At 65.9% G+C, this 54,156-nt stretch carries 59 protein-coding genes, 1 tRNA gene and 2 riboswitches (2 of these 62 only partly in view); of the genes, 23 read left to right on the top strand and 37 right to left on the bottom strand.

The window, feature by feature from the left end; genetic code table 11:
• The 14 genes from gcvPB to B0I00_RS17345 all read right to left on the bottom strand — a co-directional run.
• Window positions 1–1,360: the 5' portion of an aminomethyl-transferring glycine dehydrogenase subunit GcvPB gene (gene gcvPB, locus B0I00_RS01080; protein WP_100865523.1), read on the bottom strand. It extends 212 nt beyond the left edge of the window; only the first 1,360 of its 1,572 coding nucleotides appear in the window; it begins with the start codon at window positions 1,358–1,360; its stop codon lies off the left edge, out of view.
• Entirely contained in the window at window positions 1,357–2,715 is a 1,359-nt protein-coding gene (gene gcvPA / locus B0I00_RS01075; RefSeq protein ID WP_100865522.1) for an aminomethyl-transferring glycine dehydrogenase subunit GcvPA, read from the bottom strand. Before gcvPA ends, gcvPB begins: the two co-directional genes overlap by 4 nt.
• 6 nt (window positions 2,716–2,721) lie before the next feature.
• Window positions 2,722–3,093 (bottom strand): glycine cleavage system protein GcvH, encoded by a 372-nt coding sequence (gene gcvH, locus B0I00_RS01070; RefSeq protein WP_100865521.1) that lies wholly within the window; start codon window positions 3,091–3,093, stop codon window positions 2,722–2,724.
• 11 nt (window positions 3,094–3,104) lie between these two features.
• Window positions 3,105–4,241: a glycine cleavage system aminomethyltransferase GcvT gene (gene gcvT / locus B0I00_RS01065; RefSeq protein WP_100865520.1), complete on the bottom strand. Its 1,137-nt coding sequence runs from the start codon at window positions 4,239–4,241 to the stop codon at window positions 3,105–3,107.
• Between the two features lie 37 nt (window positions 4,242–4,278).
• A riboswitch (glycine riboswitch) is annotated at window positions 4,279–4,388 on the bottom strand.
• A riboswitch (glycine riboswitch) is annotated at window positions 4,389–4,496 on the bottom strand.
• Window positions 4,497–4,549: 53 nt separating this feature from the next.
• Entirely contained in the window at window positions 4,550–5,230 is a 681-nt protein-coding gene (locus B0I00_RS01060; protein ID WP_100865519.1) for an NAD(P)H-binding protein, read from the bottom strand.
• A complete protein-coding gene (locus tag B0I00_RS01055) occupies window positions 5,223–6,386 on the bottom strand; it encodes a deoxyguanosinetriphosphate triphosphohydrolase (RefSeq protein WP_100865518.1) in 1,164 nt (387 codons plus the stop codon). The genes B0I00_RS01060 and B0I00_RS01055 overlap by 8 nt, the downstream gene beginning before the upstream one ends.
• Complete coding sequence (locus B0I00_RS01050; protein WP_232730060.1) at window positions 6,383–7,048, bottom strand: aspartate/glutamate racemase family protein; 666 nt, start codon at window positions 7,046–7,048, stop codon at window positions 6,383–6,385. Before B0I00_RS01050 ends, B0I00_RS01055 begins: the two co-directional genes overlap by 4 nt.
• Window positions 7,049–7,151: 103 nt before the next feature.
• Entirely contained in the window at window positions 7,152–8,138 is a 987-nt protein-coding gene (locus tag B0I00_RS01045) for an SO2930 family diheme c-type cytochrome (RefSeq protein ID WP_100865516.1), read from the bottom strand.
• Window positions 8,135–9,343 (bottom strand): parallel beta-helix domain-containing protein, encoded by a 1,209-nt coding sequence (locus tag B0I00_RS01040; RefSeq protein WP_332870765.1) that lies wholly within the window; start codon window positions 9,341–9,343, stop codon window positions 8,135–8,137. The genes B0I00_RS01045 and B0I00_RS01040 overlap by 4 nt, the downstream gene beginning before the upstream one ends.
• A gap of 50 nt (window positions 9,344–9,393) precedes the next feature.
• On the bottom strand, window positions 9,394–9,708 hold the full coding sequence (locus B0I00_RS01035; RefSeq protein WP_100865515.1) for a hypothetical protein: 315 nt from the start codon (window positions 9,706–9,708) through the stop codon (window positions 9,394–9,396).
• A 33-nt stretch (window positions 9,709–9,741) separates the two neighbouring features.
• On the bottom strand, window positions 9,742–11,154 hold the full coding sequence (locus tag B0I00_RS01030; protein ID WP_100865514.1) for an NAD(P)(+) transhydrogenase (Re/Si-specific) subunit beta: 1,413 nt from the start codon (window positions 11,152–11,154) through the stop codon (window positions 9,742–9,744).
• A gap of 2 nt (window positions 11,155–11,156) precedes the next feature.
• The gene (locus B0I00_RS01025; RefSeq protein ID WP_100865513.1) at window positions 11,157–11,471 is read right to left on the bottom strand and encodes an NAD(P) transhydrogenase subunit alpha; all 315 of its coding nucleotides are present in this window, start codon (window positions 11,469–11,471) and stop codon (window positions 11,157–11,159) included.
• Window positions 11,471–12,592 (bottom strand): NAD(P) transhydrogenase subunit alpha, encoded by a 1,122-nt coding sequence (locus B0I00_RS01020; RefSeq protein WP_100865512.1) that lies wholly within the window; start codon window positions 12,590–12,592, stop codon window positions 11,471–11,473. Before B0I00_RS01020 ends, B0I00_RS01025 begins: the two co-directional genes overlap by 1 nt.
• Before the next feature lie 11 nt (window positions 12,593–12,603).
• Window positions 12,604–12,798 (bottom strand): aa3-type cytochrome c oxidase subunit IV, encoded by a 195-nt coding sequence (locus tag B0I00_RS17345; RefSeq protein ID WP_269800233.1) that lies wholly within the window; start codon window positions 12,796–12,798, stop codon window positions 12,604–12,606.
• Window positions 12,799–12,901: 103 nt separating this feature from the next.
• On the opposite strand from B0I00_RS17345, the gene B0I00_RS01010 reads away from it, so the two are divergent.
• Entirely contained in the window at window positions 12,902–14,323 is a 1,422-nt protein-coding gene (locus tag B0I00_RS01010) for a sigma-54-dependent transcriptional regulator (RefSeq protein ID WP_100865510.1), read from the top strand.
• Here the strand turns inward: B0I00_RS01010 and B0I00_RS01005 are convergent, their stop codons facing one another.
• The 4 genes from B0I00_RS01005 to B0I00_RS00990 all read right to left on the bottom strand — a co-directional run bounded on the left by B0I00_RS01005 (window position 14,324) and on the right by B0I00_RS00990 (window position 19,268).
• On the bottom strand, window positions 14,324–16,069 hold the full coding sequence (locus B0I00_RS01005) for a monovalent cation:proton antiporter-2 (CPA2) family protein (RefSeq protein WP_232730059.1): 1,746 nt from the start codon (window positions 16,067–16,069) through the stop codon (window positions 14,324–14,326). It abuts the gene before it with no gap.
• A 111-nt stretch (window positions 16,070–16,180) separates the two neighbouring features.
• Window positions 16,181–17,272 (bottom strand): dihydropteroate synthase, encoded by a 1,092-nt coding sequence (folP, locus tag B0I00_RS01000; protein WP_100865508.1) that lies wholly within the window; start codon window positions 17,270–17,272, stop codon window positions 16,181–16,183.
• Window positions 17,273–17,275: 3 nt separating this feature from the next.
• Window positions 17,276–18,409 (bottom strand): site-specific DNA-methyltransferase, encoded by a 1,134-nt coding sequence (locus B0I00_RS00995; RefSeq protein WP_100866417.1) that lies wholly within the window; start codon window positions 18,407–18,409, stop codon window positions 17,276–17,278.
• Window positions 18,410–18,632: 223 nt separating this feature from the next.
• Window positions 18,633–19,268 (bottom strand): ribonuclease HII, encoded by a 636-nt coding sequence (locus B0I00_RS00990; protein ID WP_100865507.1) that lies wholly within the window; start codon window positions 19,266–19,268, stop codon window positions 18,633–18,635.
• On the opposite strand from B0I00_RS00990, the gene B0I00_RS00985 reads away from it, so the two are divergent.
• The 7 genes from B0I00_RS00985 to B0I00_RS00955 all read left to right on the top strand — a co-directional run bounded on the left by B0I00_RS00985 (window position 19,267) and on the right by B0I00_RS00955 (window position 24,489).
• Entirely contained in the window at window positions 19,267–20,400 is a 1,134-nt protein-coding gene (locus B0I00_RS00985) for a PQQ-dependent sugar dehydrogenase (RefSeq protein WP_100865506.1), read from the top strand. The genes B0I00_RS00990 and B0I00_RS00985 overlap by 2 nt on opposite strands.
• A gap of 35 nt (window positions 20,401–20,435) precedes the next feature.
• Window positions 20,436–20,954, top strand: coding sequence for a GNAT family N-acetyltransferase (locus B0I00_RS00980; protein ID WP_100865505.1), 519 nt, complete (start codon window positions 20,436–20,438; stop codon window positions 20,952–20,954).
• Between the two features lie 23 nt (window positions 20,955–20,977).
• A complete protein-coding gene (locus B0I00_RS00975) occupies window positions 20,978–21,517 on the top strand; it encodes a DUF1285 domain-containing protein (protein WP_100865504.1) in 540 nt (179 codons plus the stop codon).
• Window positions 21,514–22,098 (top strand): CoA pyrophosphatase, encoded by a 585-nt coding sequence (locus tag B0I00_RS00970; protein ID WP_100865503.1) that lies wholly within the window; start codon window positions 21,514–21,516, stop codon window positions 22,096–22,098. The genes B0I00_RS00975 and B0I00_RS00970 overlap by 4 nt, the downstream gene beginning before the upstream one ends.
• Complete coding sequence (locus B0I00_RS00965; RefSeq protein WP_100865502.1) at window positions 22,092–23,258, top strand: CCA tRNA nucleotidyltransferase; 1,167 nt, start codon at window positions 22,092–22,094, stop codon at window positions 23,256–23,258. The genes B0I00_RS00970 and B0I00_RS00965 overlap by 7 nt, the downstream gene beginning before the upstream one ends.
• 33 nt (window positions 23,259–23,291) lie before the next feature.
• Window positions 23,292–23,948 carry a retropepsin-like aspartic protease family protein gene (locus tag B0I00_RS00960; protein ID WP_100865501.1) on the top strand — a complete coding sequence of 219 codons (657 nt, stop codon included), beginning with the start codon at window positions 23,292–23,294 and terminating at the stop codon, window positions 23,946–23,948.
• A gap of 145 nt (window positions 23,949–24,093) precedes the next feature.
• On the top strand, window positions 24,094–24,489 hold the full coding sequence (locus B0I00_RS00955; RefSeq protein WP_100865500.1) for a hypothetical protein: 396 nt from the start codon (window positions 24,094–24,096) through the stop codon (window positions 24,487–24,489).
• Window positions 24,490–24,956: 467 nt separating this feature from the next.
• On the opposite strand, the gene parC is transcribed toward B0I00_RS00955, so the two are convergent.
• From parC to B0I00_RS00940, 3 genes are all read right to left on the bottom strand, one after another.
• A complete protein-coding gene (parC, locus tag B0I00_RS00950) occupies window positions 24,957–27,242 on the bottom strand; it encodes a DNA topoisomerase IV subunit A (RefSeq protein ID WP_100865499.1) in 2,286 nt (761 codons plus the stop codon).
• Window positions 27,243–27,314: 72 nt separating this feature from the next.
• Complete coding sequence (locus B0I00_RS00945; protein ID WP_100865498.1) at window positions 27,315–27,647, bottom strand: 2Fe-2S iron-sulfur cluster-binding protein; 333 nt, start codon at window positions 27,645–27,647, stop codon at window positions 27,315–27,317.
• Window positions 27,647–28,750, bottom strand: a complete 1,104-nt coding sequence (locus B0I00_RS00940; RefSeq protein ID WP_100865497.1) for a cysteine desulfurase family protein — start codon at window positions 28,748–28,750, stop codon at window positions 27,647–27,649. Before B0I00_RS00940 ends, B0I00_RS00945 begins: the two co-directional genes overlap by 1 nt.
• Window positions 28,751–28,885: 135 nt before the next feature.
• On the opposite strand from B0I00_RS00940, the gene B0I00_RS00935 reads away from it, so the two are divergent.
• Window positions 28,886–29,542 (top strand): alpha/beta hydrolase, encoded by a 657-nt coding sequence (locus tag B0I00_RS00935; RefSeq protein WP_100865496.1) that lies wholly within the window; start codon window positions 28,886–28,888, stop codon window positions 29,540–29,542.
• A gap of 3 nt (window positions 29,543–29,545) precedes the next feature.
• Here the strand turns inward: B0I00_RS00935 and B0I00_RS00930 are convergent, their stop codons facing one another.
• Window positions 29,546–29,743 carry a hypothetical protein gene (locus B0I00_RS00930; protein ID WP_100865495.1) on the bottom strand — a complete coding sequence of 66 codons (198 nt, stop codon included), beginning with the start codon at window positions 29,741–29,743 and terminating at the stop codon, window positions 29,546–29,548.
• Window positions 29,740–30,375: a DUF937 domain-containing protein gene (locus B0I00_RS00925; RefSeq protein WP_157812443.1), complete on the bottom strand. Its 636-nt coding sequence runs from the start codon at window positions 30,373–30,375 to the stop codon at window positions 29,740–29,742. The genes B0I00_RS00930 and B0I00_RS00925 overlap by 4 nt, the downstream gene beginning before the upstream one ends.
• A gap of 220 nt (window positions 30,376–30,595) precedes the next feature.
• Here B0I00_RS00925 and B0I00_RS00920 point away from each other — a divergent pair, with 220 nt between their 5' ends.
• A complete protein-coding gene (locus B0I00_RS00920) occupies window positions 30,596–30,976 on the top strand; it encodes a DUF3597 domain-containing protein (RefSeq protein ID WP_100866416.1) in 381 nt (126 codons plus the stop codon).
• Between the two features lie 9 nt (window positions 30,977–30,985).
• On the opposite strand, the gene B0I00_RS00915 is transcribed toward B0I00_RS00920, so the two are convergent.
• Together B0I00_RS00915 and B0I00_RS00910 are read right to left on the bottom strand one after the other, a co-directional pair.
• Window positions 30,986–31,426 carry a hypothetical protein gene (locus B0I00_RS00915; RefSeq protein WP_100865493.1) on the bottom strand — a complete coding sequence of 147 codons (441 nt, stop codon included), beginning with the start codon at window positions 31,424–31,426 and terminating at the stop codon, window positions 30,986–30,988.
• 51 nt (window positions 31,427–31,477) lie between these two features.
• Window positions 31,478–33,070, bottom strand: a complete 1,593-nt coding sequence (locus tag B0I00_RS00910) for a phosphoenolpyruvate carboxykinase (RefSeq protein WP_100866415.1) — start codon at window positions 33,068–33,070, stop codon at window positions 31,478–31,480.
• A 211-nt stretch (window positions 33,071–33,281) separates the two neighbouring features.
• On the opposite strand from B0I00_RS00910, the gene B0I00_RS00905 reads away from it, so the two are divergent.
• Genes B0I00_RS00905 through B0I00_RS00895 form a run of 3 tightly spaced genes read left to right on the top strand, consistent with a single transcriptional unit; the run spans window position 33,282 to window position 36,017 of the window.
• Window positions 33,282–34,028 carry a response regulator transcription factor gene (locus B0I00_RS00905; protein ID WP_100865492.1) on the top strand — a complete coding sequence of 249 codons (747 nt, stop codon included), beginning with the start codon at window positions 33,282–33,284 and terminating at the stop codon, window positions 34,026–34,028.
• The gene (locus B0I00_RS00900; protein WP_232730058.1) at window positions 34,021–35,595 is read left to right on the top strand and encodes a sensor histidine kinase; all 1,575 of its coding nucleotides are present in this window, start codon (window positions 34,021–34,023) and stop codon (window positions 35,593–35,595) included. Before B0I00_RS00905 ends, B0I00_RS00900 begins: the two co-directional genes overlap by 8 nt.
• Window positions 35,592–36,017 (top strand): HPr kinase/phosphorylase, encoded by a 426-nt coding sequence (locus tag B0I00_RS00895; RefSeq protein ID WP_100865490.1) that lies wholly within the window; start codon window positions 35,592–35,594, stop codon window positions 36,015–36,017. Before B0I00_RS00900 ends, B0I00_RS00895 begins: the two co-directional genes overlap by 4 nt.
• On the opposite strand, the gene B0I00_RS00890 is transcribed toward B0I00_RS00895, so the two are convergent.
• The gene (locus tag B0I00_RS00890) at window positions 35,989–36,948 is read right to left on the bottom strand and encodes a DUF808 domain-containing protein (RefSeq protein ID WP_100865489.1); all 960 of its coding nucleotides are present in this window, start codon (window positions 36,946–36,948) and stop codon (window positions 35,989–35,991) included. The two genes, B0I00_RS00895 and B0I00_RS00890, sit on opposite strands and share 29 nt — an antisense overlap.
• Window positions 36,949–37,169: 221 nt before the next feature.
• Between B0I00_RS00890 and rpsF the strand changes: the two genes are divergently transcribed.
• The 4 genes from rpsF (at window position 37,170) to B0I00_RS00870 (ending at window position 39,940) form a co-directional block, all read left to right on the top strand.
• A complete protein-coding gene (gene rpsF, locus B0I00_RS00885; RefSeq protein ID WP_100865488.1) occupies window positions 37,170–37,532 on the top strand; it encodes a 30S ribosomal protein S6 in 363 nt (120 codons plus the stop codon).
• A gap of 3 nt (window positions 37,533–37,535) precedes the next feature.
• Complete coding sequence (gene rpsR, locus B0I00_RS00880) at window positions 37,536–37,760, top strand: 30S ribosomal protein S18 (RefSeq protein WP_088309634.1); 225 nt, start codon at window positions 37,536–37,538, stop codon at window positions 37,758–37,760.
• A 13-nt stretch (window positions 37,761–37,773) separates the two neighbouring features.
• Entirely contained in the window at window positions 37,774–38,385 is a 612-nt protein-coding gene (gene rplI, locus B0I00_RS00875; RefSeq protein ID WP_100865487.1) for a 50S ribosomal protein L9, read from the top strand.
• Window positions 38,386–38,506: 121 nt separating this feature from the next.
• A complete protein-coding gene (locus B0I00_RS00870) occupies window positions 38,507–39,940 on the top strand; it encodes an AMP nucleosidase (protein ID WP_100865486.1) in 1,434 nt (477 codons plus the stop codon).
• Window positions 39,941–39,949: 9 nt separating this feature from the next.
• On the opposite strand, the gene B0I00_RS00865 is transcribed toward B0I00_RS00870, so the two are convergent.
• The 6 genes from B0I00_RS00865 to trmD form a co-directional block, all read right to left on the bottom strand.
• Window positions 39,950–40,642, bottom strand: coding sequence for an alpha/beta fold hydrolase (locus tag B0I00_RS00865; RefSeq protein ID WP_100866414.1), 693 nt, complete (start codon window positions 40,640–40,642; stop codon window positions 39,950–39,952).
• A gap of 56 nt (window positions 40,643–40,698) precedes the next feature.
• A complete protein-coding gene (locus tag B0I00_RS00860) occupies window positions 40,699–41,145 on the bottom strand; it encodes a GFA family protein (protein WP_100865485.1) in 447 nt (148 codons plus the stop codon).
• 3 nt (window positions 41,146–41,148) lie between these two features.
• Window positions 41,149–42,174: an aspartate-semialdehyde dehydrogenase gene (locus B0I00_RS00855; protein ID WP_100865484.1), complete on the bottom strand. Its 1,026-nt coding sequence runs from the start codon at window positions 42,172–42,174 to the stop codon at window positions 41,149–41,151.
• 38 nt (window positions 42,175–42,212) lie between these two features.
• Window positions 42,213–44,459, bottom strand: a complete 2,247-nt coding sequence (locus tag B0I00_RS00850; protein ID WP_100865483.1) for a S9 family peptidase — start codon at window positions 44,457–44,459, stop codon at window positions 42,213–42,215.
• A gap of 108 nt (window positions 44,460–44,567) precedes the next feature.
• A complete protein-coding gene (rplS, locus tag B0I00_RS00845; RefSeq protein ID WP_100865482.1) occupies window positions 44,568–44,936 on the bottom strand; it encodes a 50S ribosomal protein L19 in 369 nt (122 codons plus the stop codon).
• Complete coding sequence (gene trmD / locus B0I00_RS00840; protein WP_100865481.1) at window positions 44,933–45,679, bottom strand: tRNA (guanosine(37)-N1)-methyltransferase TrmD; 747 nt, start codon at window positions 45,677–45,679, stop codon at window positions 44,933–44,935. Before trmD ends, rplS begins: the two co-directional genes overlap by 4 nt.
• Window positions 45,680–45,761: 82 nt before the next feature.
• On the opposite strand from trmD, the gene B0I00_RS00835 reads away from it, so the two are divergent.
• A complete protein-coding gene (locus B0I00_RS00835) occupies window positions 45,762–46,619 on the top strand; it encodes a peptidoglycan recognition protein family protein (RefSeq protein ID WP_100865480.1) in 858 nt (285 codons plus the stop codon).
• Here B0I00_RS00835 and rimM read toward each other — a convergent pair.
• The 5 genes from rimM to B0I00_RS00810 all read right to left on the bottom strand — a co-directional run bounded on the left by rimM (window position 46,594) and on the right by B0I00_RS00810 (window position 49,685).
• Window positions 46,594–47,085, bottom strand: a complete 492-nt coding sequence (gene rimM, locus B0I00_RS00830; protein ID WP_100865479.1) for a ribosome maturation factor RimM — start codon at window positions 47,083–47,085, stop codon at window positions 46,594–46,596. The genes B0I00_RS00835 and rimM overlap by 26 nt on opposite strands.
• 3 nt (window positions 47,086–47,088) lie before the next feature.
• The gene (gene rpsP / locus B0I00_RS00825) at window positions 47,089–47,610 is read right to left on the bottom strand and encodes a 30S ribosomal protein S16 (RefSeq protein WP_100865478.1); all 522 of its coding nucleotides are present in this window, start codon (window positions 47,608–47,610) and stop codon (window positions 47,089–47,091) included.
• Window positions 47,611–47,641: 31 nt separating this feature from the next.
• Window positions 47,642–49,093: a signal recognition particle protein gene (gene ffh, locus B0I00_RS00820; RefSeq protein WP_100865477.1), complete on the bottom strand. Its 1,452-nt coding sequence runs from the start codon at window positions 49,091–49,093 to the stop codon at window positions 47,642–47,644.
• An 88-nt stretch (window positions 49,094–49,181) separates the two neighbouring features.
• Window positions 49,182–49,257: transfer RNA gene (locus B0I00_RS00815), tRNA-Ala, on the bottom strand.
• Between the two features lie 107 nt (window positions 49,258–49,364).
• On the bottom strand, window positions 49,365–49,685 hold the full coding sequence (locus B0I00_RS00810) for a TIGR02300 family protein (protein WP_100865476.1): 321 nt from the start codon (window positions 49,683–49,685) through the stop codon (window positions 49,365–49,367).
• Window positions 49,686–49,877: 192 nt separating this feature from the next.
• On the opposite strand from B0I00_RS00810, the gene aroA reads away from it, so the two are divergent.
• The 5 genes from aroA to B0I00_RS00785 all read left to right on the top strand — a co-directional run.
• Entirely contained in the window at window positions 49,878–51,191 is a 1,314-nt protein-coding gene (aroA, locus tag B0I00_RS00805; RefSeq protein WP_100865475.1) for a 3-phosphoshikimate 1-carboxyvinyltransferase, read from the top strand.
• Window positions 51,188–51,808, top strand: a complete 621-nt coding sequence (locus B0I00_RS00800) for a (d)CMP kinase (protein WP_100865474.1) — start codon at window positions 51,188–51,190, stop codon at window positions 51,806–51,808. Before aroA ends, B0I00_RS00800 begins: the two co-directional genes overlap by 4 nt.
• A 69-nt stretch (window positions 51,809–51,877) precedes the next feature.
• Window positions 51,878–52,816 (top strand): bifunctional helix-turn-helix transcriptional regulator/GNAT family N-acetyltransferase, encoded by a 939-nt coding sequence (locus tag B0I00_RS00795; protein ID WP_100865473.1) that lies wholly within the window; start codon window positions 51,878–51,880, stop codon window positions 52,814–52,816.
• Window positions 52,817–52,939: 123 nt separating this feature from the next.
• Window positions 52,940–53,623 carry a helix-turn-helix domain-containing protein gene (locus tag B0I00_RS00790; protein WP_100865472.1) on the top strand — a complete coding sequence of 228 codons (684 nt, stop codon included), beginning with the start codon at window positions 52,940–52,942 and terminating at the stop codon, window positions 53,621–53,623.
• Window positions 53,624–53,840: 217 nt separating this feature from the next.
• Window positions 53,841–54,156, top strand: partial view of a GGDEF domain-containing protein gene (locus tag B0I00_RS00785; RefSeq protein ID WP_100865471.1) — the start only. Its footprint extends 617 nt past the window's final position; the window shows 316 of its 933 coding nt (coding positions 1–316); the start codon lies at window positions 53,841–53,843; its stop codon lies beyond the right edge, outside the window.

Below are 54,156 nucleotides of genomic sequence, written 5' to 3'. Positions count from 1 at the left end.
GAAAATAGACCGTCATCGGGTGGAAGCCCTCGTCGATCAGGCCCTTGGCGATGTCCAGAGTCGAAAAACCTTCGGGCAGGTTGTCGTCGCTGAACAGCGCTTCATGCATGCACGGGCCGCTGCTCCCGAAGGGCGCGTCGAGCACGTCGTCGAGGCTGCGCAGAACGTAATTGGCGTTGAGCACGGCATCCTCGGCGACCTGCTTGAGGCCATCGGCGCCGTGGCTGAGGATGTAGGTCAGAGCGCGGGTGAACATCCCCATCTGGCCGTGAAAGGCCGCCATGCGCCCAAACGCCTGGCTGTGCCCCATCCCGGCCGCGTCTTCTTCCTCGATCAGGCGCACGCTGCCATCGGCCATCCGCGCCGTATAGGGCAACGGCCCGAACGGGCTCAGCGCTTCGGACAGGACGACCGGCCCAGAACCTGGCCCGCCGCCGCCGTGCGGGGTCGAGAAGGTCTTGTGAAGGTTGATGTGCATGGCATCAATGCCGAGGTCTCCCGGGCGCACCTTGCCGACGATCGCGTTGAAGTTCGCCCCGTCGCAATAGACATAGCCGCCGACGGCGTGGACTTCTTCGCAAATCACCTTAAGTTCGGGCTCGAACAGGCCGCAGGTGTTCGGGTTCGTAATCATCACGCCAGCGACATCCGGACCTAGACGGGCCTTGAGCGCGGCGAGATCGACCCGGCCGGCAGCGGTCGCCGGAATGTTCTCTATGGCGAAGCCGGCGAATGCCGCGGTCGCCGGATTGGTGCCGTGGGCGCTTTCGGGCACCAGCATGACGCGGCGGTCCTCGCCCCGCGCTTCGAGCGCGGCCTTGATGCACAGAACTCCGCACAGTTCGCCGTGGGCGCCGGCCTTGGGGCTCATCGCGACGCCGTGCATCCCGGTCAGTTCGATCAGCCAGACCGCCAGTTCGTTGATCACCTCGAGCGCGCCGCGCACGGTCTGCTGCGGAGCGAGCGGGTGGACATCGGCAAAGCCCGGCATCCGCGCGACCTTTTCGTTGAGGCGCGGGTTGTGCTTCATCGTGCAGGACCCCAGCGGGAACGGCCCCAGATCGATCGCGTAGTTCTGGCGGCTGAGCCGGGTGTAATGGCGCACCGTCTCGGGTTCGGTCAGGCCGGGAAGCTGGCATTGTTGCCGGCGGCGGAACTTGGACAGCGCATCCGCAGGGGCGCGGCTGGCGGGATCGATGTCGACCCCGGTCGAACCGGGCTTGCCCAGTTCGAAGATCAGTGGTTCCTCGAGCATCAGGCCCTTGTCACCGCTGGCGGTGGGTTGGCGGGAGCTTTCGTGATCGGGATGCTGTGCGGGGCCCATCTCGGGGCGCCAACCAGCGGCGTTGAGCGCGCTCATGCCAGGACTCCTTCAAGGGCGGCAGCCAGGGCTTCGATATCCTCCGCCGTGGCGCATTCGGTAGCGGTGACGACCAACCCTCGGGCGAGGTCTTCCTCGTCCGGATAGAGCCGCCCGAGCGACACCCCGCCTAGCACTTGCCGGTCAGCCAGCGCGCGAACCGCTTCGCGGGCGTCGCTCGGCAGGATGACGGTGAACTCGTTGAAATAGGCACCGTTGAGTACGGTGATTCCCGGCACCTTCGCCAGTCGGTCGGCAAGGTCCTGCGCGCGGGCGTGGTTGACCAAGGCCAGCTGTTCCAGTCCTTCACCGCCAAGCAAGGTCATGTGAATGCTGAAAGCCAGCGCGCAAAGTCCTGCATTCGTGCAGATATTGCTTGTCGCCTTCTCGCGCCGGATGTGCTGTTCGCGGGTCGACAGGGTCAGCACGAATCCGCGCTTGCCTTCGGCGTCGACGGTTTCGCCGCAAAGCCGCCCGGGCATCTGCCGCATGAACTTCTCGCGGCAGCCGAAAAGGCCAAGATAGGGCCCGCCGAACTGCAGCCCCACGCCCAGCGCCTGTCCCTCGCCCACGACAATATCCGCGCCAAGGTGCCCCGGCGCTTCGAGCAAGCCGAGCGCGACCGGTTCGGTCACCACCGCGATCAGCAGCGCGCCATGGGCCTGCGCCGCGTCGGAAATCGCCGCAAGATCGGGCACGCGGCCGAGGATGTCGGGGTACTGCACCACGACGCAGCTGGTCTCGGCATCGATGGCCGCAATCAGGCCTGCTGTATCGCAGTCCGCTTCCAGCTTGGGCGCCTTCCAGTCGATCGTGTCGCCGGTAAACTTGGCCATGGTGCGCGCGGTCCCGACGTAGTGCGGGTGTAGGCCGCGATCGATCACCGCCTTGCGCCGCTTGGTGATGCGCCCGGCCATGGCGATCGCTTCCCAGCACGCGGTCGAGCCATCGTACATCGAGGCGTTGGCCACATCGACGCCGTAGAGCCGTGCCACCTGGGTCTGGAATTCGAACAGCACCTGCAGCGTACCCTGCGCGATTTCCGGCTGGTACGGCGTGTAGGCGGTCAGGAACTCACCGCGCTGGATCAGGTGATCGACCGAAGCGGGAATGTGATGGCGATAGGCCCCTGCCCCGAGGAAGAACGGCGCAGCGCCGGCCGAGAGGTTCTTCGCGGCAAGGCGGCCCATGTGGCGTTCGACCGCCATTTCGCTGGCGTGTGGCGGAAGGCCAGCGATCGGTCCGTCCAGCCGGGCTTCGGCGGGCACGTCGACGAACAGGTCATCGACCGTGGCGGCGCCAATCACACCGAGCATCTCGCTGCGGTCGGCCGGGGTCAGGGGCAGGTAGCGCATGGGGTCTTACAGCTCCGCGACGTAGGCCTGGTAGGCGGCCTCATCCATCAGGCCGTCGAGTTCGGATGGATCGGACAGCGCGACACGGAACAGCCAGCCGCCGGCTTCCGGATCGGTGTTGACCAGTTCGGGTTCGGCTTCCAGCGCTTCGTTGCTGGATTCGATCGTGCCGCTGACGGGAGCGTACACGTCGCTGGCGGCCTTGACGCTGTCGACCACGCAGGGGGCGTCGCCCTTCTTCACCGCGCTGCCGGCGGCGGGCAGATCGACATAGGTGATGTCGCCGAGCTGGCCCTGTGCATAGTCGGTGATACCGACGGTGCCGGTGCCGCCGTCAACGTCGATCCATTCGTGGTCCTTGGTGAAATAGCGGGGCATGGGTCAGCTCCTCAGCGGTAATAGCGGTGGGGGACGAAAGGCAGGGAAACGACACGCGCGGGCAGGCGCTTCCCGCGCACGTCGATCTCCAGTGTCGTACCAGGCACAGCATGGGCGGCATCGACATAGGCCATGGCAATCGGATGACTCAGACTGGGCGAGAATCCACCCGAGGTCAGTACACCAACCTTCTGGTTTGAATGATAAACTTCCGCGCCTTCGCGCGCTGCCTGACGACCATCGAGGGCCAGACCGACACGCTTGCGTGCCGCGCCCGATGCGATTTCGGCAAGGATGCGACCCGCGCCCGGAAAGCCGCCTTCGCTGTGGCGGCGCTTGTTTATGGCGAACAGCAGATCCGCTTCGACCGGGCTGGTTTCGGGTGAAAGGTCGTGGCCATAGAGCGGTAGGCCCGCTTCGAGCCGCAGACTGTCGCGCGCGCCGAGGCCGATCGGCTTCACCTCGGACTGCTGGCAGATTAGATCGGCGATCTGCACCGCGCTCTCGGCCGGGATCGAGATTTCGAACCCGTCTTCACCGGTATAGCCCGAGCGGCTGATCCAGGCGTCGATCCCGGCGATCCTGAAGGTGCCGCCTTTCATGAAGGTCAGCGCGGTAACCGGCACATCACCTTGCGCAATCCTTGCCAGCGCGTCGACCGCCTTGGGACCCTGCAGTGCCAGCAGCGCGCTGTCTTCCAGGTGGGTGATCGTCACCTCGTCGGGCAGGCATTCGCGCAGGTGGGCCAGATCGTCCCACTTGGTCGCCCCGTTGACGACGAGATAAAAGCCGCTTTCCCAGCGGGTTACCATCAAATCGTCAAGAATCCCGCCATCTTCGCTGAGGAGCAGCGAATAGCGCGGCGCATAGGGCTTGAGCGTCGAAAGATCGATCGGCAGCACCGCTTCGAGCGCCGCTTCCACCCCGTCACCCGCGATGTAGAGCTGGCCCATGTGGCTCACGTCGAACAGGCCGGCGCTGTCCCGCGTCCAGAGGTGTTCGGCGACAATGCCGTCGTACTGGACCGGCATCCAGTACCCGGCGAATTCGACCATGCGGCCGCCGCGTTCGCGGTGCCACGCATCGAGCGGCAGGGTCAGGGTTTCGATCGGCTCGAGGCCATCGTCGATGGAAATTACGTCGGACACGGGGAACTACCTTCCGCACAGCAGGAAACGAACCGTCTGTGCCCCCTCTGTCACGGAAACCTGAGAGCTTTCCCCCCTGCCCGCGGGCCTGGGGTTACCCCTTCGGCGGCCCCGGACATGACCGGGACACTTTCCAGAGTATCGCTGTCGATCAACGCGGTCCGTTGGCCTGAGAGATTCCGGGGCGGTTGCTCCTTCGGCGTCCGGTTTCCCGCCATTTCTGGCGAATCACCGGAACTCTCCCGCGCGATCAGCGACAGGCACGGCGATGCCTTTTCGCAGATGCGAAGTCAACGCCGCTCCGGCGCTCAGTCCCCGGCCTTGCGAGCGGCGCGCAGGATCGCGTCGTATTCGTGAACGAATCGGCCGGCGGGCTTCTCCCTGGCGAGGCCGATCAGGGCCTTTGCTACCACTGCATCCCGGATCGAGCGGTACTTGCGATAGCCGCCGTGGAGGACAAGGTCGGCCAGCGGCGCGGCAAGCATGGCGAGGCGTTCAGCCGGGCGGCGCTCGCCGCGCTGGCCGCGTAGCAGCCCCGGTCGCAGAAGGTCGAGCCGGGTCAGACCGAGCTTCGTCAGCGCTTGTTCCACCTCGCCCTTGGTGCGCAGGTAGAAGTTTCCGGTCGCAAGGCTGGCACCGACCGAGGAGACAACGATAAGCTGACGCACATTGGCGGCCTTTGCCGCCCGCGCCACGGCCAGGACCAGATCGTGATCGACGGCGCGAAAGGCCTCCCGATCACCGCCAACCCGCCGGATCGTCGTGCCAAGCGCACAAATGACGGCATCGGCGTTGGCCGCCGCGATCGCATCGGCCCAGCCGTCGGTCTCGGCCACCAGCACTTCCATCCGCGCGCCGGTCGGCAGGGGCACCTCGCGCCGTGCGATGGCAATCAGCCTGACGTCGCTGCGCCCCACCGCGGCGCGGATCAGCGCCTGGCCGATCAGGCCCGTCGCGCCGACCAGGGCAATCCGGACCGGTTTAGACATTGCTCAACCCTTCGGGCGTCTTGCCGAAGATCCGGGCGTACTCGGATATGGCGAAGCGATCGGTCATCCCGGCGATATAGTCGGCCACGTGCCGGCTCGCCTGCGGTTCTTGCGCGGGGAGGCAGCATTCCCAGCTTTCCGCCATCAGTTCGGGCTCCTGACTGTAGGCGGCGTAGAGCCCGGCCGTGACCAGCCGCGCGCGTTCGGCGGTCTGCAACTGCTGCGGGTGGTGATAGAGCCGGTCGTACATGAAGCGCTTCAGCGTGCGCTCCTCCTCGGCCAGAGCAGGCGAGAAGGCGGCGGTTGCTCGCCCCGCCCCGCGTACCTCGTCGACCTCGGCCATGCCGCTGGCGCGCGCAGCGGTTTCGCCTATCACGTCGTTGACCATCAAGCCGATCTGGCTGCGGACCAGTTCGCGCAGCTTGCGATCGCGCGGCGCGCCCGGAAACTTGCGCTCGATCGCGTGCCACTGGTCGGCGACGAAGGGCAGCGTCAGCAGTTCGTCCAGCGTGAGGAACCCGGCGCGCAGGCCATCGTCGATGTCGTGGTTGTCATAGGCAATGTCGTCGGCGATTGCGGCCACCTGCGCTTCGAGCGAGGGCCAGGAGGTCAGCGCCAGCGGAAAGGCCGCGTCGAGCTCTTCCAGCGCCCAGTTGATCATGCCGAGCGGGCCGTTGTGCTTGGCCAGTCCCTCGAGCACCTCCCACGACAGGTTGAGGCCGTCATGCTCGATATAGGGGCTGTCGAGCCGCATCAGCGTGCGCAGCGAATGGGCGTTGTGATCGAACCCGCCCCGCGCTTGCAGGGCGGCATCCAGCGCGTCTTCGCCGGCATGACCGAAGGGCGGGTGGCCGATATCGTGGGCCAGACAGAGCGCCTCGGTCAGATCCTCGTCGAGGCCGAGAGCGCGGGCGATGACCCGCCCGATCTGCGCGACTTCGAGGCTGTGGGTCAGGCGGACGCGGTAATGGTCGCCGTCGGGCGCGATGAACACCTGGGTCTTGTGGCGCAGGCGGCGGAAGCTGATCGAATGGACGATGCGGTCGCGGTCGCGCTGGAACGCGCTGCGCGGTCCGCGCGCCAGCGCCGCTTCGAGCGGAAACTCGCGCCCGCGGCTTTTTGCGGGATCGCTGGCAAAGGGCGCGAGCCCGCTCACTCCGTGACCAGGATCCAGGCAGCGGCAGCCTCGGCGTGAATGCGGGTGCAGTCGTAGATCGGCAGGACGTTGGCATCGACGTCGACGACCATTTCCAGTTCGGTCGCGCCCAGCACCACGGCCTGGGCTCCGTCCTGCTGCAGGTTGGTGAGGATCGTCTTGAGTTCGCGTTCGGCCTGGCGGGTCGCCTTGCCGCGCAGCAGCTCGTCATAGATGATCCGGTCCAGCGTATCGACGAAGGCCATTTCGGGCGGCAGCAGCTCGATATCGCGGGCGATCAGCTTCTGGCGGTAGAAGCTTTCCAGCATGACGTTGCGGGTGCCGATCAATGCGGCTTTCTGCACCTTTCCCGCCATGCGATCGGCGACGCATTCGGCGATGTGGATGACCGGCACCGACACGGCCGAGGCAACCTCGTCATAGACCTTGTGCATCGAATTGGCGCCGATCAGCATCGCCGTGGCGCCGGCTTGCTCGAGGCGCTTCGCCGCCTCGGCCAGCGTGGTCGCCGCCCGCGTCCATTCCTCGACGCTCGACAGGCGGGCCAGCGGCGCGAAGTCCAGACTTTCGATCACCAGCGGCGCGCTTGCCGGAAAGCCGGCCTTGGCCTGCACCAGCCGGTTGATGTGTTCGTAATAGGTGCGGGTCGACAGCCATGACATGCCGCCGATCAAGCCGAACTTGCGCAAAACGATACTCCCGGAAAATCCCCTGTTCCGAGCCCAGTCGCTTACGCAAGTGCGGAACGAAGGTCCAGCGGCGCAATCAGCGCATTGCCGTTATCCACGCGCGGACTATCGCCAGCCCATCGGGATCGACGCTGGCACGGCCAAGCTCGGGCATGGCGACCCCGCCTTCGAGGCTGGCGATCCGGTAGGCGAGGATCGAATGATCGGGATCGCCCGGAAAAATCGCGAAATCGAGATTGCCGGCACCGCGCCCTGCCGCCACGGGCCGCTTGCGCACGCCGAGCGCGGCCGCGTCGGTCACCTCCCAGCCGAGATAGAGACCCGAGTTCGAGGCCGCGCCGTCGGGCTTGTGGCAATGGGCGCAATTGGCGTCGAGCCAGCCGCGCGCCGCATCGGCGATGGGGACTTTTGCCCGATCCTCCCACAGCGGCACCCGCCGCGCGACGGAGGGCACCGCATCGAGCCGGCCCGCCTCGTGGAACGACCGGAGCCATTCCGCCGAAAGGTTGCGTGCCTTGGGCCCGATCGGCGTTACCTGCCCGCCGCTGGCGTGGCATTCCTTGCACTGGTTCTTGTTCGGCACGGCATAGGAAATCGCCGCACCGGCCGGTGTCACGAGATCGATCCGCTTGCCCGCCAGCGCCAGCGTCGCTTCGGTCTGCTCCGCGTTCCAAACATATGGCAGCCCGATCCAGCCATCGGCCCGGTGCAGCAGCACGCGCGTCTCGATCCGCTTGCCATTGAGGGCAAACGTCTTGACCAGCGCCGCGCCGACCGGAAGGTCCAGCATCCCCTCGCCCTGCGCCCGCGCGGTTGTTCCCGCCGGCAGATAGACGAAGCGCGACTTGTCGGTGCCGTCCGACCACAGCGGCGTCTGCACGCGGTAGGGCGTCACGCCCGCAGCGGGGCGATGGCCTGCTCCATCGGCGAAAAAGCCGTAGTCGGACAGTTTCGCAGGAAAGCCATTGGCGGTGATCGCGGCATCGTTGACGCGCGGAGCGGGGGTTGCGGCCGCCGCCAGCGACAGCGCCGCAACAGCAGCCGCGGCGGCGAGCAGCTTCACGGCCGGGCCCGGGCGTCCAGCACGGCGGGGGCGCCGACAGGAGCAGGCAGCGGCGGCAGGGTCATCGGCGCAAAGGCCAGACCTTCCGGACGCGCAGAGGTCGGCGCCGCGCCCTGGCTCGGCAGGTTGAGCGAAACCCCGGCAAGCTTGGTCCCGACAATCAGCGCGTCCTTGCCGCCAAGACCGTCCCAGACCAGCGGCGGCAGCGCGCCGCCAAACGCTGCCTTGAGCTGGTCGCCGCCGGAAAACTGCGGTTCGTTGCCGCCGCCGATCACGCGGTTTTCGCCGATCGCGATCTGGCGCGGATAGGGGTTGTAACGCTCGTCCTTGAAAGCATTGGGATAGGCGACCACCAGGATCTGCGCGGTCGGGTTGTCGGCAAGCAGGTTGTTCTCGATCCGCACGTGATCGTTGGCCATGATCATGATGCCCGTGCCGCGCGGCACGCCGGCCACGATATTGCCCTTGGGCGCGAAATTGGGGGTGTCGTTGGCCACCACCGTGTTGCCTTCGACCAGGGTGTTGCCCCCGCCCATCACCGGCAGGCTGGGCAGGTCGAACACCAGGATACCGCCGGTGTTGCGCGTGACCATGTTGGCAGAGACCAGCGCATTGCGGCTGTTCTCGATCTCGATCCCGGCGACGTTCGATTCGACCATGTTGTAGCGGACCGTGATGCCCTTCGACTGGCCGACGTAGATTCCCGCATCCGACGCGCCCGAAACCTTGCAGCCATCGATCAGCACGCCGGTGCTTTCGACCGGATAGATACCGTAGGCGCCGTTCTTTTCGTTCGGCCCGCCGGTCCAGGTCACGCGCACGCGGTAATAGACGATGTTGTCCGCACCCTTGGACTTGATCCCGTCGCCCTTCGCGTTCTCGACCGCAAAATCGCGCAGCGTCACTTCATCCGAGGTGACCAGCAGACCCTCGCCCGCGCCTTTCTGGCCGGTGAAGTCGAGGACGGTCTGGTCCATCCCCGCGCCGCGCACCGTCACGCCCTTGGCGTCGAGCGAAAGCCCGTCGCTCAGCGCAAAGCGGCCCGCGCCCAGTTGCACGACGTCGCCCGGTTGGGCGAGGATCAGCGCCTCCTGCAGCCGCGTCTGCGCGTCAGCACCAGCGGCGACCGCGATCGTCCTGGCATGGATGGGAGCAGCCACGGCCAGCGCCGAGGCCGCGGCGACGATCGCTGCTGGCATCCTCATGGGCAGCGATGATGGACTGACAGCGGTGTAAGTCAATCCCGCCCGCCGCTTCAGCGCCGTTCGGCCGCCAGTCCCGTTGCGCAGAGCGCGGCCGAACTGGCCGTGACCGCCACGGCTTCGGAATCGCCGACGCGGCGTACGGCGGCGGCGTAATCGGCCAGGGAACGCTTGTCGCCCTTCAGCTGCTTGAGCTTCTGCAATTGCCCAAGACTGAGCCGGTCGGTCAACCGGGTCGCCATGCAATCGGCGTTCGGTTCGCTAAGGCCCGCGTCGAGCATGGCGCTCTTGACCTGGCCGAAGGCGAGCTTCGACGGACTGCAGGCGGCCAGCGCGATCAAGGGCAGGACAAGGAACAGGCGGGTCATGAACACCGTCCCTGCCCGCTCACGCCTGAACCATCAATGAGCCAGGCCCTTGTTGATGTCCTCGACCATCTTCTTGGCGTCGGCGAGCAACATCAGCGTCTGGTCCATGTAGAACACGTCGTTGTCGACCCCGGCATAGCCCACGCCGCCCATGCTGCGCTTGATGAAGAACACCTGCTTGGCCTTGTCCACATCGAACACCGGCATCCCGTAGATCGGGCTGGACTTGTCGGTCTTGGCCGCCGGATTGACCACGTCGTTGGCGCCGATGATGAAGGCGACGTCGGCAGTGGCGAACTCCGAGTTGATATCCTCCAGCTCGAACACCTCGTCATAGGGGACCTGGGCTTCAGCCAAGAGCACGTTCATGTGGCCGGGCATGCGGCCCGCGACCGGGTGGATCGCGTATTTCACCTCGACGCCCTTGGCTTTCAGCAGGTCGGCCATTTCGCGCAGGGCGTGCTGGGCCTGCGATACTGCCATGCCGTAACCGGGGATGATGATGACCTTCTCCGCTTCGCCCAACATGTAGGCCGCATCTTCGGCAGAACCGCGCTTCCAGGGGCGCTGTTCGCGCGCTTCGCCGCCACCGGCCGAGGCGTCGGCGCCGAATCCGCCCGCGATCACCGAGATGAAGCTGCGGTTCATTGCCTTGCACATGATGTACGACAGGATCGCGCCCGACGAGCCGACCAGCGCGCCGGTGATGATCATCGCGGTGTTGTGCAGCGTAAAGCCCATCGCCGCCGCCGCCCAGCCCGAGTACGAGTTGAGCATCGAGACCACGACCGGCATGTCCGCCCCGCCGATCGGGATGATCAGCAGGAAGCCGATGATGAAGCTCAGCACGGTGATCGTGGCGATGACCCAGACCTGCTGGTCGAGCGTGAAATAGCCGATCAGGCCCAAGATCGCGAGGAGGGCGCCGAGGTTGATGACGTGCCGCGCAGGCAGCAGGATCGGCGCGCCGCTCATCTTGCCGGCCAGTTTGAGGAAGGCGATGACCGAGCCCGAAAACGTGATGGCCCCAATCGCGATGCCCAGCCCGGCCTCGACCCGGCTGACCGGGTTGATCAGGCCGTCCGCGCCCAAGATGCCGAAGGCTTCGGGGTTGAGATAGGCCGCCCAGCCGACCAGCACGGCGGCAAGGCCGACAAGGCTGTGAAACGCCGCGACCAACTGCGGCATGTCGGTCATCGCGATCTTGCGCGCGATCACCCAGCCGATGCCGCCGCCGATGGCGATGGCGGCGAGGATTTCAGGCAGGGCGGCGATCTGGTGCGTAACCAGCGTGGTCACGACCGCGATCAGCATGCCGATCATGCCATAGCGGTTGCCGGCGCGGCTGCTCGCGGGGCTCGACAGTCCGCGCAGCGCGAGGATGAACAGAACGCCCGAAGCGAGGTAGGCGAGCATCGCCCAGGAAGGAGTGGCGGCGTGTTCCATGCTTATTTGCTCCCCTCCCCTGAAGGGGTGGGGGCGGCGCGGTCCTTCTTCTTGTACATCGCCAGCATCCGCGCGGTGACTGCAAAGCCGCCGAAGATGTTGACGCTCGCCAGCACCACCGCCAGCAGCCCGAGCCACTTCGACGAGGCACTACCTGCAGCTGCCGCCGCGATCAGCGCGCCCACAATGATGACCGAGGAGATCGCGTTGGTCACCGCCATCAGCGGCGTGTGCAGCGCCGGGGTGACCGACCAGACCACGTAATAGCCCACGAAACAGGCCATCACGAAGATCGACAGGATCGAAATGAAATCCATCAGTTTGCCCCCAGCAGCCGTTCGCTCACGACCTTGCCCCCCTGCGTCAGCCGGACGGCATCGCCGATTTCCTCGTCCAGCACGGGCTTGCCCGCTTCCTTGTCCCAGAAGGCCGAGAGGAAGTTGTAGAGATTGCGCGCGAACAGCGCCGAAGCATCGGCGGCAAGGTGCGTCGCGGTATTGGAAAAGCCGATGATCTTGACCCCGTGCCTGACCACGACCTGATCGGCCTGGCTGCCTTCGACGTTGCCGCCCTGCGACACCGCGAGATCGAAGATCACGCTGCCGGGCTTCATCGTGGCAATCTGCGCGTCCGAAATCAGGCGCGGCGCGGCGCGGCCCGGGATCAGCGCGGTGGTGATCACGATATCCTGCTTGGCGATGTGCGAGCTGACCAGTTCGGCCTGGGCCTTCTGGTATTCCTCGCTCATTTCGGTGGCATAGCCGCCCGCGCCTTCGCCCTCGATCCCGGCGACACTTTCGACGAAGATCGGCTTGGCGCCCAGCGACTGGATCTGTTCCCTGGTCGCGCTGCGCACGTCGGTGGCGGAAACCTGCGCGCCGAGGCGTCGCGCGGTGGCGATGGCCTGCAGGCCCGCCACGCCCACACCCATGACGAAGCACTTGGCGGCGGCGACGGTGCCGGCGGCGGTCATCATCATCGGAAAGGCGCGGCCATACTGGCTCGCCGCCTCGATCACCGCCTTGTAACCGGCAAGGTTCGACTGGCTGGACAGGATGTCCATCGACTGCGCGCGGGTGATGCGCGGCATGAACTCCATCGCCAGCGCCTCGTACCCGGCGTCCGCATAGCCATCGATGCGCGCGCGCTGGCCGAACGGATCGAGCCCGGCGACGATCCACGCGCCCTGGTTGGCTCCGGCCAGCGCGGCGATTTCCGGCCCTTGCACACCGAGCACGATGTCGGCGCCGCGCACGGCTTCGGGCGACACCTCGGCCCCTGCGGCGGCATAGTCGGCATCGGCAATCGACGCCCCCTCGCCCGCGCCGGTTTCGACCGCGACGGTCGCGCCGAGCGCGATGAACTTCTTCACCGTTTCCGGGGTTGCCGCGACGCGGCTTTCACCGGCGGCGCGTTCTTTCAGCACCGCGATGCGCATGGCCGCGACGCTCAGGCGATCAGCAGGATAACAAGGGCTGTAACGGCAATCGTGACGGCCGTGCCCCACTTCAGCATGCCGAGAAAGCCGGTGTAGGTCGAATTGTGCGACTTCATGTCGTTGCCGGAGGCCATTGCTCTATCCCCATGGTTGTGCCGCCTAGCGGCCTTTGCGGTCCGTCTATAGTCCTCAATCGCGCACCTCAAGTGCCAACAGGGCCAATATCGCGCCTAATTGCCAACCTTAATCGGCTCTTTACCCCCTTGCCCTATTGCATTGGCCTGGATCACGGGGGTCAACGGCAGGACAATGGCGGACATCGAGCAGCGCACGCTGATGCTGATCGACGATGAACCGGCGCAAAGCCGGCTGATCACCGCGCTTGCCGGGCGCGAGGGCTGGCGCACGATCGTGGTACGCGATTCGGAAACCGCCATCGCCATGCTGGGCACCCGCCAGGGCATGGAACTGGGCGCGATCATTCTTGACCAGTGGGTCCCGGGCGACGACGCCTGCGACCTGATCGCCGAACTGAAAAGCCGCCGCCCCGCCTTGCCGTTGCTGATGCTGACCACCAGCGCCTCGCCGCTGCTGGCGGTCGAGGCGATGCGCGCCGGCGCGACCGACTACCTGATCAAGCCCGTCGCGCCCGACCGGCTGATGCAGGCGCTGCGCATGGCCACCACGCGCGAGGCGCCGCGCGACGAATTGCAGCCGCTGACCGAGAAGATGCCGTCGAACCCCGATTTCGACGCGATGATCGGCGCTTCACCCGGCTTCCGCACGGCTCTGGCCGTCGCCGCCAAGGCCGCGCGCAGCCACACGCCTGTGCTGATCGAGGGCGAAAGCGGCAGCGGCAAGGAAATGCTGATCCGCGCGATGCACGCGGCGAGCCCGCGCGCCAAGCTGCCGTTCCGTCTTTTCAACGTCGGCGGCGTGGCGGCCAATTCGGTCGAAAGCGCGCTGTTCGGCCACGAAAAGGGTGCCTTCCCGGGCGCCTTCGACCGCCATATCGGCGCGCTCCAGCATTCAGACGGCGGCACCCTGGCGCTCGACGAGGTCGACCGCCTGCCGCTCCACGTCCAGCAGCGCCTGCTCGAATCGATCCAGCGCGGCGACGTGCGCCCGATCGGGGCGCGCCATTCGTTCCGCATCGACGTCCGCCTGATCGTGGCGAGCAACCTGCCCCTGAAGGACCTGGTCGACGGCGGGCACTTTCTGCCCGAACTGATCACCGCGCTGTCCGGCGCGGTTGTCAACCTGCCGCCCCTGCGCGAGAGGACCGGCGACATCGCGGCGCTGGCCCGCCATTTCCTCGCCCGGATCGGCGAACAGCCGGGCCTGCGCGCGCTGGGGATCACCGACAACGCGCTGGCGCTGCTGGCCGCCTACGACTGGCCGGGCAACGTCCGCCAGCTTCAGGCCGTGCTGTTCCGCGCCGCGGTGTTCTGCGAAGGCGATGCCCTGACGGCGGACGATTTCCCGCAACTGTCGAGCCTGATCGGCGGCGACGCCCAGACCCAGCCGCCCGTGCAGGAAGGCGTCGGCGTGATGCTCTACACTGCCGACGGCAACCTGCGCCCGCTGGAAGAGATCGAGGCCGACGTAATCCGCCTGGCCATCGGCCATTACCGCGGCCGCATGACCGAGGTGGCGCGCCGGCTGGGGATCGGGCGCTCGACGCTCTACCGCAAGCTTAGCGAACTGGGCATCGGCGACGCGGCCGCGTGATCAGCGCGGGCGGGTCAGGATCAGGTCGCGCGCGGCGCGGATATCGCCGCTTTCCTTCTGCAGGGACAGCCGTTCGGCATCGGTGGCTCGGTATTTGCCCACCGCACGGGTGATTTCCTCGCGGCTGACGTCGATCGAATCGAGTGCGGAGCTGGCCAGCTTCACGGCCGATTCCATCACCTCGCGCACCACTCCGGCGACCGGCGAACCGTGCAGTTCGATGATCGAGCGGCGGTCGAACCCGCGGACGAACACCGAAGCCTGGGGAAACGCCTCGTGGACCGCAGCGGCGATCGACCGGTCGATCTTGTCGCCATCGAGGCAGAACAGGATCAGCTCGGCCTCGCCCGCGCCAGCCTGGCGCAGGAGGTCGATCCGCGTGCCATCGCCGAAATAGACTTTCGCGCCGAATTCGCCCGCAACGTCGATCATCTCGATATCGGTATCGATCAAGGTCACCGGCACGCGCGCGGCGGTGAGGATCTGAGCAACCGTCTGGCCGAATCGGCCGTAGCCGACGATGATCGCGTTGGCCCCGTCCGGGCTTGGTCCTTCGCGGGTCTGCTTGGCGGCAATCGGCTGGTCGCTGCGAAAGCGCGCGGCGAACATCATCAGGAACGGGGTTGTCGCCATCGACAGCGTGACTATCGCGCCGAACAGGCTGGCGACCTCCGGCTCGATCAGCCAGGCGTCGCTTGCCTGGGCAAACAGCACGAAGCCGAATTCACCGCCCTGGCTCAGCAGCAGGCCAAGGCCCAGCGCGCCGCGCCAGGCCATGCCGAACAGGCGCGCGATGCCGAAGATCACAATCGTCTTCACCACCACCAGGGCCAAGGCCATGCCGACCACGAACAGCGGTCGTTCGGCAATCGCGCCAAGGTCGAGCAGCATGCCCACCGACAGGAAGAACAGGCCGAGCAAGATCGAGCGGAACGGCTCGACGTCGGTTTCCAGTTCGTGGCGATAGGGACTTTCGGCGAGCATCACGCCGGCGACGAAGGCGCCCAGCGCGGGCGATACGCCGAGCATCTGCATCACGCCGGCCGAAGCGACGACCGTGAACAGCGCGGCGACCACGAACATCTCGCGCTCGCCCAGGTTGCCGATCAGGCGGAACAGCGGACCCAGCACATAACGACCGGCAAGGATCAGGCCGATGACCGCACCGAGCGTGTAGATCGCCAGCAGCAAGCCCGGCGTTCCGCCATGGTCGGCAGGGTTGCGGCTCATCGCGGCGATGATGGTGATGAGGGGCACGATCGAGATGTCCTGGAACAGCAGGATCGAAAAGGCCCGTTCGCCGAACGGCGTTTTCATGCGGCCCGAACTTTGCAGCATCGGCAGCACCTGCGCGGTGGAGGAGAGCGCCAGCGGCAGGCCGAGCGCGAGCGCGGCCTGCCAGGTGAACCCTGCCGCGAGCATGACCACGCCGGCCAGGACCAAGCCGCACAGTGCCACCTGCATCAGGCCGATGGCGAAGATGTCCTTGCGCATCGCCCAGAGACGCGACGGGTTGAGTTCGAGCCCGACGACGAACAGCAGCAGGGTGATGCCCAGTTCAGCCGTGACCAGCTTGTCCTCTGCCCCGCCGACCAGGCCCAGCACCTGCGGCCCGACCAGCGCACCAGCGACAAGGTAGCCCAACGTCGCACCCAGCCCGAGGCGCCGAAACAGAAGGACGCAAACGAGCGCTGCGCCGAGCAGGATGCCGCCTTCGTAGAGCAGCGAATGGCCGGAATGTTCCATTACCTGTCTCATGCCGCCGCTAATCGCGCTTGGCCAGCGTGATTACGGTTGCGGAAGGCAAACGGAAGCTTGCGCCTTGCCCCGGGCCGGGCGGGTCAGCAGCAACGGGCGTCAGGCAAGCTGGCTGAAATCGGTCAGCGCCGCATCGCGCAACCCGCGCCAGACCCGCGCCGCCTGGACCGTTTCGGGAACGTCATGGACGCGCAGCAACTGCACGCCCGCGTCCATGCCCTTGACGGCCAGGGCAAGACTGCCGCCCAGACGCTGGTGTGCGGGCGCCTCGTTCGACAGCGCCCCGACCATGCGCTTGCGGCTGGCACCCAGCAGCAGCGGCTGGCCCAGCGCGTGGAACAGCGGCAGGGCGTTGATCAGGGCCAGGTTCTCGGCCACCGACTTGCCGAAACCGATACCAGGATCCAGGACGATCCGGTCGCGTGCGATGCCGGCCGCCAGGGCCGCATCGCGCCTTGCGGCCAGCCAGTCGAACACGTCGAGCACGACGTCGGCATAGACCGCGCCGTCGTGAAGGTCCTCGCCCTCGCCGGGCGCGTGCATCAGCACCACCGGCGCGCCGGTGCCGGCGGCAAAGGCCAGGCTGCGCGGATCGTGGCGCAGGGCTGAAACGTCGTTTATGATGTGCGCGCCGGCCGCTAGCGCGGCTTCCATCACCGCCGGGCGCCGCGTGTCGATGCTGATTGCCGCGCCCGATGCCGCCAGCCTTTCGACCGCCGGAATGACGCGTTTCAATTCGTCGCCTTCCCACACCGCCGCCGCGCCGGGGCGGGTGCTTTCCCCGCCGACGTCGATCAGCGCCGCGCCGGCTTCGAGCATGGCGGCGGCGTGTTCGTTCGCGACTTCGGGCCGGTCCATGAAATGCCCGCCGTCCGAAAAGCTGTCAGGAGTGACGTTGAGAATGCCCATGACCTGCGGCTGGTCGAGCCGAATCGTGCGCGCGCCGCATTGCAGCGGCGCGTGCACACGCTGAAGGTTGTCGAACTGGTCGCGCACCGCCTCGGGCAGGTCCGGCAGCGCGGCCCGCAACTCGGGCAGCGAATAGCGCTCCCGTGCCGTGACCCTGCCGCCCGCCCGCTCGATCAGGGCAAAGCGGCTGGCATAGACCAGTCCGCCCGCCAGGCGCAGTGCCTCGCCCTCCTCGCTTTGCGGCGAATCGGCAAGGGCGATCGGACGAAGGTAGTGCGGAATCGGTCAGTCCTCGGTTGCGAGCAGATAGAGCTGGCGCAGCACGTCGATCGGCTTCGTCTGCCCTTCGTGCTCGACGTGCCAGAACGACCAGCCGTTGCAGCTGGGCGCACCTTGCAGTTTCGCGCCCATGCCGTGGATCGACGCGGTGTCCGTTCCTGAAATCAGCGACCCATCGGCGCGCACGGTGGCCTTGAGCTTGCCCTTCTTGTCAGTCAGCAAAGTGCCCGGTGCAATCCAGCCGGTTTCGACCAGACTGCCAAATGCGACGCGCGGCGCAGCCTTGGGGCTCTGCATCGTGGTGACGGCGCTTTCGTCCAGCGGCAGGGCCAGTTCGATGCGTTCCAGCGCGGCTTCGCGGTACAGTCCCTCACGCTCGCAGCCGATCCATTCACGGCCGAGGCGCTTGGCGACGGCCCCGGTGGTGCCGGTGCCGAAGAACGGGTCAAGCACGACATCGCCCTTGTTGGTCGTTGCCAGCATGACCCGGTAGAGCAGCGCCTCGGGCTTCTGTGTGGGGTGGACCTTGTGCCCCCCTTTCTTGAGGCGTTCCTGCCCGCCGCAGATCGGCAGGACCCAGTCACTGCGCATCTGCAGTTCGTCGTTCAGCGTCTTCATCGCGCGGTAGTTGAAAGTGTACTTGGCCTTTTCGCCCATCGAGCACCACAGCAGCGTCTCGTGCGCATTGGTGAAGCGGGTGCCCTTGAAATTGGGCATGGGGTTGGACTTGCGCCAGACGATGTCGTTGAGGATCCAGAACCCCATGTCCTGCAACATCGCGCCCAGGCGATAGATGTTGTGGTAGCTCCCGATCACCCACAGCGATCCATTGGGTTTGAGCACCCGGCGCGCCTCTGTCAGCCATTCGCGGCTGAACTTGTCATAGGCGGCAAAGCTGTCGAACTGGTCCCAATGATCGGTCACCGCATCGACGTGGCTGCCATCCGGGCGGCTCAGATCTCCGCCCAGTTGCAGATTGTAGGGTGGATCAGCGAAGATCATGTCTACGCTGGCACCGGGCAGCGAGCGCATCGCTTCCACGCAGTCGCCATCGAGGATGCGGCCCAGCGGCAGATCGCCGCGCACAACCGCCTTCGCGGCGCGCGCACGCGCCTTGTCCCTGACCAGTACCTGACCCATGATCTTGTCGTTCAGCCCCCTTACCGAAAGCACAGGGTGAGTTATCCACAGGGTCGCGTCAAGCCGCGACTCCGCAGGAATCCTGACATGCGATGGTTAGCCAACCGTTAAGAGGGCGAGAACGGAACGAGTCCGGCACAGCATGTTGAGTCTGCCAGGCGAAGTCGGACTCAACATCTGGTGGGTGTGGCCGCAAAGACTCGCCGACCGGATTTTTCTCGCGTCAGAACAATGCCATCTGCGCGACGGGGGCAAAGCTGCGCCGATGCAGGGGGCTCGGCCCATGGGTGCGCAGGGCCTCTAGATGTTCGGGCGTCCCGTATCCGGCGTTGCGGTCCCAGCCGTAGTGCGGATGCTGGGCGGCGTAATCGCGCATCAGCCGGTCGCGGTGTTCCTTGGCGATGATCGAGGCGGCCGAGATGCACGGCTCGATCGCATCGCCGCCGACGATGGGCCGGGCAGGCCAGCACCATTCCGGGCGGCGGCCCTGCGGGGTGAGGTTGCCGTCGATCAGCACTTCGCCCACCTCCTCGCTGATCTGCTCGCACAGCGCCCGCACCGCCAGGGTCATTGCCAGCATGGTCGCGCCGAAGATGTTGAGACGGTCGATATCCTCGACCTCGACCACCCCGACGGCCCAGCGGCAGCGGCGCTTGATCGCCGCTTCCAGTTCTGCGCGCCGGGCGGGCTTCAGCCTTTTGGAATCGTCGAGCCCGGCAGGGCGCGGCTTGCACAGCACGACAGCGGCGGCGACGACGGGCCCGGCCAGCGGTCCGCGCCCGGCTTCGTCCACACCGATGGTGACCGAAGGGGAAGCAACCTTGTCACTAGGGCTCGAGTGGGGAATGATGACAGCCATGTTTGCAAAGATCGTTCTTTCCCTATCGCCCCTTCCCCTCCTCCTCGCAAGCTGCGGCGCGACGACTGCCGGGGATAGCCCCGGGGCCGCATCCGAAGCGGCCGAGGCCTTCGCGCGTGAAGAACTGGCTACCTTCAACGAGCCTTGGGCCGCGGCCGTCGCGCCGGGCACGCAGACGCTGTTCGTGACAGAGAAATCGGGCGCGATCCGATACTTCGAAGTGGCCAGCAAACGGCAGGGCTCTGTCACCGGCGCGCCGACCGTCGATTACGGCGGCCAGGGCGGGCTTGGCGACATCGCGTTCCTGCCATCCGAATCTGCCGCAAATCTTGCCCGCCGCACGATCTTCCTGACCTGGGCCGAAGCAGGCGGCAGCGATACGCGCGGCGCAGCGCTGGGACGCGGCACGCTGGTTTGCAACCCGGCCGATGCCTGCCGGATCGAGGGCCTGAGCGTGATCTGGCGCCAGCAGCCCAAGGTCACCGGGCGCGGTCACTATTCGCACCGCATCGTCCTTTCGCCCGATGGCAAGTTCCTGTTCGTCGCCTCGGGCGACCGGCAGAAGATGACCCCCGCGCAGGACCCGGCGAGCGACCTTGGCAAGGTGATCCGCCTGCCGATCGACGCGCAGGGCAACCCCACGGGACCGGCGGAACGCTATTCGCTGGGACACCGCAACATCCTTGGCCTCACATTCGACGCATCGGGCCGGCTGTGGGATCTCGAACACGGGCCTGCCGGTGGCGACGAACTCAACCTTGTCGAGCAGGGCCAAAACTATGGCTGGCCCCTGGTGTCGGACGGAGATCATTACGATGGACGCGCTATCCCCAGGAACAGCACGCGGCCTGATCTGGCTGCCCCGGCGATCAGCTGGAACCCGGTGATCGCGCCTGGCGATTTCCTGTTCTATTCGGGCAAGATGTGGCCCGCATGGAAGGGCCAGGCGCTGATTGCCGGCATGGGCTATGAAGGCCTGGTGCGTGTGTCGCTTTCGGGAACGAAGGGCACGGAACAGGCGCGCTACCCGATGGGCAAGCGGATCCGCGAGATCGTCGAAGCGCCGGACGGATCGCTGCTGCTGCTCGAGGACAAGGCGGGCGGGAGGCTGGTGCGCCTTTCGAAGAAGTAGACAGGCCTGCCCCCAGCCCCTATCGGCGCGCCTCGATGACCGAGGCCCTGACCCTGATCCCGCTCGACAACGTCGATCCTGCGCTGGTCGAAGCGCTGCTCGACCGCGCGTTCGAGCCCGAACGGCACAAACGCACCGCCTACAAGGTGCGCGAGGGGGCCGACTGGCTGCCCGGCCTCAGCTTTGCCGCAATCGATGCGGAGGAGCATCTGGTCGGCACGATCCAGTGCTGGCCGGTGGCGCTGACCGATTCCGCCGGTCGCCGGCATCCGATGATCATGATCGGCCCTGTTGCGGTCCTGCCCGAACACCAGGGCGCCGGGATCGGCCAGGCGCTGATGACCGCCAGCCTTGCCGCCCTGTCGCCGCAGGCGCCGCTGCCGCAGGTGATGATCGGCGATCCCGAATACTACGGCCGCTTCTGGGGCTTCGCCAACACCCACACCGGCGGATGGAACCTGCCCGGCCCGTTCGAGCAGCATCGCCTCCTCGCCCGCACCGACAATCCTGCAGTACTGCCCCGCGAAGGCGTGCTGGGGCCTTGGCGCGGCTAGGCCGATCTGGCATCGGATGAGCGATGCCTTACCTGCCACCCCCTGACATTGCCGGACTGTCGCTGGCCGAGGTTGCCGAGCTGGTAGCCGCGCGCAAGCTCCCCCCGGTTGACCAATGGGAGCCGCAGTCCAGCACCGATAGCCTGATGGTGATCAAGTCCGACGGACGCTGGTTCCACGATGGTGGCGAAATCCGCCGTCCGGCGATGGTCCGGGCCTTTGCCAGCCTGCTGCGCCGCGACGCGGACGGGCAGCACTGGCTGGTCACCCCTGCCGATAAGCAATCCATCGCGGTCGAGGATGCAGCCTTCATCGCCACCGACGTAACGCGAAAAGACGGCGCACTCGTGTTCCGGCTTAACACCGACGACACCGTGATCGCGGGCCCCGATCACCCGCTCGTGGTGCGCGGTGATGCCGACCTCCCGGCAGTCTATCTCGCCGTGCGCCACGGCACCGAAGCGCGGCTCAACCGCAGCACGTGGTTGCAACTTGTCGATCTGGCCGACGCCGAACTTGCGGTAACAAGCCTTGGCCTGGCCTTTTCCCTGGTGCCACGATGAGCCATCTGGTCGAGCGGTTGCGCCAACTCCATGCCGAGGGTCACGCCGGCCCCGTCGAGGCGCTGCAGCAGGACCACCGCGACCTCCCCGACAGCCTGCGCCCTGCAGCCGTCCTCGCCGCAGTGACCGAGAGCGAGCGGCCCGGCTTCCTGATGATCCACCGACCCTCGACCATGCGCGCGCATCCGGGCCAGGTGGCCTTTCCCGGCGGCAAGATCGATCCCGGCGAGACCGCAATCGAAGCCGCGCTGCGCGAGGCGAACGAGGAACTGGGCATCGACCCGGCGCAGGTCACGGTAATCGGGGAAAGCGACGTCTATCGCACCGGCACCGGCTATGCGGTGACTCCGGTCATCGCCGTCGTGCCGCCCGACCTCGAGCTGCGTCCAAACCCCACCGAAGTGGCCAAATGGTTCGAGGCGCCGGTCGATTTCGTCTTCGATCCCGCCAACCACGTGCGCCAATCGGTGCACTGGCAGGGGATCGAACGGTTCTATATCGAGATCATGTGGCACGAACATCGGATCTGGGGCGTGACCGCGGCGATCATCGCCAACCTGTCGACGAGGATCGCGTGGTAGAGCGCCTTCCCCCCGCCGACTGGACCACGCGGGACGATCTGGCCGCGCTGGTCGCCGCGCTGGGTGCGGACAATGCGCGCTATGTCGGCGGCGCGGTACGCGATACGCTGCTGAGCCTGCCGGTAAAGGACATCGACCTTGCCACGCCGCTTGACCCCAGGACCGTGATGACCAGGGTGCGCGAGGCGGGCTTCCTGCCGGTGCCGACGGGGATCGAGCACGGCACGATCACCGCCGTCCTCCCGCAAGGCCCCGTCGAAATCACGACGCTGCGCCACGACGTCAGCACCGATGGCCGCCGCGCCACCGTATCCTTCGCGACCGAGTGGCAGGACGATGCCGCGCGGCGCGATTTCACCATCAACGCGCTCTATGCCGATCCGCAGAGCGGCGCGATCTATGACTATTTCGGCGGGCGGGACGATCTTGCGGCGCGGCGACTGCGCTTCATCGGCGACCCTCGCCAACGCATCCGCGAAGATCACCTTCGCATCCTGCGCTATTTCCGGTTCCAGGCGCGGTTCGGCTCGCAGCCCGCCGACCCTGCGGCAGAGCAGGCTTGCGCCGAACTTGCCGCCACGTTGAAGGGCCTCTCTCGCGAGCGGGTCGGCATGGAAATGATGAACCTGCTGGGCCTTGCCGACCCGGCGCCGACCGTTGCCCGCATGGCCGAACTGGGCGTGTTGCCTGTGGTCCTGCCCGAAGCCGATGCGCCGGCCCTCGCCCGCCTGATCGCAGAGGAACGCCGCCAAGGCGTTGCCCCCGATCCATTGCGCCGGCTCGCCTCGATACTGCCTGCCGACCCACACCTGGCCGAAAGCGTCGCCAGCCGGTTCCGCCTGTCCGGCGCGCAGAAGAAGCGGCTGGCGCTCGCCGCGGCGCGCAACGGCAGCGAACCCGACGCCCGCGCCCTGGCCTACAGGCTGGGCCGCAACGCGGCGCTCGACCGGCTGCTGCTGGCTGACGAAGACATTGCCGCGCTGGACGATTGGACGATCCCGGTCTTCCCACTGAAGGGTGGCGAGATCGTCGCGCGCGGGGTCAAGGCAGGGCCACAGGTGGCGCGCACTCTTCAGGCGGTCGAGGCGCGCTGGATCGCCGAAGGCTTTCCCGACGCAAAGCGCGTGGCGCAGATGCTGGACGAAGAACTTGGCGGCTAGGCCCGGTCATCGCAGCGAAAGACGCGTCATGCTATGGCCCAATCCATGAACCTGCCCGAACTGCTCCAGTTCCTGTTGCAGCAACCATTGCTGCTGATCGCGCTGCTGGCGATCTTCGTGTCCGTGCTCGGCTCCATGCTGATGCGCGCGGTGCCGTGGCTGGGCAAGTCGCTGCGCGGTATAGGCAACCTGGCGCTGGTCGGTGTTCTTCTGCTTACCATCGCGCAGGCGGCGCGGCTGACCACCAACAGCGACATCTCGCTCGCCATCGCGGGGCTCGAAGAGCAGCGCATCGTCGGCGGGGAAACGCGCATTCCACTTGCGCCCGACGGGCATTTCTGGGTCCGGGCGACGATCAACGGGGTCGATCGGCGCTTTCTCGTCGATACCGGCGCGACTCTCACTGCGATTTCGCCAGCTACGGCCGATGCGGCGGGAATCGCGCCGACTGCGCTTGGCCGTTCGGTCATGTTGCAGACAGCCAACGGGGCGACGCCCGCGAAAATGGCTTCGATCGACGAACTGCGCTTCGGCAACGTCGCGGCGCGCAACCTCGATACGGTGATCGCCCCCGCGCTCGGCCAGACCAACGTGATCGGCATGAACCTGCTGTCCCGTCTGGCAAGCTGGCGGGTCGAAGGGCGGACACTGATTCTGGTGCCGAAGAACCCGCAACCGCCCGTCGACTGACGCTCTCGGCCCGCCGCAGGACCGTGCAGGCGCCTTTCCACCGGTCCCTTCTATGGCCCGATCCGACCGTTTGGCGGTTGCCGCCTTTGCTCTGTGCCCGCTAGCCCCAAAGCAGACAGGGGGGCGAAACAAAGGACTGATCCCCATGCGTAAAATCAACACCTTCGCGGCTGCGACCCTTGCTGCCCTTGGCCTTGGCGCCATTCCCGCCAGCGCGCAGCAGGCCGGAGCCGAGGTCGCGGGCGCGGCCACTGCCACGGCGGCCACACCTGCCACGCCTGCCACGCCCGCCGCCGCGGCCAGCGTCGACCTCGCGGTCGGCAGCGAGGTCAAGAGCGCGGACGGCACCAGCGTCGGCACGGTCAAGGCGCTCGACGCCAGCGGCAACGTGATCGTCGACGACAACGGCACCACCTTTGCCCTCAAGAAGGACCTGTTCACCGCTGGCGCTGCTGGCGGGGTCGCGCTCAAGGTAACGGCAAAGCAGCTGGCAGATGCCCGCGCAGGTGCCGGCACCAAGGCCGCCACCGCCCAGAACTGACCTAGAACCTGTTGTCGCGCGGGAAGCCGTTGGGCGGAAGACGTCCCGCGGCCCCGCGCGCAGCACTCCTTTCATCGGGTACGGCAGAATTCCATTACCATCCCACCGTTTGTAATTTATCAAATGGTCGGGTGTCGATAATCCATGCCCATGCTCAGAGGTATTAACCGTTGGATTGATTTGGCATGGGCAGACAAGGGGCTTTTGCGTGCTAGCCCTCAAGCGCCCCCGTTTAAGCTGTATCCCCTCCCAGTGGGCTGTATGTTGCTAGTCGCGTGGGGCGCCGATAGCCTTTCAAGGCGTCCGGCAACAGCGATTGGCTTGGCTGGCATTGCGCTGTTCGGGCTCTACCATTGCCTGATAATTTTCCGGCTAAGTTTCATCACATCACAAACAGAGATTTCCGATCACCTCGCGAAGGGCATCGAACCACCGCGTGACCTTGTCGAAAAACTGACCGCAAAGCCCTAAAACCTGTTGTCGCGCGGGAAGCCGTTGGGCGGAAGACGTCCGGCGGCCCCGCGCGCCACCTTCCACAGCCGCATGTCGCTTTCGGTTCGGGTGCGGCCGGTATCGCCGCCCATTTTCCAGCTCAGCCCCTCATCCAGCTTGAGCGTCGTCGCATCGGCCATGCCGCCGTCGCGGTAACGCTGCAGGGTCACGCCCTGCCCCTTGGCGAGAACGGGCAGCTCTTCCAGGCTGAACAGCACCAGCTTGCGGTTGTCACCCACCACTGCAACGTGATCGTGCTCGGGCGGGATTTCACGCACGACGGCCAGCTTGACCCCCGGCTTGGTGGTCATCACGCCGCGTCCCTTGCGGGTTTCGGCAAGCAGTTCGTCCGCCTCGGCCGCGAAGCCCCGGCCCTGGTTGCTGGCCAGAAGCAGCTGTACCTTCGGCCTGTAGACCAGCACGCCGACGATCTCTGCCCCGGCATCGATATCGACCATGGTGCGGATCGGTTCGCCAAAGCCGCGCGCCGAGGGCAGCTTGTCGCAGCCCAGCGTGTAGAACCGCCCGTTGTCGCAGGCGATCAGCAGCTTGTCGGTGGTCTGGGCATGGACGGCAAAGGCGGGGCCGTCGCCCTCCTTGAACTTGAACTCCTTGCCTTCGGGCTCGTGCCCGCTGGCGCCCCGGATCCAGCCCTTGGCAGAGAGGATCACCGTGACCGGCGCCTTTTCGATCATGGCGTCCATGCTGAATTCGACTGTCGGCGCGGCTTCGGCGATCGTTGTGCGGCGGCGGCCGAGCACGGTGTCTTCGGCATAGTCCCTGCGCAGCGCATTGAGGTCGCGCTTCAGCCGGGTGCGCTGGCGGGCCGGGCTGTCGAGCAGCTTTTGCAGTTCTTCCTGTTCGGCCAGCAGCTCGTCGCGCTCGCGCCGCAGCTCCATTTCCTCGAGCCGCCGCAGACTGCGCAGCCGCATGTTGAGGATCGCTTCGGCCTGGCGGTCGTTCAGCTGGAATTCCGCCATCATCAGCACCTTGGGCTCGTCCTCGGTCCGGATGATCTCGATGATCCGGTCGAGATTCAGATAGGCGATGATGTAGCCTTCGAGCAGCTCGAGCCGCGCGGCGATCTTGTCCAGACGGTGCTGGCTGCGGCGCAGCAGGATGTCGATCTGCGCGATCACCCATTCCTGCAGCAGCAGCTTGAGGCCGAGCACGCCCGGCGTGCGCGTGGCATCGAGCACGTTGAGATTAAGGCTGAACCGCGTTTCCAGATCGGTCAGCTTGAACAGCGATTCCTTGAGCAGCTCGGGATCGACGTTGCGGCTCTTCGGCACGAAGACCAGCCGCACCTGCTCGTCGCTTTCGTCACGGACGTCCTCGAGGATCGGCAGCTTCTTGTCGGCGATTGCCTGGGCGACCTGTTCGATCAGCTTGCCCTTGGGCAGCATGTAGGGGATTTCGCTGATCACGAGCTGCCATTGCCCGCCGCCGAGCTTCTCGATCCCCCTCCCCTCCCACGAACCGTCGTCGCCCCGCCCGGTCGAGAAGCGGCCACGGACGCGGAAGGCGCCCCTGCCGCTCTCGTAGGCGCGCGAGATGGCCTCGGCGCTGTCGACCACGACCCCGCCGGTGGCAAAGTCCGGCCCCTTGAACACCTCCATCAACTGCGCGTGCTCGACATGCGGGTTGTCGATCAGCAGCAGCGTGGCGTCGATGATCTCGGCCACGTTGTGGCTGGGCACGCTGGTCGCCATGCCCACCGCGATGCCGGTGGCGCCGTTGGCGAGAAGATTGGGGAACAGGCCGGGGAAGATCTCTGGCTCTTCCTCCTCGCCGTTGTAGGTCGGGATGAAGTTGACCGTGCCCTCGTCCAGCCCGGCCATCAGCTGGATCGCGGTCTTGGTCAGCCGCGCTTCGGTGTAGCGGTAGGCGGCGGCGTTATCGCCGTCGATGTTGCCGAAGTTGCCCTGCCCTTCGACCAGCGGATAGCGGAGGCTGAAATCCTGGGCGAGGCGCACCATCGCGTCATAGACCGAGGCATCGCCGTGCGGGTGATACTTGCCGATGACGTCGCCGACCACGCGGGCCGATTTCTTGAACGCATCGTTGGGATTGAGCTTCAACTGCCGCATCGCCCACAGGAGGCGACGATGCACCGGCTTCAACCCGTCGCGCAAGTCGGGCAACGAGCGCGCGGTGATCGTCGACAGGGCATAGACTAGGTAACGTTGCGACAGCGCGGAATCGAACGGCGCGTCGACGATGGCGTCAAAAGGATCGGGCTCGGTCAGATCGGTACTCATCGCGACTGTGCCCTAGCAACGCGGCGAAGGGGCCGCCACAGCCCGGACAGGGTTTTCCGCCGCTGGTTGCCTTTAGCGGCGCTGCATGTCGTGGCTTTCGCCGGGCACTCGCACCTCTAGGCCGTCGAGGTCTTCGGTCAGTTCGATCTGGCAGGACAGGCGGCTGGTGCGGGTGACCCCAGCGGCAAGGTCGAGCATGTCCTCCTCATCGTCGCTGGAGCGCGGCAATCTGTCGAACCACTCCGGCGCGATGACGACATGGCAGGTCGAACAGGCCATCTGCCCCTCGCAGGTGCCTTCGAGCGGCAGGCCTGCCGCCTGCCCGACCTTGAGCAGGAGATCGCCGACCTCGCCGGTCGCTTCGATCTTCTTTCCCTGCGGCGTCACAAACACGATCCTGATCATCACGCCCCCTGTGCCTGTGCGGCAGCTTCCAGCGACGCACACGCCGCTGCAACTTCGTCCCGCGTCGTGTAGCGCCCGAAGCCGAGCCGGATCGAGTTGCGCGCCTCGCCCGCTTCCAGCCCGATAGCGGTCAGCACCCGGCTTGGCGCACCCGTGCCGCTTCCGCAAGCCGAACCGGCCGAAAAGGCAATATGCCGGCAGTCCATCAGCAGGCGCGGAAAGTTGAGGCCTTCGAGCCGCAGGTTGAGATTGCCCGGCCAGCGGGCGCTGTCGCTGCCATTGAGGGTCCAGCGCGCCAGGATCGAACGGGCCAACGACGAAAGGCCCGACAGGTGCTGAAAATCGGCGTCGATCCGCTCGGCCGCGAGCCGCGCTGCCGCGCCGAAGCCAGCGCAAAGCGCTGGGCTGAGCGTGCCCGAGCGCAGCCCGCTCTCCTGCCCTCCGCCTTCGATCAGCGCGCCGACCTTGACTCCGTCGCGCACCCACAGCGCGCCGATGCCCTTGGGCCCGTAAAGCTTGTGCGCGGTAATCGCGATGAGGTCGGCGCCTTCGGGTGGGGCAATCTTGCCCGCGCCCTGCACCGCGTCGCACAGGAACAGCGCGCCGGCCTCGTGCGCGCGATCGGCCAGGCGGTTGACCGGCTGGATCGTGCCGATCTCGTTGTTGACCTGCATGACCGCGACCAGCCCGGTGCCTTGCGCAAACTCGACCTCGGGATCGACCAGCCCGTCGGGACCGACGGGCAGTTCCTGGACCGGCGCGCCGGTCGCCAGTGCCGGATTGACCACGGCAGAATGTTCGATCGCCGACCGCGCGATGCCGGGCCGATCAGTTGGGCGCACGACGGTGCGGATCGCCTGGTTCAGCGCCTCCGTCGCGCCGCTGGTGAAGATCACCCGGCCGCCCCTGGGCAGCAGCGCGGCGACCTGTTCGCGCGCGACCTCGACTGCGGCGGCGGCGGCCCTTCCCGCCTTGTGCATCGAGTGCGGATTGGCAAAGCCCATGCTTTCCGGCCCAGCCAGCCACGGCAGCATTGCCGCGCGCGCTTCGGGCGCCAGAGGCGTCGTTGCCTGGTGGTCTAGGTAGATGAATTCGGCGGGCATGGTCGCTTGTCGTTGCTTTTCAGGGCTTCGTTTCTATATAGCGCACTCTTCTTCAAGATAGCCCCATCCGGGCCGGCAAGCCGATTTTCACGGACGCCGCGGACGGGGGCTAGCCCAGAAACAGGTGCGCGACATATGCCAGCCGTCATTTTCCCCGGTCCCGAAGGCCGCCTCGAAGGCCGTTTCCAGCCTGCCACGCGCCCCCGCGCACCGGTTGCGATGATCCTGCATCCGCATCCCCAGGCCGGCGGCACGATGAACGACCGCATCACCCAGGCGATGTACAAGGATTTCGCCGCACGCGGGTTTGCCACGTTGCGCTTCAACTTTCGCGGCGTGGGCCGCAGCCAGGGCAGCTTCGACAATGGCATCGGCGAACTGAGCGATGCTGCGGCGGCGCTCGACTGGGTCCAGTCGATCCACCCCGAAGCCAGCACCACCTGGATCGCCGGCTATTCGTTCGGCGCGCTGATCGGCATGCAGTTGCTGATGCGCCGCCCGGAAATCCGCGGCTTCATCTCGGTCGCGCCGCCGGCGAACATGTACGATTTCAGCTTCCTCGCGCCCTGCCCCGCCTCGGGCATCATCATCCAGGGCGCGGCCGACACGGTGGTGACGCCCAACGCGGTGCAGAAGCTGGTCGACAAGCTGCGCACGCAAAAGCACATCACGATCCATCACGAGGAAATCCCGCGCGCAAACCATTTCTTTGAAACCGAAATGGACGACCTGATGCGTTCGGTCGACAACTACCTCGATTTCCGGCTAGCGCCGGATTGTCCGATCCGCTGATTCCTACCTGAGCGCGCCGCTGGCCGGTGCATGAGCACCGTCCACCGGCGCCAGCCAGATCGCGACATTGGCGACCATCACGGCCGCTAGAACAAGCATGAGCGCAGCCTGCTTGCGCATCCCGCGCCGCCACCAGGCTATGGCTCCGATCACCATGGCGATAGCGGCCAGAACGAGGACGGACAGGATCGTGTCGCTCACTGGCCGTCCTGATTTCGCAAAGATCCGAGGTCGGCCAGAATTGCATTGAGAACGCTGCGGTCGCCTTCGTCGTCGAGGATCGCTGCGACGGACGGCCTTGCCGCTGCCGCTGCCGCTCGGCTGGGCGCGCTCCCTCCCTTGTCGGTCAGGAAATCGCCGAGCAGCGTACCGAGATTGTCCAGAATGCCACTTCCTTCGGATGCGGAGGTCTGCGCGCGGGCCGAAAGGTAGCCGCCGATCAGCATGGCCAGTATCGGCAGCATTCTTTTCAGCGTATCGGTATCAACCCCGCTTCTTTCCGATGCGTGGGCGGCAACCGCCGCGCTGACGTCCTTGTTGCCAAATATCGCCGCAAGAACGCTGTTGCCGCGCGCGATATCTGTTGAATCGGGGCCCAGAACGTTGGACGCAAGGCCTCCCCCGCCCAGGTCGTCCAGCGCATCGATCAGCTGGCCTACGCCCTCCGCGCCGCCGCCAGCCTTTCCCGCGTGGTTGCGAAAACCACCGACGAGCGCAGGCAGCAGCGCGTCCGACCCGGCAGCCGCAACACTTGGCGATACGCCAAGCTCCCTGGAGACAGCTTCCAGCCCGCCGCTTCTCCGCAGCATTTCCATCATGTAACGTCCGGCCATTTCCCGGGCTCTCCACCGCGCGACCCGGTTTCGTCCCATTATGCTTCAGGCTACACGGCAATTGCGCGCAGGGCCAATATCAAAAAGCGACATTTCCGCAATCGACCGCAAAATTCGCGTAGAGGCAGAAATATTCTGAGGGCGGATCGAACCACGCGCTGGCACGTTGATGCAACAGGCGCGCCGCGATCAGGCGCACTGGCAGACCAAGGATCCCGCGATGTCGATATTCAGCAAGATCAAGGACGCCATCTTCGGCAAGAAGGCCCAGGCTCAGACCCCCACACCCGAGGCCGCACCTGCGGCCACGCAGACTGGCGCTGCTCCGCAGCCGGCCCCCGCACCGGTCCAGGAAGTCGACATCGAGGCCTCGCTCACCTCGATGCCGGGCGCGGACAGGCTGAACTGGCGAACCTCGATCGTCGACCTGATGAAGCTGCTCGACATCGATTCCAGCTACGAGAACCGCAAGGAACTGGCGCAGGAACTGGGCAACGCCAATTATTCCGGCTCGGCCGAGGACAACCTGCTCCTCCACCGCCAGGTCATGAAGGCGCTTGCAGACAACGGCGGCAAGGTTCCGGCCGAACTGCTCGACTGATCATGCGCGTCAGGGCTCGGCCCGATCGGGGCCGAGCCAGCCATGCCGGGCCTCGACACTGAACAGACGGTCACGCGAATAGAGCGTGAGCGGCCAGTTCCGGTCGCCGATCTGGCTCAGAAGGAGAGCATTGACGATCCTGGCCAGTCCAGCGCCGCGCTCCTCACCGAGAAAATTCCTCACGCCGCCGATGTAAAGCAGCGTCAGGGTATGATGGTAGCCCTGGCTATCGTCGTTCACCCCGCCCACTGCCACGTTGTAGTTGCGGATGATGTCGGGGAGATCGGTTTCCGGCACGATGTCGGGGCGCTCGAGGAGAAGCCAGGCGCAGGCCGCCAGGTGGGCTTCATGGGTCCACTCGGACTTGGGCAACGTTCGCGCCAGCAGGCCCGCGCCGACGCGGCGGATCTCCGCGTCGGAAGCGAACAGGCGAACGGGGTATTCGGTCATCGGGACACTCCCTGGGTCTGGTATCAGGCCCGCGGAGCTGTCCCGGGCCGGTCAGGCGGCGGTCGGAGCCGCGTTGCGAACGCCTTGGTCGACGTAGTCGACGAACTGTTCGAAGTTCGCGATGAACTTGCCGACCAGTTCCTGCGCCGTCTGATCATATTGTTGCGGATCGGCCCAGGTCTTGCGCGGGTCGAGAAGTTGCGCATCGACGCCGGGCACGCTGACCGGGACTTCAAAGCCGAAGTTTGGATCCTTGCGGAACTCCGCGTTGTTGAGGCTGCCGTCGAGCGCGGCGTTGAGCAACGCGCGGGTGGCCTTGATGGGCATCCGCTTGATCCCTGGCTGGGTCGCCTTGCCGCCCGACCAGCCGGTGTTGACCAGCCAGCACTGCGCCCCGCCCTTGGCGATACGCTCCTTCAGCAGGTTTCCATACACGCTGGGGTGGCGCGGCATGAAGGCGGCGCCGAAGCATGTCGAGAAGGTCGCTTCCGGTTCGGTCACGCCGATTTCGGTGCCGGCGACCTTGGCCGTGTAGCCCGACAGAAAATAATACATCGCCTGGTCAGGGGTCAGCCGCGCGATCGGAGGCAGCACGCCGAAGGCATCGGCGGTCAGCATGATGACGTTGGACGGGGCCGGGCCGAGATTCTTTTCCGACACGTTCGGAATGAATTCGATCGGATAGGCGCCGCGCGTGTTCTCGGTCTTGCTGCCGTCGCTAAAGTCCAGCTCGCGCGTCGCCTCGTCCATGGTGACGTTCTCGAGGATCGTCCCGAACATCTGCGTGGTGGCGTAGATTTCCGGCTCACCCTCGGCCGAAAGGTTGATCATCTTGGCGTAGCAGCCGCCTTCGAAATTGAACACCGCTTGGTCCGACCAGCCGTGTTCGTCGTCGCCGATCAGTGTGCGGCTGGCGTCGGCCGAGAGCGTGGTCTTGCCGGTTCCCGACAGGCCGAAGAAAATCGCGCTCTTGCCGTCGTTGCCGATGTTGGCCGAGCAATGCATCGGCATCACGCCCTGCGCCGGCAACAGGAAGTTCAGCAGGCCGAACACGCCCTTCTTCATCTCGCCCGAATATTCGGTGTTGCCGATCAGGATCAGCTTTTCGCTGAAGTTGACCGCGATCACCGTGTCGCTGCGGCAGCCGTGACGCTCGGGATTCGCCTTGAAGCTGGGCAGGTTCACGATCGTGTATTCCGGCAGGAAGCCGGCCAGCTCGTCCGCGGTCGGACGGACCAGCAAGGTGCGGATGAACAGGCTGTGCCAGGCCATCTGGGTGATGACGCGCACGTTGACGCGGTATTCGGGCTGCGATCCGCCGAACAGGTCGGCGACGAAAAGCTCGTCCTGGTTAGCCAGGGCAGCCATGAAATCGGCCTTGAGGTTGGCCCAATGCTCACCCGCCATCGGCTGGTTGATCGCGCCCCAGTTGACCGTGTCTTCGGTCACCGCATCGCGGACGATGAACTTGTCCTTGACGCTGCGCCCCGTGAACTTGCCCGTATCGACGAGCAGTGCGCCATGACGGGTCAGCTTGCCCTCTTCGCGCGCGATCGCGTGTTCGATCAACGGCGCCGTGCCGAGGTTGGCGAAGATCGTGGCGCTGGTGGTGATCCCCAGGTGATCGAGCGGGTGGGAAAGCATGCCGTTCAAGTCCATCTCCGTAACCAAAAGGCCGCCTGGATACGTGCCAGGACGGGAAGTTCCGCATACCTATGCAAAGATTCGTCCCGGCGCATAGTCCAGCAGGCCGATTCCGTCAAATACGTAACGGATATCTCGTACCCGTCCGGTAGGCGCCGCCTTCGCCGCCGATTGCCAGAGGCAGCGCGAACGGGTAGCCCCGCAGGCGCCGATGACCGACACCGCGCCAGCCTCGTCCCCTGCCGAATCGCCCCGGGTGATTGCGCTGGTTGACGACGACCGCAACATCCTGACCACCGTATCGATCGCGCTCAGGTCCGAAGGCTTCGTCACGCGGGTTTATTCCGACGGCGAGACCGCGCTCAAGGCGCTGCTCGACAATCCGCCTGACCTCGCGGTCTGCGACATCAAGATGCCGCGCATGGACGGTCTTCAATTGCTGCAGAAGCTGCGCGAGACCAGCGCCTTGCCGGTGATCTTCCTGACCAGCAAGGACGAGGAGCCGGACGAGGCGCTGGGCCTGGCGATGGGCGCCGACGACTATATCGCAAAGCCGTTCAGTCAGCGCCTGCTGATCGCCCGCATTCGCGCGATCCTGCGCCGTAGCGCCCTGGTTCGCGGCGCGCCCGAGGTCGAAAACGACGAACAACCGGCCGAGGCAATCCGCCGCGGAAGGCTGGAAATGGACCCTCTGCGCCACCAGGTGCTGTGGAACGGTCAGCCCGTATCGTTGACCGTGACGGAGTTCCTGATCCTCGAGGCGCTCGCCGCCCGCCCCGGCGTGATCAAGAGCCGCAACCAGTTGATGGACGCGGCCTACAGCGACGACGTCTTCGTCGACGATCGTACCATCGACAGCCACATCAAGCGGCTGCGGCGAAAGTTCCGCAGCGTCGATCCACACTTCGGTGCGATCGAGACGCTGTATGGCGCTGGCTATAGCTACTCCGATGGCTGACAGCCGCCCTGCCGAAAGCTGGCAGCGCCGCCGGGCGTGGACGCGGCGAACGTCGCTGACGGTGCGCATCCTGGCGGTCAACATCATCGCGCTCGGGCTGATGGCGGGCAGCCTGTTCTATCTCGATTCCTACCGCAAGCAGCTGCTCGACGTGCGTTTCAAGCTGGCCCGGGCAGAGGCCGAAATCACGGCCAACGGCCTTGCCGAAACGCCGATCGCCGGGCGCAAGGCGCTGTTCGAACGGGTCAGCCGCGACCAGGACCTGCGTTTGCGGCTCTACGATGCCAGGGGCCGGCTGATCCTCGACAGCGATAAGGTTTCGGGCCCAGCCTACACCTTCGTTGATCCCGCCAGCGAGCCGTTCCTGCTGCGCGTCGCACGCAACATCGACCGCGCAATGAGCTGGGTGCTGGGGACGACGCCGGTGCCCGAGTACCGCGACCCGCCCACCGAAAGCGTAGATGCCTGGCCCGAGCTGGCCGCCGCCAAGAAAACCGGCAAGGCCTACGTCCTGCAGCGATCGGCCCCCGATGAAACTCCGGTCATCACCGCGGCGGCTCCCGTCGGCGTGCGCGGCGAGATGCTGCTGACTACGCGCAATGCCCGCGACATCACGCAGGACGTGCGCGATGCGCGCGGCACGCTTGGCATCGTGCTGGCAATTACCCTGCTGATCTCGATCCAGCTTTCGCTGTTCCTGGCGCGGACCATCGTTCAGCCGCTGCGCGCGCTGGTCCGTGCCGCCATCCGCGTGCGGCTCGGTCGCGATCGCGAGGTGGTGGTCCCGCGCCTGCCCGAGCGCGGCGACGAGATCGGCCTGCTCGCCCGTGCCCTGTCCGACATGACCCTCGCGCTGCGCCACCGCATCGACGCGGTCGAGACCTTTGCCGCCGATGTCGCGCACGAAATCAAGAACCCGCTCGCCTCGCTGCGCAGCGCGATCGAGACGATGGAAAAGGTCGACGATCCGGCGCTGCGCGCCGAACTGGTCGGCATTGCCGCCCATGACGTGCGTCGCATCGACAGGTTGGTCACCGAAATCGCCGAGGCCAGCCGGATCGATGCCGAACTGAGCCGCACCGAATTCGTCCCCGTCGATCTCGAGACGCTGGCCGGCACTCTGGTTTCCGCGCGCGAGGAGCGGCAGGTCGACCAGGGACGCAGCGTGCGCCTCGTGCCGCTCGGTCCTGGACCTTTCGTGGTACCGGGGGATCCGGCGCGGCTGGAGCGGGTACTGGAGAACCTGGTCGACAATGCAGTCTCTTTTTCTCCGCCAGAGGCCAGCGTCGACATCACGCTGGAGCGCATGGACGACCATGTCCGGCTGGCGGTGCGCGATGCGGGCCCCGGCATTCCCGACGACGCGCGTGAGCAGGTGTTCGACCGGTTCCATTCGGTCCGCCCCAAGGGCGAGGACTTCGGCGGACATTCGGGCCTCGGCCTCGCTATCGCGCGCACCATCGTCGAAGCCCACGACGGCAGCCTTTACGCAACCGACCGGGACGACGGACAGCCGGGTGCCAACTTGGTGGCCGAACTCCCGCTCGAGCGCGAGGACCAGGAATGAGCCTGCTTCTGAATGTCAGCGCGGTGTCCTGCGCCGGGCGGGGCGTGCTGATCGAGGGCGCGGCGGGCAGCGGTAAATCGAGCTTGACCCTGGCCTTGATCGACCGCGGCGCCATGCTGATCGGCGACGATGGCTTGCGCATCGAATCGCGCGGCAACCGCCTGATCGCCAGCCCGCCGCCCAAGGCGAGCGGCCTGATCGAAGTCCGCAACGTCGGCCTGCTGCCCTTCCCGACCGTCGACGCGGTGCCGCTATGCCTGGTTCTGACGCTGGACCCGGCCGCCCCACGTTTCGTCGACGCAGCCGAAATCCTCGAGGTAGAGGGCCAGACGCTGCCGCTGATCCGCCTGTGGCCGGACAGCCCGCAGATCGCGCTGCGGGCAGAAGCCGCGCTCAGGCAGTGGGGCCTGCCGGCTTGCTGAACAGGGCGGGCAGCTTGTGCAGCAGCACGGCGACGATCCACCCCAGGGCCAGGCCGACCACGGCCGAAGCCACGGCGTAGGTGAGCCAGCCGAGCACGCCGCCGAGGACGCCGGTCGCGTGCTCGACCGCGTGCTGCACGCTGTGGGCAATATCTGCCGGGCCATGCCAGCCGAGTTCTTCGGTGCCGTGAAGGATGATCCCGCCGCCGACCCAGAGCATGGCCGCGGTGCCGACCACCGAAAGCACCGCAAGGATGCGCGGCATCGCCCTGAGCAGGCCCCGTCCGACCGCCTTCGCCGCAGCCGTGCTGCGATTCTCGACCATATGCAGGCCGATGTCGTCCATCTTCACGATCAGCGCCACAGCGCCGTAAACGATCACCGTAATGGCCACGCCCACCACGGCGAGGACCAGCCCGCGCTCGACGATCGGGGTGTCGGCGATCTCGGCAAGCGCAATGGCCATGATCTCGGCCGAAAGAATCAGGTCGGTACGCACCGCGCCCGACACGCGTTCCTTCTCGAACGCAGCCACGTCGCTGATGGGGTCTTCAAGCGTCTGGCCGTGCTCCTCGCCGCCCAGCTTCTCCATGATCTTTTCCGCGCCTTCATAGCACAGGAACAGGCCGCCGATCATCAGTAGCGGGGTCATCGCCCAAGGCAGGAACTCGCTGATCAGCAGCGCGCCGGGCAGAAGCAGGACCAGTTTGTTGAACAGGCTGCCCTTGGCGATCTTCCAGATGATCGGCAGTTCGCGATCGGGCGTGAACTCGGTCACGTAGGTCGGCGTTACCGCGGCATCGTCGATCACCACGCCGGCGGCCTTGGTCCCGGCCTTGGCCGCTGCCACGCCGACATCGTCGATCGAGGCGGCCGCTGCCTTGGCAATGACGGAAATATCGTCCAGCAGCGCGACGAGGCCGGTAGGCATGGGGTTACAATCCTCCTGTTGGTGCGAGCGGTCTTGGCCAGCCTTTTCCTAACGCGCAAGGGCCAAAGGGTTCCCGCCCAGCGCGCGACAAGGCTTGCTTTTCCCGGTCCAGCCTGTATGGGCCGCCGCTTCCGGGAGATTCCCGGATGCAGAGAAAGCCGGAGGGGCCCCGCAATCCCGCGGATCAGCCAGCGATCGGTTATGAAGATGAAAGGCATGGTATGCCGCTCTACGAGCATACGTTCCTGGCGCGCCAGGATCTGAGCCAGGCGCAGGTTGATGCGCTGGCCGCTACCGCTACCGAGATCGTCGAAACAGGCCAGGGCAAGGTCACCAAGACCGAAACCTGGGGCCTCAAGAATCTCGCCTACAAGATCAAGCGCAACCGCAAGGCGCACTTCGTGATGCTCAACATCGAAGCCCCCGCGGGCGTCGTTGCCGAGCTGGAACGCCAGACCGCGATCAACGAAGACGTGATCCGCTGGCTGACCGTCCGCGTTGACGAGCACGAAACCGGCCCGTCGGTGCAGATGCGCAAGAACGACCGCGAGCGCACCAAGCGCCGCGAACGCGAGGAGTTCTAAGTCATGGCCCGCGCATTCTTCCGCCGCCGCAAGAGCTGCCCGTTCTCGGGCAAGAACGCTCCCAAGATCGATTACAAGGACACGCGCCTGCTTCAGAACTACATGTCTGAACGCGGCAAGATCGTGCCGAGCCGCATCACCGCCGTTTCTGCCAAGAAGCAGCGCGAACTGGGCCAGGCCATCAAGCGCGCCCGCCACCTGGGCCTTCTGCCCTACCTCGTGAAGTAAGGGGACCGGTACCATGGATATCATCCTCCTCGAACGCATCGAGAAGCTGGGCACCATCGGCGATGTCGTGACCGTCAAGGACGGCTACGCGCGCAACTTCCTGCTGCCCAACAAGAAGGCGCTGCGCGCCAACGAAGCCAACAAGAAGGTCTTCGAAGCCAACCGCGCCAAGATCGAAGCCGACAACGCGTCGCGTCGCGGTGAAGCCGAAAAGAACTCGGAAAACGTCGAAGGCAAGTCGGTCGTCCTGATCCGCGCCTCGTCGAACGCCGGCCAGCTTTACGGTTCGGTCTCGGTGCGCGACATCGTCGAAGCGCTGAACGCCGAAGGCGCTGGCGTGACCAAGTCGATGATCGTGCTGGAACGCCCGATCAAGACCATCGGCGTGTTCGACGTCAAGGTTGCGCTGCACCCGGAAGTCGTCGTTGGCGTCAAGGTCAACGTCGCCCGCTCGCCGGATGAAGCGGAGCAGCAGGCCCAGGGCGTCGACGTCATCGCTGCGATGTTCGAAGACGAAGCTGCGGCCGACGCGATCACCGACTTCACCCCCGGCAACGGCGAAGATCTGGAAGCCGACGCTCCGGCCCCGGCCGCCGAGGCTACGGAAGGCGACGACGAAGCCTGAGCCTTCGCCGTTTCTTCGCGAACAGGATCAGGGGGTGCTTCGGCGCCCCCTTTTCTTTTGTCTGGAGCGCGCGAAAGTTCCCGTCATTGAAATGTCGCCGGACCATGGTTATAGGCCCGCGATGGAAACGACAGAAAACATCATCGCGGAACTGGTCCGCGTTTACGACGAAGCCGTCACCACCCTGCGCAGCGACGTGATCGCCTACGCCACCGACGGCACCCTTCCCCCCGAAGACCGCCGCAGCACCCACGCCTGGTGCTATCCGGCGCTTATCGTGCACTATCACGGTGTCGAAACCCGGCCGGATCTGGCGCGTGCCTTCGGCCGACTGGCCCACGACGGCACCTTCTCCACCACCGTGACGCGCCCGGCCCTGTTTGCCGATTACCTCGCCGAACAGCTCGAACTGCTTGCCGGCGACTACGAGATCACGGTCGAGGTAAGCCGTTCGTCGCAGGAAATCCCCTTTCCCTACGTGGTCGATGCCAGCTCCGGGCTCGGCAGCGTCAGCCCTAGCGAACTGGCCCGCCACTTCCCCTCGACCGAACTGGCCATGATCGGCGACGAACTGGCCGACGGGGTCGCGGTCGACGGCATGGACGAAACCATCCCGCTGGCGCTGTTCGACGGGCTGCGCACCGATTTCAGCCTTGCGCGCCTGGCGCACTACACCGGGACCGCGGCCGAGCATTTCCAGCGCTTCATTCTGTTCACCAACTACCACCGCTATGTCGACGAATTCGTCGACTGGGCGGGCCAGCAGCTCGGCAAGGACGAATACACCGCTTTGTCGGGTGCGGGCGGCCTGTTCCTCGACGCAGCGACCGACAACGCGCGCGACCGGCTTTCCGACACGGCGTGGCGCCGCCACCAGATGCCGGCCTATCACCTGATCCGCCCGGATCATTCGGGCATCACGCTGGTCAACATCGGGGTCGGCCCGTCCAACGCCAAGACGATCTGCGATCACCTGGCTGTGCTGCGACCCGAAGCCTGGCTGATGATCGGCCACTGCGGCGGGCTGCGCGACACGCAGAAGATCGGCGACTTCGTCTTGGCCCACGCTTACCTGCGCGACGATCATGTGCTCGACCCGGTGCTGCCACCGGAAATTCCGATCCCGGCCATTGCCGAAGTGCAGATTGCCCTCGCCCAGGCCGCTGAAATGGTCAGCGGCGATGTCGGCGCGAACCTCAAGAAGCGGATGCGGACCGGTACCGTCGCCACCACCGACGATCGCAACTGGGAGCTACGCTACACCCAGTCCGCGCGCCGCCTCAGCCAGAGTCGCGCGATCGGCATCGACATGGAAAGCGCGACCATCGCCGCGCAGGGCTATCGCTTCCGCGTGCCTTACGGAACCCTGCTCTGCGTGTCGGACAAGCCGCTCCACGGCGAGATCAAGCTGCCCGGCCAGGCAAACCGCTTTTACGAGGAGACCATCGCCTCGCACCTGCAGATCGGCACCACCACGATCGACCTGCTGCGCGCGCAACGCGCACGTCTCCACAGCCGCAAGCTGCGCGCCTTCAACGAGCCGCCGTTCCGTTAAGCGCCCGGTTCAGGCCGCAAGGAAGTCGCGGATCGCCAGCCCCAGGTCCGGTTTGGTAACGCAACTCATGTGCGTGCCAGGGACCACGGCCTGGACCGCATTCGGCAAGGTCTCGGTCAAGGCTGCGGGATCGCCGTTGTCGCGGTCCTGATCGCCGTTGACGACAAGCGTCGGCATGGTGATCGTGGCAAGCGCCGTCGGCGGCGTGTCGGTAAAGGTTTGCAGCAGCAGCCGCACCGCAGCCCGGTCGACCTTCATGGTCTTCATGAAGGAAACTGCGTTGAAGGCGGGATCGCCATGCTTGATCGTCTCGAAGCGATCGATCGCGTCGATAAAGAAGGCGCCCCTGGCCGTCCAGCCGGCGAGCCCTTCAAGGCCCATGCCGCCCAGCACGAGGCGGCGCGGGCTGACCCCGGCGATAACGCCGCGCACGGCTGTTCGCGCGCCCAGCGAAAAGCCGCAAAGGTCGAAGTCGGACAGATCGAGATGCGCAACCAGTGCGGCAAGATCCCTGGCCAGCACGTCGTCGGGATAGGCATCCGGATCGTGCGGCGCCTCGCTGTGCCCGTGCGCGCGAAGATCGGGCATAAGACATTCGAAACCGGCTTCGACCAGCAGGTCGGCCTGGCCGAATTTGATCCAGTTCATTTCCGCGCTGGAAAACAGGCCGTGCAGCAGGATCACCGGGCGACCGGCACCCATCCGGTGCAGGGCCAACCGCGCCCCATCAAAGCCGTCGTAGAACTTGGTGCTCAACGTCACTCAGGAACCCCCAGCCCGACCTCGGCATAGCGCTCCGCCACGCTTGGCGTCGTCGCGGTGTAGTGGCGCGGCAGGTCACGGGTGTCGAGCCACGCCTCGTGAATCGATTCGGCGCCGGCATGGGCCACCGGCTTGAAAGCGGACGGATCGTCGAAGCTGCCCACCGTCAGGTCGATGTCCTTGCCCTGCCGCAGGAAATCGAAGCCCAGCGGCGTCCCGCAGGCCGAACAGAACGGCCGCCGCGCAATCGGCGAGCTTTGGTACCAGTCCGGCTCGCTTTCCCAGGTCAGGCTCGCGACCGGGACCTGCACAAAGGCCGCCGCGATGCCGCCGGTCGCCTTCTGGCACATCCGGCAATGGCACCAGTAGGCATCGTCGCTCTCGAGATCGACGCTGTAGCGCACGCGGCCGCACTGGCAGCCGCCGGTCATGGTCCGGGTCATGCCTTACCCCTTCTGCAAATGCCTCCGCCCGAGCAGTTCGGCAATCTGGACCGCGTTGAGCGCGGCGCCTTTGCGCAGGTTGTCCGAAACGCACCACAGCGCAAGGCCGTTGTCGACCGTCGGATCCTCGCGCACGCGCGACACGAAGGTCGCACCGTCGCCGACGCATTCGACCGGGGTGACGTATCCGCCGTCCTCGCGCTTGTCGATCAGCATGACGCCCGGCGCCTCGCGCAGGATGTCCTGCGCTTCCTCGGCCGAAATCTCGTCCTCGAATTCCAGGTTGATCGATTCCGAATGGCCGACGAAGACCGGCACGCGCACGCAGGTGGCGTTCACCTTGATCTTGGGGTCGAGGATCTTCTTGGTTTCGACCACCATCTTCCATTCCTCCTTGGTCGATCCGTCGTCCAGGAAGCTGTCGATGTGCGGGATCACGTTGAAGGCGATCTGCTTGGTGAATTTGACCGGTTCGTTGGCCTGGCCGACGAAGATGTTGCGGCTCTGCTCGAACAGTTCGTCCATGCCCTGCTTGCCCGCGCCCGACACCGACTGGTAGGTGCTGACCACCACGCGCTTGATCTTCGCCTTGTCGTGCAGCGGCTTGAGCGCGACGACCATCTGCGCGGTCGAGCAGTTGGGGTTGGCGATGATCATCTTCGCCTTGTAGCCGTCGATCGCCTCGGGGTTCACTTCGGGCACGATCAACGGCACGTCCGGGTCCATCCGGTAGAACGACGAATTGTCGATCACCACGCAGCCAGCCGCCGCAGCCTTGGGCGCATAGGTCTTGGATACTTCGGACCCGGCGGAAAACAGCGCTATGTCCCAGCCGGTGAAATCGAAATGCTCGATATTGCGGACCTTGAGCGTGCGCCCGGTCTCGCCGAAGTCGATTTCGTCGCCGGTCGAACGCGACGAGGCGACGGCGGCGAGCTCCTCGATCGGAAACTCGCGCTCGGCCAGCACGTTCAGCATCTCGCGCCCGACATTGCCAGTCGCGCCGACCACAACCACCCGGTAACCCATCGTCATTCTCCGCAGATTTCGTGCCAGGCCCTAGCCGGTCACTTCGGCGGCGTCACCCCGTGCCGTTCGAGGAACGCCAGGATCGTACCCCACAGGTGCGCGCTGACCTTCGGTCCGGAAACGCGGTGGGTGTAGCCGGGGTAGAGCATCATCTCGAACGGCACGTTCTCGGCCTGCAACTTCGCGATGAGCGCGGATGAGTTTTCGAATACCACGTTGTCGTCGGCCATGCCATGGATCACCAGAAGCGGATCCTTGATCTTTGCGGCGTCGGCCAGCGCGTTGGACTGTTCGTAGACCTTGGGCAACTTGGTCGGATCGCCGAGGTACCGCTCGGTATAGTTGGTGTCGTAAAGCTCCCACTTGGTTACCGGAGCGCCAGCAATGCCCGCCGCGTAAAGGCCCTGGTCTGCCTGCAGCATCTTCAGCGTCATGTAACCGCCATAGGACCAGCCATAGGTGGCGATCTTGTCCGGATCGACGAAGGGCAGGCTCCTGAGATAGAGCGCGCCGGCTTTCTGGTCCTCGACCTCGACGCTGCCCATGGCGTGCCAGATCTGGCTGGCAAACTTGACGCCTCGGTTCTCGGTCCCGCGGTTGTCGATCTCGAAGACGATATAGCCCTTGGCGACCAGGGCCTGGGTCAGAGGGTTCGTCCAGGCGCTGGTGACCTGCTGCGCCGTCGGGCCGCCGTAATGCTGGAAGAACACCGGATAGCGCTTGCCCGGCTGCATGACCGGGGTCGTCATCTTCCAGTGCAGATCGCTGCCGTCGACCGCCTTGATCGTGCCAAACTGCGCGGGACGGTGCGCCGCAAGGTACGGCGCGTAGGGATGGCTGGCGTCCAGCTTGTTCTCCTCCACCCAGGCCAGCCGCTTGCCGGTCTGATCGGCGAGATAGACCTGCGACGGCTGCGAGTTGGCCGACCGGCTGACCAGCAGCGTCTGCCCGGTCTTGTCCATGCTGGCATTCGCGTCCCAGCCGGTTTCGGTCAGGCGCTCGATCTTGCCGGGTGCAGACAGGTTCAGCGCATAAACACCCTGTTCGATGGCCGAATCCCTGTTGGCGGTGAAGAACACGCGGCCCTTCTTCTGATCCACACCGACCAGGTTGCTGACCACCCACGGCCCCTTGGTCAGCTGCTTCCACCTGCCGTTCCTGACGTGCCACAGGTGGCCATAGCCATCGCGTTCCGACCACCAGACCAGGCTGCCGTCGTCGAGGAAGCGGTAGTTGTTGGTCAGGTTGATCCAGCTCTTCGCGGCCGCCTTCTCGGTGAACAGCACGCTCGCCTTGCCAGTCGCGGGATCGACCTTGAGCATGTCGAGCAGGGTCTGCTCGCGGTTCATCCGCTGGACGTAGAGCGCCTTGGCATCGGGCGACCAGTTGACGCGGGCCAGGTAGATGTCCGGATTGCTCCCCAGATCGACCTGCACCCGCTCGCTACCGTCCGGCTTCATCACGTAAAGCGAGACCAGCGAATTGCGCGTGCCGGCAGCCGGATAGCGCTGCTGGAAGGTCTTGGTCCCTTCCGCCCCGATCGCCGCGCGGGTAACGATCCCGACCGGCGCATCGTCGAACCGCTGGACCGCAATCCGACTGTCGTCGGGTGCCCACCAGTATCCGGTGAAGCGGGCCATTTCCTCTTGCGCGACGAACTCGGCTTCACCCCAGTGGACCGTCTCCGAACTCTCGGCGGGCGTGACCGGCCGGGCGCTTTGGCCCACCGGGCCGACCCACAGCCGCCGGTCGCGCACGAAGGACAGGTAGGCGCCCTTCTCGCTCAGCGCGGGATTGAGCTCGTCCTCCTTGCTCTCCGTCAACTTCTGCACCGAGCCGTCGAGCTTGGCGAGAAACAGGTCGCCGTCGAGCGGGACGAGGATGCCCTTGCCGTCGGCCGACCAGGAATAGTTGACGATGCCCTTCACATCGCCCAGCCGCATGCGTTCGCGCTGCATCTTTTCGGCCTCGGACAGGTCCTTGCCCGACCCCAGCTTCAGACTGTCGACCAGCATGGTCCACTGGCTGGTGGTGCGATCGAACCCCCACAGGTCCCAGCGTTCGCGGTCGTCGGCGCGGTTGCGCAGCATGGTCAGGAAACGGCCGTCGGGCGAAAGCTTGACCCCGCGCGGCACCGGGCCGTTGAGGCTGGGGCTGGCGAAGACCCGTTCCAGCGGCAACGCGGTACCGACGGATGCCGCCTGCGTCACGGGAGCCTCCTGCGCAAGGGCTGCGGGCGCGATGGCAAGACAGGTTGCGGCAAGCAGGACGGACGGCAGACGCATGACAAGTGAAGTCCCCACGGAAACAGGAAAAAGGGCGCCCCGGTCGATGCCGGGACGCCCTTCTTAAATGCTCTTCGGCTTAGCGCCAGAGCCGTTGGTCGATTGACTTCAGGCTTCGGTGCGAACGTCGCGGCGTTCGGCGATGCGGGCGCGCTTGCCGGTACGACCACGCAGGTAGTACAGCTTGGCACGGCGCACCACGCCCTTGCGGACGACGGTGATGCTGTCGATGTTCGGCGAGTAGAGCGGGAACACGCGTTCCACGCCTTCACCGAAGCTCATCTTGCGGACGGTGAAGTTGCTGCCGATGCCCTTGTTCGCACGCGCGATGCAAACGCCTTCGTAGGCCTGCACGCGGCTGCGCTCACCTTCGATGACCTTCACGCCGACGCGAACGGTGTCGCCCGGACGGAACTCGGGAATATCCTTGGAAGCCTTGGCGATTTCCTCGGCTTCGATCTGCTGGATCAGGTTCACTGGTCCAATTCCTTCTTCTTTCGCCGCGCATCAGAGGCAGGCGGGACCCGAGCGCCCTCGTGACGCTCCCAAAGATCCGGCCTGCGTGACCGAGTGTCGATCTCGGACTGTGACTTGCGCCACCCCGCGATCTTCGCATGATCCCCCGATCGCAGCACTTCAGGGATCGTGCGCCCTTCCCACGTGGTGGGTCGGGTATAGTGCGGATACTCGAGGAGGCCGTTCTCGAACGATTCCTCGGTACCGCTTGAAGCGGCGCCCATTACGCCGGGAAGCAGCCGAATGCAAGCGTCCAGCAGCATGATCGCTGCCGGTTCGCCGCCGGACAGGATGATGTCGCCGACGCTGACTTCCTCGACCGCCCTTCCTTCGAAGATGCGCTCGTCAAATCCCTCGAAGCGGCCGCACAGGACGATGGCGCCCGGACCCTGTGCCAGCTCGCGCACGCGGGCCTGCGAAAGAGGCTTGCCGCGCGGGGTCATGGCGATAACGGGGGCTTCGGGATTTCCCAGCCGCGCGTGGTCGATCGCCGCGGCCAGCACATCGACGCGCAGCACCATGCCGGCCCCTCCGCCAGCGGGCGTGTCGTCCACCGTGCGATGCTTGTCGATCGCGAAGTCGCGGATCTGGACGGTCTCGAGGCTCCACTTCCCCTCGGCCTGCGCGCGGCCAGCGAGGCTTACGCCGAGCGGCCCGGGGAACATCTCCGGGTAAAGCGTCAGGACTGTGGCACGGAAGGTCATGGCGACTGGGCCTTTTTCAGATTGGCCGCGCTTCTGCAATCGAAGTCTTGCCAGCGCGCCACCCCTCGCCGACACTCGCGCGATGCGCCGCCTCGCCTTCCTGCTGTCACTGATCGCAAATCCCGCTTCTGCCGAAGAGATCGGCGAGTGCCGCTTCGACCGCGACACGCTGACATTCGCGGGCAGCCCGGTCGAACAGGCGACCTGCCTGCTGCGCAAGATCGGCCTGCTGGCCGAGCGCAGTGCTCAGCCCCTGCCTCCGGTCTTTGCCCGGATCCTCGCCGATGGCAGCACGCCGACCGCAGCGATGAAGGAGGCGGCGTTGGCCGCCTTCCCCCGGCCCTACCAGGACTATGCGCGGACCTGGGCCGATGCGCCGTTGTCCAAAACCGAGGCGGGTCTGCCCGCGCTCTACTTCGTGATCCACGACACCAGCACGCCGTTCTACGAAAACGAGCCCTTCCCAAGGCACCTCGATACCGACTGGACCGTCAACAGTTTCACGCCCTACATGGACGGGACTTTCGCGCGCGAGCCGGTGGCCCACATCTTCCTGTCTCGTTACGGCCAGATCTGGGCCGGGCACGAATTTCAGGAAGGCTGGCGCGCCACCAAGCTTGAAAGCCGCGTCGTCGGCCCTGCCGCGCGCGGCCGGTTCGTGCACATCGAGACGGTCCAGCCGCGCCGCTTCATCCAAGGCTATTCCGATCGCGGCCACACCCACGGGCCGAAGCCGGGATTTTCAGACGCCCAGTACCGTCAGCTTGCCGCTCTATATGTCTACACCAGCGCGCGGGCCGGACGCTGGCTGATCCCCGCGCAGCACAACACGGTCGACGCAGGAATTCCTGACGCGCACGACGATCCGCAGAATTTCGACTTGACGATGTTTGCCAACGAGGTGGATTCGCTGGTCAATCCGTCGCGTAAGCAGCCGTAATCACGATCTTTTCAGCGCTCCACTCGGGGACCGCTGCAGCGTTCATCGGGACCATGAAGGTCTTGCCGGTCGGCCGCCGTACTTCCAGCACGTCGCCAGCGCCAAAGTTCTCGACCGCGATGCAGGCGCCGAGGTCTTCGCCCTCTGTTGAAACAACCGGAAGGCCGATCAGGTCGGCGTGGTAATATTCGCCCGCTCCGAGCGCGGGCAGCAGGGCGCGCGGCACCGTTAGCGCCGTGCCGCGCAGAGCCTCGGCCGCCGTGCGGTCCTTTACCTCGGCAAAGCGGGCGATGGCGCCGCCCTTGCCGTCGTCCTTCAGCTTTTCCACCGTCAGACTGGAATTGTTGAAGGCGCGGAATCGCTTCAGCGACGCCACGCCTTCACCGAACAGCTTCAAACGGACCTCGCCCGTCACGCCATGCGCACCGATGACGGCGGCCAGGGTGACGGGAGATGCGCCGGACAAGGCTTAACCCTCGGCCGGTTCCTGCGAGCTTTCGCCCGAAACGTCGCCAGCTTCGTCGCCGGCATCGCTGTTGGGGGTCGCTTCGTTGGCTTCGGCAGCAGCTTCCTCGGCCGGAGCTTCGTCCGCAGCCGGGGCAGCGGCGGCTTCGGCTGCAGCCGCTTCGGCTTCCTTCGCGGCTTCTTCCGCTTCACGGGCCTTTTCGGCCTTTTCCTCGGCGCGGTCCTTGGCCTTCTTGCCCGGCTCGGCCTTCTGCGGGTTCACGGTGGCGGCGCGTTCCTTGATCCCGGCCTTGTCGAGCATGCGGGCGACGCGGTCGGTCGGCTGCGCGCCGACGCCCAGCCAGTAGCGGACACGGTCTTCGACCAGGCGGACGCGACTTTCGTCATCCTTGGCGAGCAGCGGGTTGTAGGTGCCGACCTGTTCGAGGTACTTGCCGTCGCGCGGGGCGCGGCTGTTGGCGACGACGACCTTGTAATAGGGGCGCTTCTTGGAACCGCCGCGCGAAAGACGAAGAGAAACAGACATTTGAACTACCTTTCTAACTAATCACGAAAACTTATTTCTTGAGCAGGTCGTTGAGGTTCGACGGCAGGCCGCCTCCTCCCAGACCCGGCAGGCCGGCATTGGCGCCCGGACCGCCCAGCCCCGGCATGGCGGCACCGAGGCCACCCTTGCCGAACAGCGCGCCGAGCCCCTTGAGGCCGCCCATTTTCTTGATCTGCTTCATCGCCCGCTCCATTTCCTGGTGCATCTTGAGAAGCTTGTTGACGTCCTGGACCTGGACGCCCGACCCATTGGCTATGCGGATCTTGCGCTTGGCGTTGAGCAGGTCCGGCTTGGTCCGCTCCTTGGGCGTCATCGACCCGATGATCGCGTCCATGCGCAGCAGGACCTTGTCGTCCATACCCGACTGCTGCATCGCCGCCTTGGCTTTCTTCATGCCTGGCATCATGCCGGCCAACGCGCCGAGACCGCCCATCTTCTGCATCTGGCGCAGCTGCTGGCGAAGGTCGTTCATGTCGAACTGACCCTTGGCCATGCGTTCGGCCATGCGCTCGGCATCTTCCTGCTCGATCGCGGCGGCGGCCTTCTCGACGATCGAGACGACGTCGCCCATGCCGAGGATGCGGCTGGCAACGCGACCGGGATGGAACGGCTCGATCGCGTCCATCTTTTCGCCGATCCCGGCAAATTTGATCGGCTTTCCGGTGACCGCGCGCATCGACAGCGCCGCGCCGCCACGGGCATCGCCATCCATGCGGGTCAGGATGACGCCGGTCAGGTCGACCTGGCCGGCAAAGCTCTGCGCGACATTGACCGCGTCCTGGCCGGTGAGCGAGTCGACCACCAGCAGCGTTTCGCGCGGCTTCGAGATGGCAGCGACAGCCTTCATCTCGTCCATCAGGCCCTGGTCGACGTGGAGGCGGCCCGCGGTGTCGAGCAGCAGCACGTCGATAGCCTGCAGCTTGGCCGATTGCAGCGCTCGGGTGGCGATATCGACCGGGAGCTGGCCTTCGACGATCGGCAGCGTCGAGACGCTGACCTGCTCGCCCAGCACGCGAAGCTGCTCCTGCGCGCCCGGACGGTTGACGTCGAGCGAGGCCATCAGGACTTTCTTGCCCTGCTTTTCCTTCAGCAGCTTGGCCAGCTTGGCCGTGCTGGTGGTCTTGCCCGAACCCTGCAGGCCGACCATCATGATGACGACCGGCGGCGCGGCGTTGAGGTCGAGGCTGGGGGTTTCTTCCCCGCCGAGCATCTCGACCAGCGCGTCGTTGACGATCTTGACGACCTGCTGGCCCGGCGTGACCGAGCGAAGCACCGCGTGGCCAACCGCCGCTTCGGTCACCGAATCGATGAAACGGCGGACCACCGGCAGGGCGACATCGGCTTCGAGCAGGGCAATGCGCACTTCGCGCATCGCGTCACGAACGTCCTGCTCCTTCAGCGCACCGCGCCCGCGCAGGCGATCGAAAACGCCGCCAAGCCGGTCTGAAAGAGTGTCGAACATTCAGCACAAACTCCGAAACGCGAAAAAAGCCGGTGGGCGAAACCTCGCCGACCAGCTTGCCGCTCAGATACTCAAACTCACGAACGAATGGTGGAGCCTAGCGGGATCGAACCGCTGACCTCCTGCATGCCATGCAGGCGCTCTCCCAGCTGAGCTAAGGCCCCGTAACCATTCATCCGGCGTGCCCTGGGAGGCGCGCCAAACCCGACCTTCGCCGGGAAGGCCGCCCCTCTAGTGGCGGCCATTCCCCTTGGCAAGGGTAATTTTGAACTTAGTTGTCGTCGCCGTTATCGTCGCCATCGATGCCGACGCCAAGGTCGTCGTCGCCGCCCAGGTCAACGTCGTTGTCGGGCGAATCGCCGTCCTCGTCGATGTCGAGATCGCTGTCGGCCAGATCGGTATCCTCGACCGTCTCGACCTTTTCCTTCTGGATTTCCTCATAGGGAATCGGCTGCTTCGACTTGAGCACCGGTTCCGGATGCCAGGCGTAGCCGCATTCGATGCAAGTGACCGGATCGTCCTTGCCCAGATCGTAAAAGCGGGTGCCGCACTTCGGGCAGCCGTGCTTGGCGCCCCATTCAGCCTTGACCATGAATATTCCTCAACTGCGCCATCGCAGGCAGCGATGGCGGAAAACCGGTAAATACGTATTGGGAGGCCGCTGTGCCAGTCCCAGCGCGGGCGCGCCTTGCCATAGGCTGCGCCCGCTGTCAAAAGCCGCGCGCATTTCTTGGCAATTCCCAGCGAAAGCCCTTCCTCTGTGACGTCCCACGATCCTTCCGCCATGCGCCCGCGTCGCTTCTTTCCGGCCGGCGCGCTGAAGGGCACGATCCGCGTTCCCGGCGACAAGTCGATCAGCCACCGCTCGATCATGCTTGGCGCCCTCGCCGTCGGCGAAACCCGCGTTACCGGGCTGCTCGAAGGCGAGGACGTGCTGGCCACCGCCGCCGCAATGCGGGCCATGGGCGCGCAAGCCGAGCGTGTTGGCGACGGCGAATGGTCAGTCCACGGGGTCGGAGTCGGCACGCTGCTCCAGCCGCAGGCCCCGCTTGACATGGGCAATTCGGGAACCTCGACCCGGCTCCTCATGGGGATCGTCGCCAGCCATCCGATCAGCGCGACCTTCGTCGGCGACGCCAGCCTGTCGAACCGACCGATGGGCCGGGTCATCGATCCGCTAAGCCAGATGGGCGCGGCTTTCGAGGCCAGCGAGGGCGGCCGCCTGCCGCTGACGGTGCGCGGCGCCTATCCCGCCGTGCCGATCGAATATCGCCTGCCGGTGGCGAGCGCTCAGGTCAAGAGCGCGGTCCTGCTCGCCGGGCTCAACACCCCGGGCGTGACGACGGTGATCGAACCGGTCCCGACGCGCGACCATTCCGAGCGTATGCTGCGCGGTTTCGGCGCGGAGCTGACGGTCGAAGAGCTGGGCGGCGAGCGCGTGATCCGCATCCGCGGCGAGGCTGAGCTCAAGCCGCAGACGATCGAGGTGCCGGGCGATCCGTCCTCCGCCGCCTTCTTTATCGTCGCTGGACTGATCGTCCCAGGCAGCGAACTGACCATCCAGAATGTCGGCCTAAACCCAACCCGCGCCGGGATCGTCGAGATACTGCGCAAGATGGGCGGGCAGATCGAAGAGGTAAACCGCCGCGAAGTCGGCGGCGAGCCGGTAGCGGATCTCGTTGTCCGGCATTCGGACCTGCAGGGAATCGCTGTCGATCCCGCCGTGGCGCCGAGCATGATCGACGAATTTCCCGCGCTGTTCGTGGCCGCATCGCTGGCAAAGGGGCGCACGGTCACTTCGGGTCTCGATGAACTGCGCGTCAAGGAAAGCGACCGCCTGTCAGCCATGGCCGCCGCCCTCGCTGCCGCCGGCGCGCGCGTGAGCGAGACCGAGGACGGCCTGATCATAGACGGCACCGGCGGGGAACCGCTGGCCGGAACGCAGGCTGCGGTAACCACGCATCTCGATCACCGCATCGCCATGTCCATGGCCATTGCCGGCCTTGCCAGTCGCGCCGGGGTGGAGGTCGACGATACCCGTCCGATCGCTACCAGCTTTCCGGTGTTCGAAGCGCTGCTCGACGGACTGGCAGCGTGATTATAGCCGTCGACGGGCCGACCGCGTCGGGCAAGGGTACGATCGCCAGGGCGCTGGCCGCCCATTTCGGCTTGCCGCATCTCGACACCGGGCTGCTCTACCGCGCGGTCGGGCGCCAGTGCTCGCTCAACCACGGCAACGCTGACGACCCGCAGGATGCACTGCTCGCTTGCGACTTTCCGGACAGCCTGTTGCGCGATCCCGAACTGCGCAGCGAGCGCAGCGGCGGCCTGGCCAGCCGCGTGTCGGTCCACCCCGCGGTGCGGCAGGCGCTGTTCGACCGCCAGCGCACCTTTGCTCTCCAGCCGGGCGGCGCCGTGCTTGACGGGCGCGACATCGGCACGGTCATCGCACCTGAGGCCGATGTGAAGCTGTTCGTTGTGGCCAGCGTCCCGGCCCGGGCCGAGCGCCGCTTTCGCGAGATGCAGGAACAGGGCCGCGCAGTATCCCTCGCGGAAATCGCCGCCGACCTCGAAGCGCGCGACGCGCGCGACCGGTCCCGCGCCGAGGCACCGCTGGTCGCAGCGGCGGACGCCGTGATGCTCGACACCTCGGACCTGGATCGCGAAGCAGCGATCGCCTTTGCGATCCGCATCGCCGACACACTGCGGCACTAGGCCATGCTCTGGTCTTGACAGCGACGCACAAAAACATACCGTGTTATATATCGCGGTATGGAGATTTGTATGACTGACGTGGTATCGCAGATGGGTATCGCCTTCCTCGGCACCCGCCTCAAACGGCTGGGCGAGCGAATGCAGGCCGGCGCGGCCGCGGTCATTGCCGATGCCGGATTGCCTATCCAGCCCGGGCACATGGGCGTGCTGGCCGCCTTGCGCGATGGCCCGCTGCCGGTCGGACAGCTTGCCGATCGGCTTGGCACGAGCCAGCCGGGCGTCACGCGCACGGTGGGACAGTTGGTCAAGCTCGGCATGGTGGAAGCGACAGCAGGCGCAGACCTGCGCGAACGCCGCATCGCGCTGACACCATCGGGCAAGGCCGCCGCCAGGCGCGCGGAAAACGATATCTGGCCGCGCGTCGGGCGCGCGGCTGAAAGCCTGTTCGCACACGGCGAGGCAGAGGCTTTCCTAGCCCAACTCGACCGTCTCGAAGCGGGGCTTGCGAAGGCAACGATAGCCGCGCGGGCTGCTCCGCGCCTCAGTCTGGTCGAATACGACGACAGCCTGGCGCGCGACTTTCACGACATCAACGCCGAATGGATCGAGGCGATGTTCCGGCTCGAACAGACCGACCGCGAGGTGCTGGAAAACCCGCGCGAGCGAATCATCGAGCCGGGCGGAGCGATCCTGTTCGTCGCCGCAGAAGGGCTTGGCATCGTCGGCGCCTGCGCCTTGCAAAAGACCGGCGCTTCTGGCTTCGAATTGACCAAGATGGGCGTTCGCGAGACCGCTCGCGGACTCAAGGCGGGAGAGTTCCTGCTCGACGCCGTGATCGACCGCGCCGGCTCGATGGGAGCCGACCCACTTTACCTCCTGACCAACCGCAAGTGCGCGGCGGCAATCCACCTTTACGAGAAGCTGGGCTTTGCGCACGACGCCGGCATCATGGCCGCCTATGGCACGCGGTACGAGCGCTGCGACGTCGCCATGCGGTATCGCGGTTAGGCAACCGGCAGAACGGCCCGACACGCCAGCAACGTCGTTCGTCGCACGGACGCCGCAACTTCAACCCATCCTTAACTACACCACGGCGACGAGGACCGGGTCTTACCCAGGAGCCCGTTTCCCATGGCCGTTGCCGCCCGTTTCGAATTCCCCGACAATCCCGCCGACCAGGCTCGTGCCCGGCGCCGCCGCCTGCTGCTCGAAACCGCGGGCGAAACTGCGGCGGGCGATGCCGTCCCGGTCATCGTCCACAATGTGTCGGTCTCCGGCATGTTGCTCGAAACGCCGCTCGGCCTCGCGCCCAATGAATCGATCGAGGTCGACCTGCCCGAAGCTGGCGTGCAACAGGCACGGATAGTGTGGAGCGACGGCGCCTTTCACGGCTGCCGCTTCGAATCGCCGATCAGCGAAGGGACTGTCAGTGCGATCGAATTGCGCGCCCTGGCCCCGGCAGGGGATTCGTCGGCCCCGGCCCCGGGCCTCGCCGCCGCATCCGCTTTCGAGGACGAGGAAACCTTCGCCTCGCGCCTGCTCCGCTTGCGCAAGGCCAAGAGGCTGACCCTGGCGGCGATCGCGGCGGAACTGGGCGTCAGCAAGCCGACAGTCTGGGCCTGGGAACAAGGCCGTGCCAAACCGACCGCCGGGCACATGTCGGCTCTGGCTCGCACCCTTGGCATCGATCAGGCAGATCTCGCCGGCACCACCGGCAGTGCGCATCTTCGCGCGGTGATCGCCCAGGCTCGCCAGCAGATCGCCGAAGTGATGCAAATCGACATCAGTAAGGTGCGAATCCTGCTCGAACTCTGACCCTCGGCTCGTCGCCTCCACAAAACGCTTTGCCGAATCACGAATCGTAGTTAACACATTGAAACTACGACGTTTTTTTAGTCCAGTTAACTGAACTGACTAACCAGACGCAACGGGTGAAGGGGCAACGACACTGCGCCGTGGCGACCTTGTCCCGCAGCCGTCCGCACAGGGGGCGCGGCTGCGGGATTGTCGTCCGGCGACCGGGGGCAAGACGATGGGACTGGAGTTCACGCTGCACGAGCGCTCGGCGCTCTACGGTATGCTTGCGGACAATGTCGACGACGTGATCGTGAAAAGCGACGCGCGCGGCTTCATACTTTCGGCCTCGCCGGCCCTCGCCTGCTTCGGGGTCGAACTGCCCGCCATGCTGTTCGGACCGCATATCCGCGATCTGGTCGCTCCGGCCCACGCCGCCTCGCTTGAGGCCGAGCACGGCGAAGTGCTGGCCGGGCGCGGCCAGTCCGGCTGGCAGGAATACCGCGGCGCTGAAGGCGGCTGGTTCGAAATACGAATGAGCGCGCTGCGTGACG

Source organism: Novosphingobium kunmingense (assembly GCF_002813245.1).
Taxonomy (GTDB): domain Bacteria; phylum Pseudomonadota; class Alphaproteobacteria; order Sphingomonadales; family Sphingomonadaceae; genus Novosphingobium; species Novosphingobium kunmingense.
The sequence above is the reverse complement of the archived record's forward strand: the minus strand, read 5'-3'. Positions and strand labels throughout refer to the sequence as shown.

Excerpts from the sequence above, each read along its gene's own strand:
- gcvPA (WP_100865522.1), bottom strand. The coding sequence starts at position 2,715 with ATGCGCTACCTGCCCCTGACCCCGGCCGACCGCAGCGAGATGCTCGGT.
- gcvH (WP_100865521.1), bottom strand. The coding sequence starts at position 3,093 with ATGCCCCGCTATTTCACCAAGGACCACGAATGGATCGACGTTGACGGC.
- B0I00_RS01060 (WP_100865519.1), bottom strand. The coding sequence starts at position 5,230 with ATGTCTAAACCGGTCCGGATTGCCCTGGTCGGCGCGACGGGCCTGATC.
- B0I00_RS01050 (WP_232730060.1), bottom strand. The coding sequence starts at position 7,048 with ATGTCATGGCTGTCGACCCGCACCTATTACGAACACATCAACCGGCTG.
- B0I00_RS01040 (WP_332870765.1), bottom strand. The coding sequence starts at position 9,343 with ATGAGGATGCCAGCAGCGATCGTCGCCGCGGCCTCGGCGCTGGCCGTG.
- B0I00_RS01035 (WP_100865515.1), bottom strand. The coding sequence starts at position 9,708 with ATGACCCGCCTGTTCCTTGTCCTGCCCTTGATCGCGCTGGCCGCCTGC.
- B0I00_RS01030 (WP_100865514.1), bottom strand. The coding sequence starts at position 11,154 with ATGGAACACGCCGCCACTCCTTCCTGGGCGATGCTCGCCTACCTCGCT.
- B0I00_RS01025 (WP_100865513.1), bottom strand. The coding sequence starts at position 11,471 with ATGGATTTCATTTCGATCCTGTCGATCTTCGTGATGGCCTGTTTCGTG.
- B0I00_RS01020 (WP_100865512.1), bottom strand. The coding sequence starts at position 12,592 with ATGCGCATCGCGGTGCTGAAAGAACGCGCCGCCGGTGAAAGCCGCGTC.
- B0I00_RS01010 (WP_100865510.1), top strand. The coding sequence starts at position 12,902 with ATGGCGGACATCGAGCAGCGCACGCTGATGCTGATCGACGATGAACCG.
- B0I00_RS01005 (WP_232730059.1), bottom strand. The coding sequence starts at position 16,069 with ATGGAACATTCCGGCCATTCGCTGCTCTACGAAGGCGGCATCCTGCTC.
- B0I00_RS00995 (WP_100866417.1), bottom strand. The coding sequence starts at position 18,409 with ATGGGTCAGGTACTGGTCAGGGACAAGGCGCGTGCGCGCGCCGCGAAG.
- B0I00_RS00985 (WP_100865506.1), top strand. The coding sequence starts at position 19,267 with ATGTTTGCAAAGATCGTTCTTTCCCTATCGCCCCTTCCCCTCCTCCTC.
- B0I00_RS00990 (WP_100865507.1), bottom strand. The coding sequence starts at position 19,268 with ATGGCTGTCATCATTCCCCACTCGAGCCCTAGTGACAAGGTTGCTTCC.
- B0I00_RS00980 (WP_100865505.1), top strand. The coding sequence starts at position 20,436 with ATGACCGAGGCCCTGACCCTGATCCCGCTCGACAACGTCGATCCTGCG.
- B0I00_RS00975 (WP_100865504.1), top strand. The coding sequence starts at position 20,978 with ATGCCTTACCTGCCACCCCCTGACATTGCCGGACTGTCGCTGGCCGAG.
- B0I00_RS00970 (WP_100865503.1), top strand. The coding sequence starts at position 21,514 with ATGAGCCATCTGGTCGAGCGGTTGCGCCAACTCCATGCCGAGGGTCAC.
- B0I00_RS00960 (WP_100865501.1), top strand. The coding sequence starts at position 23,292 with ATGGCCCAATCCATGAACCTGCCCGAACTGCTCCAGTTCCTGTTGCAG.
- B0I00_RS00955 (WP_100865500.1), top strand. The coding sequence starts at position 24,094 with ATGCGTAAAATCAACACCTTCGCGGCTGCGACCCTTGCTGCCCTTGGC.
- parC (WP_100865499.1), bottom strand. The coding sequence starts at position 27,242 with ATGAGTACCGATCTGACCGAGCCCGATCCTTTTGACGCCATCGTCGAC.
- B0I00_RS00945 (WP_100865498.1), bottom strand. The coding sequence starts at position 27,647 with ATGATCAGGATCGTGTTTGTGACGCCGCAGGGAAAGAAGATCGAAGCG.
- B0I00_RS00940 (WP_100865497.1), bottom strand. The coding sequence starts at position 28,750 with ATGCCCGCCGAATTCATCTACCTAGACCACCAGGCAACGACGCCTCTG.
- B0I00_RS00935 (WP_100865496.1), top strand. The coding sequence starts at position 28,886 with ATGCCAGCCGTCATTTTCCCCGGTCCCGAAGGCCGCCTCGAAGGCCGT.
- B0I00_RS00925 (WP_157812443.1), bottom strand. The coding sequence starts at position 30,375 with ATGGCCGGACGTTACATGATGGAAATGCTGCGGAGAAGCGGCGGGCTG.
- B0I00_RS00920 (WP_100866416.1), top strand. The coding sequence starts at position 30,596 with ATGTCGATATTCAGCAAGATCAAGGACGCCATCTTCGGCAAGAAGGCC.
- B0I00_RS00915 (WP_100865493.1), bottom strand. The coding sequence starts at position 31,426 with ATGACCGAATACCCCGTTCGCCTGTTCGCTTCCGACGCGGAGATCCGC.
- B0I00_RS00910 (WP_100866415.1), bottom strand. The coding sequence starts at position 33,070 with ATGCTTTCCCACCCGCTCGATCACCTGGGGATCACCACCAGCGCCACG.
- B0I00_RS00905 (WP_100865492.1), top strand. The coding sequence starts at position 33,282 with ATGACCGACACCGCGCCAGCCTCGTCCCCTGCCGAATCGCCCCGGGTG.
- B0I00_RS00900 (WP_232730058.1), top strand. The coding sequence starts at position 34,021 with ATGGCTGACAGCCGCCCTGCCGAAAGCTGGCAGCGCCGCCGGGCGTGG.
- B0I00_RS00895 (WP_100865490.1), top strand. The coding sequence starts at position 35,592 with ATGAGCCTGCTTCTGAATGTCAGCGCGGTGTCCTGCGCCGGGCGGGGC.
- B0I00_RS00890 (WP_100865489.1), bottom strand. The coding sequence starts at position 36,948 with ATGCCTACCGGCCTCGTCGCGCTGCTGGACGATATTTCCGTCATTGCC.
- rpsF (WP_100865488.1), top strand. The coding sequence starts at position 37,170 with ATGCCGCTCTACGAGCATACGTTCCTGGCGCGCCAGGATCTGAGCCAG.
- rpsR (WP_088309634.1), top strand. The coding sequence starts at position 37,536 with ATGGCCCGCGCATTCTTCCGCCGCCGCAAGAGCTGCCCGTTCTCGGGC.
- rplI (WP_100865487.1), top strand. The coding sequence starts at position 37,774 with ATGGATATCATCCTCCTCGAACGCATCGAGAAGCTGGGCACCATCGGC.
- B0I00_RS00870 (WP_100865486.1), top strand. The coding sequence starts at position 38,507 with ATGGAAACGACAGAAAACATCATCGCGGAACTGGTCCGCGTTTACGAC.
- B0I00_RS00865 (WP_100866414.1), bottom strand. The coding sequence starts at position 40,642 with ATGGGTGCCGGTCGCCCGGTGATCCTGCTGCACGGCCTGTTTTCCAGC.
- B0I00_RS00860 (WP_100865485.1), bottom strand. The coding sequence starts at position 41,145 with ATGACCCGGACCATGACCGGCGGCTGCCAGTGCGGCCGCGTGCGCTAC.
- B0I00_RS00855 (WP_100865484.1), bottom strand. The coding sequence starts at position 42,174 with ATGGGTTACCGGGTGGTTGTGGTCGGCGCGACTGGCAATGTCGGGCGC.
- B0I00_RS00850 (WP_100865483.1), bottom strand. The coding sequence starts at position 44,459 with ATGCGTCTGCCGTCCGTCCTGCTTGCCGCAACCTGTCTTGCCATCGCG.
- trmD (WP_100865481.1), bottom strand. The coding sequence starts at position 45,679 with ATGACCTTCCGTGCCACAGTCCTGACGCTTTACCCGGAGATGTTCCCC.
- B0I00_RS00835 (WP_100865480.1), top strand. The coding sequence starts at position 45,762 with ATGCGCCGCCTCGCCTTCCTGCTGTCACTGATCGCAAATCCCGCTTCT.
- rpsP (WP_100865478.1), bottom strand. The coding sequence starts at position 47,610 with ATGTCTGTTTCTCTTCGTCTTTCGCGCGGCGGTTCCAAGAAGCGCCCC.
- ffh (WP_100865477.1), bottom strand. The coding sequence starts at position 49,093 with ATGTTCGACACTCTTTCAGACCGGCTTGGCGGCGTTTTCGATCGCCTG.
- B0I00_RS00810 (WP_100865476.1), bottom strand. The coding sequence starts at position 49,685 with ATGGTCAAGGCTGAATGGGGCGCCAAGCACGGCTGCCCGAAGTGCGGC.
- aroA (WP_100865475.1), top strand. The coding sequence starts at position 49,878 with ATGCGCCCGCGTCGCTTCTTTCCGGCCGGCGCGCTGAAGGGCACGATC.
- B0I00_RS00795 (WP_100865473.1), top strand. The coding sequence starts at position 51,878 with ATGACTGACGTGGTATCGCAGATGGGTATCGCCTTCCTCGGCACCCGC.
- B0I00_RS00790 (WP_100865472.1), top strand. The coding sequence starts at position 52,940 with ATGGCCGTTGCCGCCCGTTTCGAATTCCCCGACAATCCCGCCGACCAG.